Genomic DNA, 57671 nt, shown 5'->3' with positions numbered 1-57671 from the left:
TGCCAGCCGAAGCCCGGCGGTTATTTGATCGGTTTGTTCATTCAGGCGGCTCCTTGCAGGTTCGCCACTTCAATACCGATCGGTATATAACCCTATGCTGCGTCGCGTCAACGGCTTTTTATACCGCTTAGTATTTTTCTGAGTCAACGGCCCGGCCACGTGCGCATCGCCATATCTACCAAGCTCTTAAGCTCCTGAGGAGATGCACCTGCTCCGGACTGGACCGAAAGCCCCTGCATGACCGCGGTCATATATCGAGCCAGCGCTTCCGCATCGATGTCCGCAGGCAAATCGCCATTCTGCTTATGCTCTTCGAGCCGCGCGATAAGCGCGTTGCGCGAGGACTTCTGGCGCTCGATCACGCTGTCGCGGATCGGCGATGGCTCCTGGCCACAGGAGACGGTGGTGATCACGCCCAGGCAGCCTCTGGGGTTGGCGGAACTGGTCTGAAGCTCAAGCGCGCCCAGCAAGAGCCGTTCGGCCATCTTGCGTGACGTCGGCTCCTTCACGGCTTCCGTCATGTAGGCCAATTTCTCTCGCTCATAGAGGTCGAGCGCCTTCTTGAAGAGCTCTTCCTTATTGCCGAATGCTGCGTAGAGGCTCGGCTTCGCGATGCCCATCTCCGCCGTCAGTTCCGACATCGACGCACCTTCGTAGCCACGCTGCCAGAACACGCGCAAAGCTGCGGTCAGTGCCTCTTCGACATCGAATTCGCGGGGGCGCCCCTTGGGGGCCGCACAAGATACAACGCTTTCCATACCGAGCGGTATATAGTGGAGTTCGGACCGATCGTCCACCCGACCCAGGCATATTGGTTGGGCGGAGGGACCAACTGGCCGCCAAGCCTGTGCGAAGATAGAGATATGCGATGCATGTCGCGAACCACGAATTGATCGGCCAGGCCCGCCAAGCCGTACGCTCCGGCGATTATATGCGGGCTGAGTCGCTGGCGGGAAAAGTGCTGCGGGCAGCGCCGGACATGGCCGAGGCGTTGGAAATCCTGTTTCTCTGCCAACAGGCACGGCAGGATCATGCCGGCGCCGAGGGGACGTTGCGCAGGATCGTCCGGCTGATGCCGACCAAGCAGTGGCCAAGAGGTGACTTGGCGCGACTGCTGCTGGCGGCCGGACGCGAAAGCGAGGCTGAAGCGGTGTTGCGCGAGGCGATTGCCATCGACGACCGCCATGGCGAAGCCCATGCGATGCTCGGCGGACTGCTGTCCGAACGCGAGACCTTGATCCCGGGCGCGCATCATCTGCGCCGTGCAATCGATCTGTCAGGGAAGCATCCGCAGCTCCTCGCCAATTTGGGCCGCAATCTCATGCGCCAAGGCCGGCTCGAGGAGGCAGAGCCGCTGTTACGCGACGCCTGCGCTGCGGCACCCGACCTGCTCCTTCCAGCCGTTCACCTTGCCGAACTGGCCGAACAGCAGGATCGTTTCGACGATGCCATTGCGCTGCTGGATCGGGCCGAGAGAATTGCTCGCCGACAAGGCCGGGACGTCATTGCACAAAGAGCGCAGTTGCTCAGCCGTACACCGCGTTGGCAAGACGCGCTGGATTTGTTGGACGGCCTGCCCGACCTTGCCGGCACCGCGTTGCTGCTTCGCGCGAGGCTACGCGACCGAGCACGTCGGTTCGAAGCGGCCTGGACCGATGCAGTAGCCGCAAAAGCGCAGCTGGCGCGGATGCGTGGCCACGCATATGCCCGCCAAACGGCAGAGGCGCTCTTCGCAGCGATGGCGAACCTTGCACAACAACCTCTTGTGGATGTTCATCTATCGCGATCATCCGGTGTTCCGCAGCCTATCTTCATCCTGGGATTTCCGCGATCGGGAACCACGATGGTGGAACAGGTGCTGGCGAGCCACTCTCGCGTCCGTGCGGGTGGCGAGCTCCCTTTCCTGAACGCCCTGCCCGTCCTGATTGAGCGTGCGTGCGGAAGGCCGCTGGGCCTCGCGGTAAAGCAGCTACAAGACGAGAAGATCGTCGGCCAAATCCATGATTTCTATATGCGACAGGCTGCTGATCATGGCCTGCTCGCGCCGGGCGCCGATTTCTTCACAGACAAAATGCCGCTCAACGAAGTTTACCTGCCCATCCTGCGGCTGGCCTTTCCCGACGCCCCGGTCGTGGCCGTGCAGCGCGATCCACGGGATGTCATCGTTTCCGCCATGCAGCACGACATGACCCACGGCTTCCATTGCGCGTATCGGGCAGAAGATGCAGCACGGCACTTTGCAGCGGTTTCGGATTTAACGAGCAATTTCAAAGAAATGGGAATAGATCCTTACGTTTTGCGTTACGAACGCTTCGTGACGGATCAGGCTAACGAAACTGCCCAGCTGATGGCGGTGATCGGGCTCCCCCCGGAACCCGCCCAAGAAGAGTTTCACAAGGTTCGTCGCCACGCGCCGACGCCAAGCTATGCCCAGGTGCGCGAGCCGCTGCACCGCCGCGCAGCCGGGCGCTGGCACAATTATGCCGATCAGTTGGCGGCGATCCAGCCGATACTAGCGAAGGCGGTTGCGCGCGGCGGCTATTGAAGGGCTTTCGCGATGGCGGCGGCGCGTTGGCCGACGATCAGATGGAGCGTCCCCTCGACAGGTGTGGCAACTGCGTGGACACCAAGGTTTGCCAGGGCTTGCCGATCCACCGCTGCCGCATTTCGCACGGCCAACCAAATACGGCTGGACGCTGCCCCTGCTTCGGCAAGATTGTCACGCCCGCCCAGGGCTGCCAGCCAAGGCGTCGCATCGACCGCGAGGACGGGCTCTTCCGCGATGGGCGCCGGGGTCGGGTGCGCTGCCGCCAACGTGCCGGCGGCGGTGCGCATTTCCGTGGCGACCTGATCCGCGATCGGCCCCAGCACGACCTGAAGGCCACGTAGCGACGGACGCAGCAACCCCATCGCGCCAAGCGCCTGCAGCCGCGCTTCGTCGACCTTAGCCTGATCTTCGACGACCAGGCGCAGGCGGGTGGTGCAGGCATCGATGCTGGCGAGATTATCGGCGCCTCCCAATGCGGCGACGAAGGCGGCGCCGCGACCTTTACCCGCCTCCACTGGTGCCTCGGTTACGGAAGCATCACGCCCCGGAGTCTTGAGATTGAGGCGGCGGATCGCGAAGCTGAACATGCCATAATAGATGGCGAAATAGGCGATGCCCACCGGTAGCAAAAGCCATGGTCGCGTCGCCTTGGAGTAATTCAGTACATAATCCAGGGCGCCGGCAGAGAAGGTGAAGCCCAGCTTCACACCCAGCAAATCCATGATGACGAACGCCGCGCCTGTCAGCAGCATGTGGAGGGCGTAGAGTATGGGCGCCAGGAAGATGAACGTGAACTCGATCGGCTCCGTCACGCCCGTGAGGAACGCCGTCGCCGCCATGGAGAAAAGCAGCCCGCCTACCGCCTTGCGCCGCTCTGGCAACGCCGCCCGGTACATTGCCAGGCAGGCCGCGGGCAGGCCAAACATCATCACGGGGAAAAAGCCGGCCATGAAGCTGCCGGCCGTCGGATCCCCGGCGAAGAAGCGCTTCAGATCCCCGGTCGAACCGTGGAAATCCCCGACGATGAACCACACCACGTTGTTGAGGATATGGTGCAGCCCGGTGATGATGAGCAGCCGGTTGAGCACGCCGTAGAGGAACAGGCCAACCATGCCGGAATGAATGACCAGACGGCTCAGCCCATCGATGACCGCCGCGATTGGAGCATAGCCAAAACCGACCATCGCCGCGAGGATCAGGCCGCCACAGCCGGAGACGATGGGAACGAAGCGCCGCCCCCCGAAGAAGGACAGATAATCGGGCAGGCGAATGTCGGAGTAACGGTTATAGGCGCCCCCCGCGATCAGCCCTGAAAGGATGCCGACCGGCACCGACAATTTGTCGATCGCCTTGGTGCGATATGCGTCGCCAGCGAGTTTAGCCGTATCCGCGGCAAGGCCTGCAATCACGTCGGCCGGGACCGGCAGCAACGTCGCCGCGCCGCGGGTCGCAATCAGGAAGCACACGAGCCCGGCCAGTGCTGCAGCGCCATTGCCATCCTTGGCCAACCCGGCGCCGATGCCAGCCGCGAACAGCAGGCCGAGATTGTCGAACACTGCACTGCCGGCCGCCGCGACGAACGGCAGGTTAAGCAGATCGGGCTGGCCAAGGCGCAGCAGCAAGCCTGCGATCGGTAATACAGCAATGGGCAACATCAGCGCCCGACCGAGCGGCTGCAGGGCCTCGAGCGACAGCTTCATGCCAGGCCTCCCATAAAGGTGCGCGCCATGTCACGCACGGTCGCTGCGTCCCGAGCGTCGCATGCTTGCGTCGCCAGGCGCATCGCGGCCTGCATGTCGATCTGGCGCACGATCTGCTTCGTTTCCGCGACGGCGGCGGTTGGAACGGACAATTCGGTCACACCCAATCCCACCAGGATGGGGATGGCCTGCGGATCCGCTGCCACGCCCCCACATACGCCGGTCCAGCGGGCATGGCGGTTGGCGCCATCTACCGTCGCACGGATCAGGCGCAGGACGGCGGGATGTAAGGCGTCGAGGCCGGCCGCCGTTCCGGAATTCCCCCGATCCATCGCGAGCGTATATTGGCTGAGATCGTTGCTGCCGATCGAGAGGAATGCGACCTCTTCCGCAAACCGGTCGGCGATCAACGCCGCTGCCGGCGTTTCCACCATGATCCCCAGCGTGGGCATGGGCCGCCCCAACTTCTCAGCTTCCCGCTTCAACAGGGCGTGCGTATCCCGTACTTCATAGAGCGAGGACACCATCGGCAGCATGATCTTGAGATCATGGGCATTAACGCGGATCAACGCGCGCAGCTGCGTTGCCAACAGGTCCGGCCGTGCCAGGCCCAAGCGGAGGCCACGTACGCCCAATGCGGGGTTTTCCTCTGGCGGCAGCGGCAGATAAGGCGCGGGCTTATCGGCACCGATGTCGAGCGTACGAACGATGAGAGGACGGCCTTCGAGCGCGTCTGCGATCGCCTGATAGGCCGCACATTGTTCGTCCTCATCAGGAGCCGATGCACGGTCCAGGAACAGAAACTCGGTCCGTAACAGGCCGCAGCCTTCCGCGCCGACGCGGACCGCAGCCTGCGCGTCGGCAAGTGAGCCAAGATTAGCAAATACTTCTATAGGCTTCCCGTCGATCGTTACGGCCGGTTCGAACTGATGGCCAGCGGCGATCCGACGTCGCTCCTCACGCTCGGCCTCGCTCTTTGCTGCTGCCTCCTGTGCGGCGGCCGATGGATCGACCGTGACCGTCCCACTCCCGGCGTCCAGGATCAGGATCGTGCCATCGTCGATTGCCTCGATCGAGCGTCCCAAGGCGGTCAGCATCGGAATCCCCATCGAGGCCGCAATAATCGCAGCGTGTGAGGTCGGCCCGCCCTCGGCGGTGCAAATGCCGGCCACGCCGGCGTCGCCGAGGGCCATCAGCTGGGACGGCAATATTTCGCGGGCAACCAGGATCGCACCCCGCGGAACTTCCTGATCCAGACGATCGCCGCGCAGTGCCGCCAGGATCTGGCGCTCCAGATCGCGCAGATCGTCGATGCGTTCGGCAAACCTGTCGCCCCCCGCTTGAAGCGCGGCCATGAAACCCTGGCTGGCAGAGATCCAGCCCTGCCCGGCCGACCCGCCTTGGTCGATCGATCGGTGCGCGTCCAGCAGCAGCGCCGGATCGTCGAGGAACGCGAGGTGCGCCTTGGCGATTTCTGCGCCGGCGCCACCTGCCCCAGCGCGCGACGTCAGATGTTCGCGTACCAGCGCGCGGGCCGCATCGAGCGCCTGCCTCTCAGCCTCGGCACCAAGGCTGGAGGTGGTTTCGACTGCCACGGGCGCAATATCGAGCCGGTGGCTTGATGCCATCGCAAATCCGGGTGCCGCCATAACGCCGTGCAGCACGCCGACCGGTGCCGCAGGCCGTTCCACCACGACCTCCGTCGCAGGCCACGGCTCAGGCGCTGCGAGCGGGAGAGGTGAGCCCTCCCCCATTCCGCTCTCGATCAGGGCGGCCACGGCGTCGGCCGCTGCTTCCCCCTGAGGGCCTCGTCCCTCGATCGTCAATTCGGCGCCGTGCGGCAAGGTAAGGGCGAGCATGGCGACGGGGCTTAACGCCGAGGCGCGTTTGCCACCCTGCGCGTGCACCTCGACATCCGCATCAAAGCCACGCGCAAGCTCCGCGATACGGGCGGCAGGACGCGCATGGAGACCGTGCTTCAGCGGCAGGCGCAAACGGCGCACCGCGGCGACGTCTGTCGATTGCCTAGGCGCGCTGGACGACGCCCCGACGACGTCGAACAGCGTCTCGCTACACGCCGTCAGCCGATCCGTACGCGCGGTAACTTGGCCGCCCCGCGTGATCAGGATCGGCGTGATCAGGCTTTTGGCATTGCGGGCGAGATAATCCATGTCGAAGCTGATCAGCGTATCTCCAGCGCTGACGCGCGCGCCTTGCGCGACATGGGCGGTGAAGCCTGTTCCGCCGAGCGCGACCGTATCGATGCCGACGTGGATCAATATCTGCACGCCGCAATCGAGATCGATCGTGACTGCATGCCCTGAAGGATTGAGCGTCGCGATGACGCCCGCACCGGGAGAGACCACCCTGCCTTCCGTCGGATCGATCGCGACGCCATCTCCCAGCATTTTCTGCGCGAAGACGGGGTCGGGAACATCCTCGAGAGCCGTGATCCAGCCCGCGATCGGACTGGCAATTGCGATCGTCATCCCGCCGGCGCCAACGTCAGTTTATCAATGACCCAAAGCGGCTGAAGCTTCGGCTGGGCGAAGGTGATGCACAAGTCATGCGTCCCACCTCCCCCGTTTATACTGCCCTGCAAAGTAGTCGTGCCGCTATGGGCCGCCGCCGGGGCAAGCGGCAGTTTGCCGATGACACGGCCGTTACAATCGTCCTGCCGAATTTCCAGTTCACCCTCCGCCGTTTCCGGTTTGCGAAACGTAATGTGATTGATCGCATCGCCGATCGCGAAATTGAACGGTACGCTCCCGACGACCGCACGGACCTGCCGCACGCCGTCGAGCGGTGCAGCACGCCAGATCCAACAGGGCTGCATCACATCGACCCAGTAGATTGCGCGTGGGCCGTTGGAGGGGCCATCATCCTCCAGCCGCAAGGGCAGCTTGTTGGCGCAGAGCTCCAGCTGTGACGCGGCGCGACTGAACAGGTCCGCCGGATCGACCGTGAAGCGCTTTGGCGTGCCCATTGGCTGCGTACCGAGAAAGGCCTGAGCGGTAAGGACGCCACGCATAGCGAGCGGCGCCTGATAAGCCGGTGATGTCGCTGCAGGCGCGCTTCCGTCCAGCGTGTATCGGATCGTTCCTATGCCGGCCTGCTGACGCAGGGCCGCGCTCAGCGCGCCTGGCTTCCCGGAAATGTCGGCTTCGGGGATGAGCGGCGTGACGTCGTAGCCGAGATTCAGAGCCTGGTAGCGATCGAGCTCGGCCGCGAGCCGCGGCGCGAAGCTGTCCCAATCGCGGCTCGTCGCCCTGGACCATCCAAGCTCCGCCAGGATTGCGGCGCGCGGCCAGATCATCCGCTCGGCATAATCGGTTGTGCGTGCATGTTCGGTGAACTCGTTCACCTGCAACCCGAGCAGATGTTTGTGCTGGTCCTCGGTCAGAGCAGGCGGCGCGACATCGAAGGCATATAATTTCTTCCAGTCGACAATGGCGCCGCGGCCCGGCGGCTCGTCGCCGGAGTCGCTCTGCCTGTTGTCGAGATAGAGGTCGGGCGCCGGAGAAAGTACGGCATCATGCCCCGCCTTGGCCGCGGTAATCGCGCCATCCATACCGCGCCACGACATGATCGTTGCGGATTGCGGCACATCGCCGAGGAGGATCTCGTCCCATCCGATGAGACGCCGACCGTGCTTTTGCAGATAATCGCCAATCCTGGCGGTGAACCAGCCTTGGAGCTTGTCATCACTCGCCAGCCCCAGTTCCGTGCGCCTTGCCTGAATGCGAGGGTTGGCAGCCCATTGTTCCTTCGTCGCCTCATCCCCTCCCACATGAATGTAGCGGGACGGAAAGAGCGCCATCACTTCATCCAGCACATTTTCCAGAAAGGTGAAGGTGCTGTCGTCCGTGTTGAACAAATTGGGGAGAATGCCCCAATCATTGCTCGGCTGCGTTGGGGGCTGCGCCGTCGATGCCAGTTCGGGATATGCTGCGATCGCAGCGGTGGCGTGGCCAGGCATCTCAATCTCGGGCACGATCGTGATGTGGCGCGCCGCGGCATAGGCCACGACTTCACGGACTTCCGCCTTGGTGTAGAAGCCGCCATACCGAACCGGCCGTCCCGCCGCATCGAACCCCGCCGCGCCCGCATTCTGACGCCATGCGCCCACCTCGGTCAGTCGCGGATAACGATCGATCTGCAGCCGCCAGCCCTGATCGTCCGTCAGATGCCATTGCAGGACGTTGAGCTTATCCATCGCCATGCGATCGATCAGCGCTTTGACGAATGCGACCGGCTGGAAATGACGAGCCGAATCCAGCATCACGCCCCGCCAGGCGAAGGCGGGCGCATCGTCGATCGTCATGGCCGGGAGCGCACCCTGTGGCCCCGCCCGCTGGATCAGCTGCCATAGCGTGGTCGCACCGTAATAGAGGCCGGCATCGGTTGACGCGCGAAGCGTCACGGCACCAGGCTTGATTTCCAGTTGATAGGCCTCCGGGCCAGCCACTTGGCTGTCGCGGCGGATGCGGATCGGCCGTCCTTTACCAGCAGCAATCGCCGCACCACCCGATCGCGTCAGCAAATCGGTCAAGCGCTCGCCCGCGGCCCGCACGCCGGCGTCCCCGCTGTCGTAGGAAAGAGCACTCCCCGCCAGGGCAAATGATCCCGTTGTCCGAACGATCGATGCCGGCAGAGGCAATAAGGGCAAGGAACTTACCGAAGGGGCAGCGGCATTCGCAGCCGCTGCCCCATAAAGGAAAGCGAACGTGGCACTCACGATCAGACGCATCGACATCTCACCTCAGCCGGCACGTCCGCCATAGTTCAGAATGTGACCTTGGCGCCAACCCAGAAGGTTCGGCCGTTATTATAGTAAGCCCGCGGGATCGTGGGATTGCCGACGAAGTAGAAAAGTTTGCGGTTGAGCAGGTTCTGCGCATCCACCGTCAGGGCGACCTCCTTCGTTACGTGCAGCAGGATCGAGCCGTCGAGTTGACCGAAATCGTCCTGCCACATTGGCAAGGCGCGATCGACACCAGAGCGGAACTTCGACCGGAAGGTGTAAGCCAGCCGCGCGCTCAGCAGGTCATTTTCGAAATAGCCGGTCAAATTGTAGGTGTGTTTGCTATTGCCGTCGATCGTGCCGCCGCCCTTGGCCTTGGCGTCGGCATAGGTGTAATTGGCGATCACACCGAAGCCCCACCACAGCGGCTGCTGCCAGTTGACTTCAAACCCCTGGTTACGACCACCCGCACCGTTGATCGGCCCGCTCAACAGGAAGTCTGCCCCCTGCGGATGTTGCTGCGTCACATAGAAGCGGGTGAAGCTTGCCGACGTGATGTAAGATTGGATATCCAGGTAGAAGAGGTTGACGGACAGCAACGCCTGCTTCCCATAATACCATTCCACGCCGGCATTATACTGCCATGCGCGTGTCGGCTTGAGCTTGGGATTACCGCCTGCGGTACCGGTCAAGCCAAGGTCGCTGAGCGTCACCGCACCCGCCAACTGGGCGTAACCGGGCCGGCTCATAACCTTGGCGACCGATCCTCGCAGCAGCAGGTCAGGCTGGACATTATAGGTCAGATTGGCGCTGGGCAGGATGTCCCAATAGCTGTTCTTCGTCTCCACCGTGCCGCACGTCGCGCAAAAGGACGTCACCGCATTCTGGTTGGGCGCGGTCGGCGAATATTGTAGCGACGTCTGGCGGGTATGCACGGCGCGCACACCGATATTGCCGCGCCAATCATTGTCGTTGCCCAGGTTGGCCATGGCATACGCTGCCTCCGTATTCTCCTTCACGGAGAAACTTGCCTGAGGATAGAAGTCGAATACCCGGCCGCCATTGGTGGCCAGTTCGGCCAGCGTCTTGTCCTGGTCCGCCAAGGAATAGCGCGGGAAATCATTGATCCCGTGGCTATAGTCGCCGGGGGTTAGCCCGCCGTCGAAGACGGTCCCCAGGCCGACCCCCTTCGTGCCCGAATAGAGGCCGTTGCCCGCCCATGAATAGGCTTCATAGTCCAGCGACCGCTTATGGTGCGTGTAGCGGCCGCCCACGCGGATCGACTTCAGAAAGCCATTATCCGGTGCCTTCCACTCGACATCGGCACGGCCATACAGCTCGCTATCCGGCGACTTGATTTTGCCGCCCCACGACCAGCTGTAATAGTTATTCAGATAGGCCTGCGAGGTGGGATCCGTGGGCAAGCCCGCATAAGCCACGTCCGCCGTCTTCCCGTCAAACGCGTAGGATACACCCGTATCCCAATAGGTTTCCCAGGCAAACGTATCCTTCGTTTCGCCGATACCCTTTGTATAGCCGCCCTCGCCGCTGATCGTCAGACTGTCGGTCGCATGGAAGGTCACATCGGCATTGGCGACCCAGGTCGACGAGAAAGCCTTGCGGAAGATATCATCCTGGACCCGGCCCTGGATCGCCGCGCCACTCGCGGTGGTCGGGTTGAAGGTCGCGGACGTGAGATAGCCGTCCGTGACCTTGTAGCTGGCGAGAGCATTATTCGGTCCGGGCGTCGAGTTGGCGCCGGCTATCCGGCTGATCCAAGCCATCGAATTGACGTTGATATTGTCGGCATCCATCCGCGTGTAGATACCGTTCAGGTTCACCTCGACCTTGTCGCCCTTATACTGCAGCGCGACCAGCCCGCCTTTGCGCACGCGCTGCTGCCGGAAATAGGAAGCGCCGATCAGGTTGGGCGCGGTGACGGTCTGACCGGTGCCGGCAAAATTCGTGTATGGCGCATAGCCTAGGATCTCCTGCCCATCGCGGCGGAAATCGCGCTTTTGATAGAAAGCGGCGCCGAGAACACCGAAAGTCCCTTCCGCGTTCTTCCAGCTCACCAGGCCGGAGACCTGCGGCGTCCATTTTTCGGCAAGGTCGTTATAGGCCGCTTGGCCCGTCAGCGTCACCGTGCCGGACGGCAAGTCGAGCGGCTTGCGGCTGTGCAGATTGACCGTGCCGCCAACGCCACCCTCGGGCAGATCCGCCTGGCTCGATTTATAGAGCTCAAGGCTACCCACTACTTCGGACGGCAACAGGCTGAAATCGAAGCTGCGGCCGCCATTCTGCTGATCGATCACGAACCAGTCGCCGGTCGCCACACTATGACCATCCAGCAAAGTGAGATTAAGGCTCGGGTCGGTACCACGGATCGAGATGGAGGAATTTTCGCCGAAGCCGCCAGCATTCGCCGAGCCTGTGACGACGTTCACTCCGGTCAGGCGGCCGAGCGAGTCAGCAACGTTCTTGTCGGGGAATTTGCCGATGTCCTGGGCCGTGATGACCTCGCTGACCATGTCGGAGCGACGCTTTTGATCGAGCGACGCTTGGATCGATGCGCGCAGGCCCGTGACGACAATCTCTCCACCGTCGCTGTCGCCGCGCTCCTGCGCGGGGCCAACCGTCCCGTTGATATCGCTCCCCGCCGCTTTACCTTCGGTGGTCGGCGTCGAATTGCTGGTTGCTGTGCTTTGCGTCCAGCTGGGCGTCGCGACCGACATCGCGATCAGACTTACCCCCAGCGCCAAAATGCCCTTACGATCCGTCACCATGCTAGAACTCCCCGTTGCCGCACGCCTGCACTAACAAGGCCAATGTATGACCAATACGCAACAAACCTGCGAATGCCGGAGCTCGATACATAGCCGATTCCAGTCATGGCACTCGGATTAGGGCCTAATGGTAACAAGATTGCAATACCAAAAATGCGGTCCGGAAAATTTTGGTATTGTGGTGGTATGTATATTACGGCAAGGAAGGCCATCTATGGGGCAGCAGATGTTCGTTGAGCGGGTCGGCCGCTTGTCCGCAGGTGACAGCGCGCCGCTCTATCTGCAGCTGCAGCGGGTGCTGCGGCAGGCGATCGAGACGCAAATTCTTTCGGCGGACGAGGCACTTCCCGCCGAGCGCGATCTGGCGAACGCTTTCGAGGTGTCACGAGTTACCGTACGCAAGGCGCTGGACGGACTTGTCGATGCTGGCCTGCTGACAAGGCGCCACGGTGCCGGCACGTTCGTCGCCACGCGGGTCGAAAAGAATTTCGCGACGATCACGTCGTTCACGGAAGACATGCAGGCGCGAGGCCGTCATCCCCATAGCGAGTGGCTTGCACGATCGGAGGGCCTAGTCACGCCGGAGGAAGCCATGGCGCTCGGCCTCAGCCCAGGCACACGCGTGTTCCGCTTCACCCGTGCCCGCTATGCCGACGATCAATCGATGGCGTTGGAATTTTCGACAGTGCCTGCCGATTGCCTGGACGCGCTGGATGCCGTCGAAGAGTCACTCTACGCGGCCCTTGGCGACGCCCGACCGGTACGCGTGCTGCAGCGCTTGCGAGCCGTCCTGTTTACGGCGGACCAAGCCGAGATGCTGGAAGTAGAAGCTGGCGCTCCCGCGCTCGAGATCGAGCGGCGTGGCTATGCCCAGGACGGCCGTACCGTGGAATTTACCCGCTCCCTCTATCGCGGCGACAGCTATGACTATGTCGCCGAGTTCGGCACGAGCGCCAGCTGATCCAGATGCTTGACCCTGAAAAAACCTTGATGTTCGCCGAAGCGCGCGAGGCCGCCGCCGTCCTGCGCCGGCAACAGGTACGCAATGCCGGCGCGATCACCGCTCTGGCGGAGCGATTGCGCCGGGAGCCGCCCCGGGCTGTGGTGACGCTCGCACGGGGAAGCTCCGATAATGCGGCAACCTTCGCGCGTTATCTGATCGAGACACGGCTTGGCATTCTTACCAGCTCTGCCTCCCCTTCCATCGCGTCGGTCTACGATGCCGCACCCGATATGACGGGCACGCTGCTACTCGCGCTATCGCAATCGGGGCGCAGCCCGGATCTGGTGGCGGCCGCGACCGCGGCCAAGGAACGCGGCGCCTTTGTCGTCTCGATCGTGAACGACGAACATTCGCCGCTATTCACGCTCGCGGAGGTTTAGATCCCATTGGTTGCCGTTGCCGAGCGAAGCGTCGCCGCCACCAAATCCTTCATCGCCACTTTGGGCGCGATCCTCCAACTTCTCGCGCACTGGAAAGCCAATGCGCCGATGCTGGCGACCGTGCAGGCTCTTCCCGACCTGCTCGATCGGGCCTGGGACGCGGACTGGTCAGCTGCGCTGGCGGTGCTGCAACCGGTCGGCCATCTGTACGTCGCCGGGCGCGGCCACGGCTTCGGTGTCGCCCAGGAAATGGCATTGAAGTTCAAGGAGACGTGTGGAATTCACGCCGAAGCGTTCAGCGCGGCCGAGATAAAGCATGGCCCGATGGCGCTGGTTGGGCCGCAATTTCCCGTTCTGCTGATCGCCCAAAATGACGAGACGGAAGACAGCGTGCGCACGCTGGCCGACGCCTTCACCCAGCGGGATGCACCCGTTCTGGTGGCCGGGATCAGCGGCAGTCCCGGCGTCCTGCTTCCGACGCTGGACGCGGACCCGCTGGTCCAGCCGATCCTGATGACCCAGAGCTTCTACAAGATGGTGAACAGCCTGTCTGTCCAGCGCGGCCATGACCCGGACCGGCCACCGACGCTGGCAAAGGTGACGGAAACCGTCTGATGGCGCTTGCCCTTGTCAATGGGCGGCTGATGCTGCCTGCCGGTGTGCGCGAAGACCTCTGTGTCATTGTGGAAGAGGGTCGGATCAGCGCACTGTCCGACGACGTGCCCGCCGGTGCCGAGCGCATCGATCTGGAGGGCAAACTATTGTTGGCCGGGTTCATCGACACGCAGGTCAATGGCGGCGGCGGTGCCCTGTTCAACGACGATCCCAGCGTGCAAACCATCCGTGTCATCGGCGCGGCCCATCGACGGTTCGGCACGACCGGCTTTCTGCCGACGCTGATCAGCGACGATCTGGCCGTCGTTGCGCGCGCGATTGAGGCTGTCGATCAGGCGATCGAAGACGGCGTGCCTGGTGTGCTTGGCATCCATATCGAGGGACCATTCCTTAGCCTTGCGCGCCATGGGATCCACGATCCCGAAAAGATCCGCAGGTTCGATGCGGAGGCGATCGAGCTGCTGTCTTCGGCCCGACACGGACGCACGCTGGTGACGCTTGCGCCTGAAGAAGTCGACCCGGCCGCCATTCAGGCATTGGTGTCGCGCGGCGTAGTGGTCGCGGCCGGGCACACGAATGCCGACTATGAGACCATCGTTCGTGCTGTAGATCATGGCCTGAGCGGCTTCACCCACATCTTCAACGCCATGTCTCCGCTGATGAACCGCGCGCCGGGTGTTGTCGGCGCCGCCCTCGATGACGACCGCACGATCGCGGGGATCATCGTCGACGGGCATCATCTCCATCCGGCGGCCGTGCGCATCGCGCTTCGCGCCAAAGGTGCGGAGCGGCTGATGCTGGTCACGGATGCCATGCCGAGCGTCGGGACAGATCGAACCGAATTCATCCTGCAGGGGCGTCGCATCCATGAAGAGGACGGGCTGTTGCGTGACGATCAAGGCGTGCTTGCCGGTTCGGCACTCGATATGGCGGGCGCGGTTCGCAACATCATGGCGCAGACAGGCGTGAGCCTGCGGGATGCCACGGCGATGGCATCCGCCGTACCGGCCCGGTTCATCGGCGTTGACGATGCGACGGGAAAGATCGCTATCGGGCTTCGCGCGGATCTGATCCTTGTCGATGGCGACCTGAACGTCGTGCGGAGCTGGATCGGCGGGCGGGAGCTCAGCGCGGCGTAAGCCGCAAGTGGGGAAAGCCCAGCATGGCAAGCCAGGCGAGGCCCATCCCGATCAACGGCAGCATGCCCGTCAGCAATATCAGCTGATCCAGCACACCTTCCGGCTGCACGGTGCGCGCGACATAGCCCGACGCCGACAGCAAGGTTCCAAACAGCGCCACCGCGATGCCTTGCGTTACCTTTTGCAACAGGGCTGCGATGCCGAACAGGAATACATCCATGCGTGGGCTGCCCTCCGGGCCGCCATGTTGCACGACATCGGGCAAGAGCGCCCAGAAACCGAAGAACAGCCCCTGGCCGCCCATGTAGAAAAGCGCGCAAAGCCACTGGGCGCTAGCCGCCTCTGCCGGGCGCGCCACCAGCAAGAGCACCATGGAGACGATGGCGACGAGCGCGCTCGCCTGCCACTGTCGGCGATGTCCGAAACGCGCGGCACAGGCCATCCATAGCGGAACCGCCACCACGCCCGCGATGGCCATGCCGGCCAACGCCGTCGAGCCGGCTGCTACGTCCCCCACCTGATATTTGAAGTAGTAAGGCACGGCGCGGGTGATCACGCCCATCGCCGCCGCTGCCCCGCAAATTCCCAGGTTGATGGCGAGGAAGGCACGATTACCAGCGATGGCAGCCGCAATCCCGCGCAGACGCACTGCCCCTCGCTGGGGAGCAGCGGCCGAAACAGGTGTACGCATTCCGCCGACGGCGAACAGCAAGACGCTCGCAACGATTGCCAGCGCCATCCCCACCACCGCATAGCCCCAGTCGGTGTAGCCCGTCTGCCCAACCCAATCGATGCTGGCCTCCGTGCCCGTTGCTACGACGAGCGCAGCGGCACCGCCGAGGATCATGCGCAGACCGGCGATACGCGAGCGGCTAAGACTGTCGGGCGCGACATCGATCGTAAGTGCGGCGTAGGGCACGTTCACCGCGACATAGAAGGTGCGGAACAGCATGTTGGCCACCAGTGCCAAAGCGATTAGCCAAGCGCCTTGGATCGGCACCGGAAGATAAAGCAGCACGAATGCCAGTGCTAACGGGATCGCGTAGAGGCGCACGAAAGCGCGAGCCCCCCTCCGATCGGCGGCAATGCCGATCAAGAGCCCGACAACGCCATCCCATATGGATGCTGCCATCACGATCAGCCCAGCCGCGGCGGCCGACATGTCGAGCGTATCTGTGTAGAAGAACAGCAGGTAGAAGCTGATGCTCTGCCAATAGAGATTGCAGGCGAAGTCACCGCTCGCGAAAAGCAGGCTCCTTCCCCACCCTAGCGGCGCGACTTCGCCGTCGGCTGCACGGCGGGTGAAAGCTACGCTGCGACTCCTGCAAGGCTGCCGACGCCGCCGGTCGTTCCGCGGACCACCAGTTCCGGCGTATAGGTTTCGATCGCCGCATCCTGGCTGGCGCCGTCGATCCAATCGGTCAGGCGTACAACCGCGCGGGACCCGATGTCAGCAATCCCAATGCGGGCGGTCGTGAGATCGAGATAACGGGCGATCGGCACATCGTCGAAGCCGGCAACCGCCACGTCCTCCGGTACGCGCACGCCCGCCGCCTTAAGAGCTTGCAGGCAGCCGACCGCCATCATGTCATTGGCCGCAAAAACCGCATCCACCTTGATCCCGCGTGCCAAGATTTCTTCGGCTGCCGCGCGACCGCTTTCCTCTTTGAAGTCGCCATAGAGGACGACGATCTGCGCATCGGGCGCATGCTGCGCCATGGCCTCCTCAAAGCCGGCCCGCCGCTCCCGCGCGTCGCCATTCCGTTCCGGCCCGGCGATATGGACGATCGATCGCCGACCGAGCTCCGCAAAATGCCGCGCGATCACAGCGGCGCCCACACGATTGTCGATCTGCACCGAGGGGCGGCCTGGAATCGCCCCGGCGGCGTTGAGGAAGATGGTCGGCAAACCGCGTGGAAGTGACGCGACCCATTCGTCAGACTGCATCTGCGGACACATGATCAGCAGCCCATCCACCCGCCCGTGCATGGCGCGCAGGACCTGCCCGGCCTGAACCGGATCGGGATGCATGTTGGACAGCAACAATTGCAGGCCATTGCGGGTCGCTTCGCGGTCCATGCCACGCACGATCTCAGAGAAAAATTCGCCGTGAAGATCAGGCAGGACCACTCCGATCGCATTCGATCGCGCCATGCTGAGGCTGCGCGCGCCCGCGTGCGGAACATAGCCAAGCTGATTGGCGACTGCGACGATGCGGGCCCGCGTTTCGGGCCGCACGCTCTTATGGCCGTTCAGTGCTCGTGAGACGGAGGCGACGGACAGCTGTGCCTGTCGCGCCACGTCGCGAATTGTTGCCTCCGCCATTATGCCCCATATCCTTACTCGCATGCGACGTCCGACCAGGCCGGGATACTCTCGCTGCGGAGGAAGGATGTAACCCGCCGCCTGATCGGGAACAAGCCGGGACCGTCAGACAGCCCCAGGCCCACGTCATCTGGGCATCTTCGCCGCCGTTACCTCGATCTCGACCAGGAAGTTGGGCCCGGCTAGCGCCGCTACCTGGATGGTGGAGCGGGCGACAGTATTTGGGTTCTCAGCGGTTCCGAAGAACATCTTGAAGCCGTCGTTCATGCCCGCAAAATCCATTTTGCCGCCAAGCGCCGGATCCCCCGCTACGAAAACCGTCATCTTGATGATGTCGGACATGGCATATCCGCGGCTCGCCAGGATCGTCTTGATCTTGGTGAGCGTGCTCACCGTCTGCGTCTTGGTGTCGCCATAGTCCGCCATGGTCAGCGTCGACGCCGGCTTGGCCGGGTCGATCGGGGCGGCCAATTGTCCGGACAGGTAGAGCGTGTCCGCTCCCGCCGGCACCGACACGCCCTGCAGGATCAGCGCAGGAGCGGTGCCCGGCGCCTTGAAGCGCGTAATCTCGGCAGCATGTCCCGTGCCCGTCATCAGCGCAGCTGCAGTCAGCAGGAGTAACCTCTTCATCATCATTCCTTATCCCGAAGAGAGGCGGCGTATCGCCGACACGCCGCCCCAAGATCGTGCCGCAGTTTAGAAGCGGAAGTCGATACGCGCGTAATAATAGCCGCCGTTAATACCGTAAGCAGAGAATGTGCTGGGCGCGTCATAGACGTTCCCGGCAGTAGAAAGCGTCGGCACCGGGCCGCTGTTCGGCACCGCCAACACCTTTGGCGGCTTCTTGTTGAACAGGTTATTCGCGCCGACCGAGAAGGTAAGGGTCTTGGTCAAATCGATGCCGACCTCCAGATCAGTCAGCGCTGCCGTTCCGATCTTGTTGCGATAATATCCCGTCGGCGTGCTCGTTGCGGTGACGGCGCCGCCATTCGGGCTGTAGAGTACGGAATGCTTGCCATAGAGGGTTTCGCGCGCGGTTACGCTGAACCGATCCAGCGACCAGTTGAGACCACCGATCACTTTGAAGCGCGGTGCGGAATGTTCCAGCAACGAAACAGAGGTATAGTCGAACAACCCTTGGGCCAGCGCCGCGTCGCTGATCTTCTTGATCTTGTTCTTGTTGTAATTGCCCGACAGGGTCAGGTTGAAGCTGCCATAATCGGACGGGATCGTATAACTGCCGGTGATATCGACCCCGTCCGTATTCGTATCCACGCCGTTGGTGAAGGCCGCTACGCCGACCTGCGTGACTGTGGGATCCAGCACGTTGCCATGCGCTGCGATCGCCAGCAGCACCGCTGGATTGTTGGTGGCGCCGCCCAACCCATAGATCGTCCCCGATCCGAAAATCCTATCCTTGATACGGATGTGATAATAATCGAGCGTGATCGTTGCGCGGTCCATTGGCCGCAAGACGAAGCCACCACTCAGGTTGAACGACTTCTCCGGTTTCAGATTGTTGAAACCGAGCAGCTTTGCCGCTTCGGAATTAGCCGGCAACTGGACGGTTGCAGAGGTCGGCGATACGTTCGTGGCCGAATAATATTGCTCGGCCTGCGTCGGTGCGCGGAAGCCGTTCGAAACGGTACCACGAATGGCAATCGCTTCTGACAAATCGTATCGAGCGGTCGCCTTGCCGATGACCTTGCTGCCGAAGTCTGAATAATGCTCGTAGCGACCCGCCACATCCAGCTTCAGCCCCTCCATCGGGGTCAAGGCAAGATCGATATAGGCGCTTTCGTTATTGCGGGAATAATGGCCTGCGTCGGTCGGCTGGAAGCCGGGATAGGATTGGCCGCCCTCCTTGTAGATCGCGGCCGGGTCGCCGCTGCCGATCGTATAACCGTTCCTGCGATATTCGCCGCCGAAAGCGATATTGAGCGGGCCGGCCATGCCGATATCGACTTCCTTGCTAAAGTCCGCGTTGAACGTCAGTTCGTCGTTGATGAACTTACCATTATAGAATTTCGTCGGGGTAAAATGTGTATCGACGTAAAGCGAGGCATTGGCTGAATTCTGGGTATAGATCTTGTCCTGGTCGCGCCCATAGGTGACGCTGAGATCCCAGTTAAAGCCGCTGAACTGACCCTTCGCCCCCCCGGTGATGGCCGCATCATCTTCCCGGAAAGCTTCCTGCGGATTGAAGCCCAGCGGGTTGAAGAGCACTTCCCCCGGCGTCGTAAGCGACCCTTGCACGCCCAGTACCGGAGAGCGGCGCACGCGATCTGGAACACGATAATTCTCGTAAGCCGCCGCCGTGCGATGGCTGTACGTACCGAAACTGTAGAGCTGCACCTCGCCGAAATCATAGCCGGCGTTGAAGCCGCCCTGCCCCAGCTTCGATTGCGGATCGCCGAAGATCCGGTTCACGTAGGGTGCGCCGGGCAAATTCTGATAGAGCGCGACTTGTTCGGGCGAAAGGCCGCTGGCCGTCGTGCGCACCGTCCCGTCGGGGAAATAGATACGGCGATCGATACCGCCGACCTGGCTACGTTGATGATAACGATACATCCCGGTCAGGTTGATGAAGCCGCTCTCGCCCAATTTGGTGCCCAGGTTGACGCTGCCCGACACGATCAAGCCGTCGCTTTTATAATATTGGCCGCCGGTTGCGCTGACGGCCCCACCCTCGTCGCTGTCCTTCAGGATGATGTTGATCACGCCCGCGATCGCATCGGAGCCATATTGCGCGGCTGCGCCATCCTCCAGCACCTCGATCCGCTTGATCGACGCCGGCGATATGAAGTCCAAGTCTGGAGCTGCACCGCCTTGTGTGACCCCTGCCAGCACCGCCAGGTTGGCAGTTCCGTGGCGGCGCTTGCCATTGACCAGCACCAATGTGTGATTGGGGCTCAGGCCCCGCAGTCGCGCGGAAAGCGTCAGCTGAGCCGTGTCGCCACCAAAGGCCGCGGCGTTGAATGACGGGACGAGCTGGGTCAGAACCTGATTGAGGTTGGGCTGCCCAACATGTTCGATCGCGTCCGCGCCGAGAAGCTTGATCGGGGTAGCGCTTTCCGCAGCTGTTATCCCGACCGCGCGGGTTCCCGTGACGATCACCTCGTCGTCCGCAGATGCACCGGCCGAATTAGAGGCAGGCGCCGCCGCTGCCGGCGCATCTGCCGCCCAGACCGCCTGTCCTGTTGCGATCGACCCCACAACGATCGCCAAGCGGGAAATCATGCCAATGCTCATCTTCATAATGCCCCCAGAGTAAACCTACGCCTCAGGAGCCTCTCGCTAGACACGATTATGAATATCGCTTTTATATGCTAAGCAAACGCAAAACCTCCTGCCCAAAAGGCATAAAGAAGCAACGACACTGACGCTTTTCAATTCCAACTGCAGCGAACAAAAATGTTCGCCTGTGATTCTGTTCTTATATCAGCAAAGCTATCCCAACTTTTGATTCGGGCAAATACAATATCAACTTTGCATCCAGTCCGGATTATCGCAGTAGTCCTAGTACCATTTCTGCAACATTTGCATCAGGCATGGATCGAGAACATTTCTCGTGACCCAACCATGCATGATTGTTCCGAGTGCTGCCTCCGCGCCTCGCCGCAGGTAAAGCCAGCAACGTTGTGCGCTCAGCTGCGCGCAATCAGCTCTTCGCAGGGCAAATTACGACGCGCGTCCCCGTATACAGACTTCCCGTTCGGGTTCAGGCCGCCCTCCGCTCCCAACTTGGCTCCGCCAGCGCCTCTGCCGTAACCCGCCCGGCCAGCGCCTTCACTTGATAGTGCGCCGACGCGATCCCGCCCTCCTGCCATCCCGGCGTCTGGCTCAGCGCGGCGCTTGCGAAATAGACGCGGCCATCCGGCTTCTGCAGCAAACGGAATGCCGGGGTGTCGATATTCCCTTCCTGCCGTCCCGCTTGGCCGGGATTCCACGCCGGCCACGGGCCGAGGCTATAGGGTATTTTGTGCCAGTTCACGGCGATGCCATTGGAAAGATCTTTGCCGTGGCCTGGGTGAACCTTCTCTACCACAGCGCGGGCATATTCGATCTGCTCGGCGATCGGCCGTTTCTGGAAATCGGCGGCGACCGGCCCTGATGCATAGCAGGCAAGCAGCATGCCCCGTGCGGAATGAATGGCAGCCGACGGGTACCAGATCAGGCTCGTCGGCCCACCGACAAAGGTGATGCCGCCGTAAATCTGATCCTCCGTTTCCCAGAACCGCGGCGCGTCGAACGCGATCTTGTTGGAATGATCGTAGACCACGCCAGCGATCGCCTGCGCCACCGGCTTCGAGAAATTGGTATCGATGGAAGAAAGGACGGGGAACGGTATCGTACAGATCAGATAATCGCCGCTCACCACGTTGGTCGCGTGTGAAGCTTTGTCGCGATAGACTACCTCGACACCCTTGGCGGTGTCGCGAATGCGTGTGACTTCGGCACCGCGGATCGCCGGGCGCCGCAGGTTCCGGTCGAACCCTGCATGGATCCGATCCATGCCGCCGACCGGCTCGACCATTGTCGCCTGCATATAGAAAGCATCGTCGAACAGGGTCATCGGCAATTGCTGATTGGCCAATAGTTCCCCGAGGGGACGTGCAGGATGATGGGTCGCAAATGCGGGGCCAGCCCCCGGCATGGTCTGGAAGCCGGAACGCGCGGTCCCCGTGAAGGCGCCAGTGTCATCCAGATCGCCGTAGAAGCGCAGGAACGGCAGTAGCTTTTCCTTGTCCCCAGGCGTCAGTCTCTGATCCAAGGCACCTTGGCTGACCGCCTTGGAGAGAAGCTCGGCAATGTGGCCGCGCATATCGTTGACGGCGGTGCGCTGGCGCAGCTTGGCGCCATCATCCCCTACGATATAGGCGGATCGGCTGGAGTTCACCTCCACCTCCAGCGGTACCCCGAACTTGTCTGCATAGCCGAGCAGACCGGTATGGAAGCTGGGTATACGGGCGGGACCGGCGTTGAAATAGGCGCCGTCCGTAAAGCGCGCGGTTTGCGTTTCCTCGCCGATCATTTCGATCTTGTCGCCATCGCGCACCGTCCACGCGCGACCGCCCACCCGCTCACGCGCCTCAAGTAACGTCACAAGAAAACCGGCTTGTTCCAGCTCGTAAGCTGCGACCAGCCCGGATATCCCAGCGCCCAGCACGATCACATGCTTACCGTTACCGAGTGTAGGCGGCAGCGCGGGCATCGCCGCCGCGCGCGCTGTACTCATCAATCCCAGCGCCTGCATCGCACTGAAAGTTGCCCCCAGGCCACCAAAATAGCCCAGCCGTTCAAGCAGCCTGCGTCGTGAAATCACTGTTTGACCCCCCAAGTTACGACGGGGGCATTTTACCCTCCGACGCGTCGCCGCTACGTCAGCGGCGCACCCTTCGGAGCATCCTTTCCCAACATGGTCTTCTGGCGGCGGCTGGGTGTCTGGTCCGGCCCCCCGTAACCTCTGGATCCACAGAACATCGCAATAGCAAACCGGGCGCAAATGCAATTATTGCAAGATTATTACTTTTTCGTCTTTGCCGGAATTTTTTTGATGCCCGCCAATGGATGTCGTTCCGCCCAACGATCACGCTTGCCGAAGCTCGTGGCGGGCCGCATGCTGCCGCATGCATCCGGTTTTCCTCTCGTCGCTCAGTCCGTTTCTGGCATGGTTGGATATTGCCGGCGTGGCGGTATTTGCAGCGTCCGGTGCGCTGGCGGCAGCAAGGGCGCAGCGCACGATCGTTACGTTCTGCTTCTTCGCGCTGGTGACGGGAACTGGGGGCGGCACGATACGCGATCTGTTGATCGACGCGCCCGTCTTCTGGATGCATCGCACACTGCCGGTTGCAATCTGCCTGACCGTGGCCGCCCTGGTGTGGATGACCCCTCAGCGCTGGTGGTCCAGCAGGGCGATTGACTGGTTCGACGCCGTGGGCCTCGCGGCCTACGCTGTATATGGCGCCAGCAAGGCAATCAGCGCAGGAGTCCCGCCCCTCCCGGGCGCACTGATGGGCGTCGTAACGGCCTGCTTCGGCGGGATATTACGTGATATCGTGGCGGGTGTGCCCTCCATCATCATGCGCCCAGAAATCTACGTAACGGCCGCCGCTTTGTCGTCCGGCCTGTTCGTGACGCTCAGCATGGCGGGCCTGCCCAGCGTCTGGCCGGCCGCGATTGGCGCTGTCGCAGGCTTTGCGCTGCGTGCGCTGGCCATTTCGCGCGGCCTTGCCCTTCCCGCGTATCGCGGCTGATCGGCATGCTGCACGTCGTCCATCATCCCGATTATGTCTCGCCCGCAGCGCCGGGGAGCAGCTTCCCGCATGATAAATATGGGCTGGTGATGGTGGCGCTGCAGGAGAGCGGGGCGCCCTTCGCCGTCCACACGCCGGAACTGATGCCGCGTAACTGGATCGATGCCGTTCATGACGCTACCTATGTGGACGAAGTGCTGGCCTGCGCGGTCCCGCCTGACAAGACCCGTCGCATCGGCTTCCCCATCACCCCGCGCGTATCGCGCCGATCCCAACTATCCCCTGGCGGCACCTACCTCGCGGCGCGCCTTGCGATGCTGCACGGATATGCCGCGAACAGCGCCGGCGGCAGCCATCATGCGCTGGCTGATACGGGCGCGGGTTATTGCGTTTTCAACGATCTGGTGATCGTGGCCCATCGCCTGATGGCCGAGCGCGCTGTCGAGCGGGTCATGATCCTCGATCTGGACGTGCATCAGGGGGACGGTACCGCCGCGCTTACGGCCGATGATCCGGACATCTTCACCTTGTCCCTGCATGCCGAAAAGAATTTCCCGGTCCGCAAGGCACAGTCGAGCCTGGATATCGGATTGCCTGACGGAACTGGTGATGAGCCCTATCTCACCACGCTTGCCGACGTGCTGCCACGCACGTTGGACGAGTTTCGCCCTTCGATCATCCTCTACCAGGCCGGCGTCGATCCGCATGCCGGCGACAGGCTGGGTCGGCTGGCGCTCAGCGACGCGGGATTGGAAGCGCGCGATCGCTACGTCGCACGCACCGCCAAGCAACGGGCTATTCCGTTAGCCAGCGCGCTGGGCGGCGGCTACGGCGCAGATCGCATGGCCGTCGCAAGACGCCACGCCGATACGATGATTCACCTTGCCGACGAGATGGGACAGCCCTCCCGCTCGACCGCCAGCCGACCCTGACCATCGTCCGGCATGGCGTTGCCGCGACGCCCTGCCGATCACCTTATTGCAACGCCAGCACCGCTACTGACGCCGCCGGCAGCGTAACTACCAGCTTGCCATTCTCACGACGGGCCGCGATCGGCCGCGGCTGTACGGCGTTGGGCGCGGCGAAGCTGTTGACCGCATCGACCTTCGCCGCGCTCAGCACTTGGCCCGAAGCGCCATTCGCCGAGACGCCCGCGACGTCGATAGCAATTTCTGCCGTTCCGTTCGGATCCAGGTTCACGACGGACACCCACGTCCTGCCTGCCTTGTCGCGAGCGGCGACCACGTCGACGCGCGGCATCTCCACCTTGCCATGCCGGTACAGGCCAGCATCGTAGGAGGCCGGCAGCGCCGTCGCATCCTGGAACGGCAAATAGAGCTTATAGACGTGGTAGGTGGGCGTCAGCACCATCTTCGGCCCGTCGGTCAGGATCATCGCCTGCAGCACGTTGATCATCTGCGCGATATTGGCCAGCCGCACCCGATCGGCGTGGCGCATGAAGATGTTCAGGTTGACCGCCGCCAGAAGCGCGTCGCGCTGCGAATTCTGCTGCTGCAGGAAACCGGGGTTGCTGCCCGGGGTCGGGGCCAGCCATGCGCCCCATTCGTCGACGACCAGCTCCAGCTTCTTCTCCGGATCATATTTGTCCATGATCCCGGCCTGCTTGTTGATCATCGTGTCCATCCGGAACGCTTCGGCCAGGGCGATCGCATATTCATCTTCGCCAAAGCCGGTGCTCTTCAAATGCGGCGGCCAGCCGCCGACGACATAATTGTGCAGCGAAACGCCCTCGATGTCCCAGCTCCAGACCTTGTCCTTCCAGGCCTTCATCACGGCCTCGGTATAGTCGCTGTTCAGGCTGTCCCAGCCTACCGCGATCCGCTTCGTTGCCGTCGGGCCCTTCTGTGCCGGATCCAGATTGCGCGTATAATGCGCAAACCGCTTCATCTCTTCGACATAATGATCGGCGGACATGGCCCCGCCACAGCCCCAATTCTCATTGCCGAGACCGACATATTTGATCTTGTACGGCGCCGGGTGCCCGTTGGCGGCACGTTCGTTGGCCAGCGTCGTCGGCTGGTCCGCCGTCATATATTCGAACCAGTCGGCAGCCTCTTCGGCGCTACCAGAACCAATATTGACCGACAGATACGCGTCGGCGCCGATCTGCTGCAGGAAGTCGAAATATTCGTGCGTTCCGAAGCTGTTTGGCTCGATCACATTGCCCCAGCTCGCGTTCAGCGTGTGCCGGCGACTAGCTTGCGGCCCCACCCCCCAACGCCAATGATATTCGTCTGCGAAACACCCGCCCGGCCAGCGTACATTGGGGACACGGATCGCCTTCAGCGCCGCCACCACGTCGGAGCGGATGCCCCGCACGTTCGGTATCTTAGAATCGCGCCCGACCCATACGCCACCGTAAACGCCGGTGCCCAGATGCTCTGCGAACTGACCGAAGATGTCGCGATTGATCGTCGCGCCAGGCTTGGCGGCATCGATCCGCACGTTGACCTGGGCGGCCGCCAGAGCAGCCGTCCCATGTAAAGCTATCGCCACGACGCCCACGCTCAACCGCCACGCCTTCATTTCGCTCTCCCCACCGCGCGCCCGTTGCATGCGCGGCACGGAATTACTCAGACAATTGCCAACGGTCAACGATGGCGTGGCCAGCCAGATAAGATCTTTTTAAACCAGCTGCTTAACATGTGTTTCTGCAGATTTACGCAACTATCCGGCGCTGCTGCCGTTGGCTGGACATCATGATTGGATCACGGCGCCTTGACTCCTGCAACGCCACTCAGCGGAGGTTCGGGCCATGAACCAGCAGATTTCGCATCTCGGCCTGCTGGACGATGAAGCCATCATGCTTGATGCGGCCGCGCTTGAGCTCGCCAGTCTCGATCACCCCGGTCTTGATCTCGAACCCTATCTGGCCTTCCTCAACATGGTTACCAACCGCCTGGCGGTATTGGCTGAACATGCGGATACGGCCGAGAAACAGGCGCTCGTCCTGGCACAAGTCATAGGGGGAGATTTTGGTCTCCACGGTGACAGCGCAAGCTATGACGATCCGGCCAATACCGACATGATCCGCGTCATCGACCGCCGGCGTGGGCTGCCGATCAGCCTGGCGATCCTTTATGTCGCTGCTGCGCGCAGGATGGGGTGGGCGGCTGATCCGTTGAACACGCCGGGGCATGTGCTGGTACGGATCGGTACGGGCACAGCGCCGGTCCTGATCGATCCGTTCGATAATGGCGCGATCCTGGGCGCGGAAGATCTTGCCCGTCTGCTCGCCCGAATTCTTGGGCGGGACGTTCAGCCGCTAGCGGATCACGTGGTACCAATGACCAATCGCGCAGCGCTCGTCCGGTTATTGATGAATCAAGCGAGCCGTGCCGAAAACAGCAGCGATCCCAGCCGCGCGCTTCAGGTGCTGCAACGGATCACCACGATCGATCCGAGCGGGGCGCATGGATGGTGGACACGCGCCCGGCTGGAGCTCGTTGCCGGAGATGTCACCGCGGCGCGAGCCAGCCTGAGCGCGATCCTGGAAGTGACGCGCGATCCTAAGATGCGCGAGCATGTCGCAGCCGCAATGGATGGGTTGACGGGCCACGCGCGCTGAAGAAGATATTGCCCGCCGTTAATCCTCGCCCGTTTCGACGCCCTCCCCCTGCTCCTCGACGCCCGCATCGCTTTCCGAATGCTCCGGCTCACCATGGACGATGTCGAGGTAGAGGCCGGCCAATTCATAATGGGCTTTTACGACACCCGGATGTGTCGCGGACTGCGCTAGCTCCAGTTCTGCCTCAGCCCGCTTTTCGAAATATTCCTGCTCCGGATCCATCTTTTCTTCAGGCTTAGTCATGCCTGATGCGATGCCCGCACAGCCCCGGATGCGCAATGATCTGCATTACAGATTTGGGATTTGGCCCCTGGCCCAGCACGCCTGGACGACGATCTGACTGTCGGGGCTACCTGGGTCGTTGCTTGAAGCGGCATCCAATCCCGCTCAGCACCATAAAACGCTCTTCACCAGATGCGGCTTGGCACAGCCCTTTGCCGGGACCGGCAAAGGCTGGCCGGGTCGCCATAGGCCAAGCCGCTGTTGGATGGCCGGCATTTCAGCGTCGATCACCGCAAGAGGATTGTTATCACCATAGCGTGTGCCGCTCCTATAGCGAACAACCTGCCGATAGGCCGCGCCCGAAAGCCGGCTCACCGTGACCCAATAGCCAAATGGCGCGTCTTGGGTGGGCTCGGCGGAGATGACGGCGCCGCGCAGAGGCCCAGCCGGGACGTAGCGTATTTCCTGATTGTTATTCCGGCCTACGAAATGCCGGTAGACTGGGACGAACCCATCGCGCGCACGATCATAGCTTAGCAGCGCTAGGGCATGAAGATAATCGCCATTGCCGGCGTGCAGACTGCTCACTTCAATCTTGAGGAGCGCGATCTTGTCGGTCGGATGCACGATGGTTGGGGCGGCAAGATAGTGCGGTTGGAAGAAATCATCCTTCACCTTGTCGTCACGCGTAAGCAGGCCCTCCAGCGAGGGCTGACATGTGCGGCCACCATCTTTGCTGATGCACAAGGTGATCGCGCCGTCTTCGGTATCGCCCGAAGGCGTATCGCTCACCGACGGGCCCTGGCGTGCCGTGAAGTGCCACGGCGCGCGCGTTGCGAACGGCTTAGACAGATCCATCGATGCGATCGTCTTCATCGGCGGAGCAGCCATTCCCGCCGCTGCGCACAGCGCCGCCAGGATGGTCGCTCTCAACCCGGTCCGTCTTGTCATCAGATGCTCCTGCCACACGCTATTGTCACCGATGCGCCTGCTTCTTCTGATGCAGCCAGCGGTTTTGCCGGGCGCGTCAGGCGCGCTTAGGAGTAGAAGGGGATGCGGGCCAGTTTCCAGCTATTGCCGACCGGCACGAAGACCCGCTGATCGCCGACATCCTCGGCATCAAGCAGATATTCGCCGGCAACGATGGGGCCTGCCACCTCACCATCGTCCTGACCGCGGCGGAACCCGTGCACGCGTCCGGCGCGGATCGCCGCAATCACCGCGGGCGTAAAGATGCGATCATATTTCTTCAGGAACTCCGCACGATCTCGGCTCGCCGCAGACGTGGGGCTTAGTTTGCACTGCGTGTCGCCTGGTTCGCAATAATTGCCCGAGCGGAAGTCCTTGAAAGGAAAGCTGACCATGTTGGCGACGGCGTTACGATCGCCTTTCAGCACCGCGGCGCGAAAGGTAGTGAAGAAGCTATGAAATCGGGCTGCCTGTGCGTTCTGGGCTGGCGCCGCCGCCTGTGCGGGGAGCGCAATTTGCATCGATGCCGTTGTTAGTACGGCCACTGCCGAAAGCCAGATGAGACGTCGCACGATCCGCAATCCCCAATTGATCCATGTTAGCAGCGGCTGTACTAACCTCGCTCGCAGGGGTACAGACGTTTTTACAGTATTTCGTCGGATCGAAGGTCAAATAGTCATACAACGACGCCCGCGATCTTCCCTCGGCAGAGCCCGCGCGAGCGGCTAATAGACCGCCGCGGCGCTGCCCTTCCTTCACGAGTAAAAGGATCCCTGATGACGCGTTTATCATGGCTCATCGCAACCCTTGCCATGAGCCTGTTCGGATCATCAGCCGCCCACGCCATAACGTGCAGCAAGGCGGCCAACAGCATGGAACGGCTGATTTGTTCGGACAGCCGGTTGCGCCAGGCCGATGCGGCGATGAATGCCTCCTATCTTCGCCTGCTAAAGTCTACCGGCGAGGAGGATATCAAGGCTGCCCTGATCGCCAGCCAAAGGCGCTGGCTGGCAGCGCGGGACAGCCAGTTGGGCCGTCTTGGCCAAGGGCCCGGCTCCCTCAGCGGACCTGCGTGGCGCGCCATCGTGTTCAAGGCAATCCGCGATCGGGGGGCCGACCTTATTCGCATCGACACGGGTGACACCGGCCTGCCGCGGATGATCGCCATGGCCCGGCGGCAGCGGGCATTCGCGGCGCGGTTCACCGGCGGCGCCTATGCCGGTTTCCAGACGTCGTGCAGCTTTGTTCCGAGCGGCGGCGGTTACGTCTACGGCTGCTTCGGCCGCCAGCACTTCCAGAACCGCGATCGCGTCTGCAGCGTCGACCAGGAGTGGGCAAGTGGCTCCGTGAGCGAAACGCGGGTGGTGGAACGCGTCACGAACGGTACACTGACAAAGATTGCGGGATGCTCCATCGGAAATGATGCCTACGGCTCCTGCCCCAATCCCAATGCGTCTGGCGGTCAGCATGCTGTATGGACGGCGGCATCTGGTACCCGGACGCCGCCCTACCCGCCGTTGCAGAAGATCGACGTCGATATCGACGTCGACATGGCATCGGATTGGCTGCCCGCCTGCCTGACCCGACCCGATTACCCGCCGATGCCTGCTGCCAGCAGCCAGGGGAAGAAGGGGCCCAAGAAGCGGCGCCGCTGATCGGCCAAGCAAAGGTCGGCCCTGCTAAGCCGACCGCACATCCGCCAGACGCGCGGCAGCTCAGATATGCGTGAGCTGCCGCTGCGCCTCTTCGGCCACGGCGTGCAACGTTTCCGGCGAACGCGATCCAACGACGCTGTAACCCATGCCGTTCAACGCCCAGCTCACCCGAGCCACATCGTCTTGCCGCGTCGCGGCCATCGGCGCGGTCTTGTCGATCTTCATCGGGCGCGTCATCAGGACGAGACTGGCGCCTTGTTCGTTATTGTAGAGGAACAGCACGGCGGGACCATGTGGTGTCGCTACCAATCGCCCACCCGCATAGCGATATCCCGATCGGCTGAGATCAGGAATAGCCACACGCCGCCCGAGGCGTAGCGAAGCCTGGCGAAGCAGACCTTCCCGTCCATCCGGCGCGACCTCGCCCGCGGCGGGCATATCGACTGAGAAAACGCGGTAATTGTCGGTCGCTTCCTGTGCCAACGCGCCGATACCAGCCGAGGGTGGCATGAAGTGCTGGGCGCTCATCCACCCGCTCCCGAAGCCTGCCCCGAGCAACAGGGAGGCCGCAAGCGCGCCCCACCAGGCCGGCCGGCGCCGCCGTTCCAGGATCGCCCCCACGCGCATGGCGGCCGGAATCGGCTCCTCTGCAGCGGGCGCGAATGTCGCGCACATTTGCCGCGCCTGCGCCATCTGGCAGGTCAGGCGCGTCCGCACCTCCGGATGTTCCGACAGGAAGGCTTCCACGAGGCGGAGTCGCTCCGGCGACAGGCGCCCATCGACCCATGCCATCAGGTCATCATCACCCACCGGGCTGGTCACTTCACGCTCCTCAATCGCGGCCTTTCACCAGCCGCCAACAATGCCGAAAGGCGATCGCGCCCACGCGACACGCGCGACATCACCGTACCGAGCGGCACGCCCAAAATCGCCGCCGCCTCCGCATAAGGAAGATCCTCGACCGACACGAGCAGGAGCACCGCCCGCTGCTCGTCCGGCAATGCATCCAGCGCCCGCAGCAAATCGTCATGATGAAGGCCGGCTTCCTGCTCCGGTCGGACGGCCAGCGCCTCCTCGTCGACCGCATCGATCGCCACCAGCCCGGAGCGCCGCTTCTGCCGCCGTGAATGATCGACCAGCAGATTGTGCAGGATGGCATAGAGCCACGGGCGAACATTGCTGCCGCGCCGGCGCCACCAGCCCGCGACCGCGCGTTCCAGGCAGTCCTGCACCAGATCGTCGGCAAGCGCCGTATCCCGCGTCCAGGCCCGCGCGTAGCGGCGCAGGCCCGGTATCAGCGGCTCGATTGCAGAGGCCAGCGCTTCCATGGTCAGGGCCGCTGCACTTGAACGATCTTGCCCGGATTGCCCTCATCTGCTTCGGCGATGACGAGGAACCGGGGCGGCTGATCGGCCCCACCCTGCACGACCTGCCGGATCGGCCCCGAAGCATTGACGATCGCGGAACCCGCCGGATTTGTCATGAACATGGCCAGCGGCTCCAGCGCTCCGGACCCGTCCGGCTTGGCGGCAAAAGCCAACACATATTGGTGTTTCGGCTGCAATCCTGTTGCAGAGGCTTCCAGGATCTGGATCAAGCCCTGGTCGAACAGGCTGACGCTGGTCGGGGCGCCGTTCGAACCTGGCACTCCCAGCTCTAGATGAATGGCTTTGCCAGCGACGCCCAAGGGCTGCAGATTGGCAGTACCGGCACCTTCGGTAACCGCGTTCGGGACATATGCGATTGCTTGCGGTGCCTGCCCGATCGGCACATTACCGATCACCTTGTTCGAGCCCGTATCGATCGCAGCGAGCTGATCGTCATTCTCCAGTCCGACATAGATGCAGCTGCCATCGCCCGATGGCCATACGCCGTGCGGCAGCTTGCCGACGGGAACATTGGCCACTTGATCGAATGTGTCCGTCCGGAACACCTTTACCTCGTTAAGCCCGCCCACCGATACATAGGCGAAAACGCCCTTCCGTGTCTGCGCGAAATTGACGTGGTTGGTAATTGGTCCGGTATCAATCACCTTCAGCACCGCGAAGGGTGGCCGCGCGTCGAACGCGACGGTCTTGCCCACGTCCTTCAAGGTAAACCAGACCTGCTTGCCATCCGGGCTCGCCGCGATGTTCGGGCAGAACGGGCTTGGTTGCGGAACATGCCCAACGATCTGATGACTCTTGGTGTCGAACACCACCAGCTCGGGATCGAAGGAAGAACAGACATAGCCATAGTGACCATCCGGCGAGAAGATCGTCATGCCGGGTCCGCCCGGCGTCTTCAGCCGCGTCTTTTCCTCATAACTTACTGGATCGAGGACGGAGATATAATCTTCGCCGCGTACGGTGACCCACACTTCGGAACCGTCCGGAGTGAAAAAGGCTTCGTGAGGGCTGCGGCCAATATAGGTCGTATGTTTGACCGCGTTGGTGGCGGTGTCGATCCATGTGACGGAATTGGATCCGATCGAAACCACAGCCAGCGTCTTGCCATCCGGCGAATAGCCCAGACCGTGTACCAGCACCTGCCCCTTGTAGAGCGGAGAGAAGTTGCCGGGCTGCGGCTCGCCTAGCTTGATCACGCCCAGCAAGCGATTGTCCGCCGGATCGGTCACGGACAGGGTGTTGGAAAATTGCTCGGCGGCATAGACGCGGTCGCGGTGGCTTACGGGCGTGTTCTGACGCGCCCAAGGCGCCTGCTGCGCCGCTGCCGGTGCGGCCGCGCAGGCGCAAAGCAGCGCGGTCAAGAGGATCGACTTGTGCTTCATCTCAATGCTCCATGTTCATTGGCGGCATCGCGCCCTGGGTGGGCGCCGGCGCGGACGGCGGCAGCGGCTTGCCGAGCGCCAATTGCATCGCGGCAATTTCCTGCTGCTGGTCGACGATGATCTCTTGCGCGATGCGCTTGAGCTGTTCGTTGCGGCCATATTTCAGCTCGGCGACGGCCATATCAATCGCGCCCTGGTGATGTGGCGTCATCATCGCTTCGAAATCACGATCGACGTCGCCGCTGGGCTTGATCTGCATCGCGGCCATCATGCGGTCCATCGCCGCTGTCGTTGCCACCAGGAAGGGCTGTTCCCCGCCTGCCAAGGCTGCGCCCGCAACCCCGCTTCCAACTGAGAGCGCGATAAGCGCAAGGCCAAGCTTCAATGTCTGCACGCGATGCTCCTATGCGGGGCGTTTGCTAGTGGAGACGTGGCCGGACGCGCGTTATTCCCGCAGCGATGCGTTTTTATTGAAAGTGCAGCGCCCACAGTAGAAAAAGGCTGATCGCCGACAATGCAGCTAAGGATAAGATCGCAGATGCTGTAACACGGCCGCCAACGGCCGTGATCGCACGCAGATCAACTCCTAGCCCCAGCGCAGCCATCGAGATGACGGTCAGGCATGTCGCCAACCTTCCACTTGGAACGACAATCGCCTCGGGCACGAGACCGAGCGAGCGACAGGCCAGCATCAACAGGAAGCCGATGATGAACCAGGGGACGAGATGCGCCAGCGAGATCTTGGGACGAAGCGCATCGCCACCCGCGACGTATTCGTCGGCCGGGATAGCCTCCACCGGCAGTTTGGGCGCAACCATGGACAGCACCAGGCACACCGGACCAAGCATCAGCACGCGGACGAGCTTCACCAATGTACCCATATGCACGGCAGACGGGCCGAACGGCGCTGCGGCCGCCAGCACCTGCGGCACCGCATACACAGTCAGGCCGGCAAAAGCGCCATAGGAGATCGGGTGCAAGTCGATCGCCGAGCCGATGATCGGCATCAGGAGTACGACCGCCACGCCCAGTATCGCCGTGAATGCAATCGACGCCGCGACATCGTCGCTATCCGCGCCGATCACCGGCGCAACCGCTGCGATGGCCGAGTTGCCACAGATCGAATTTCCGCACGCAATCAGCAAGGCCATGCGGACAGGAAGCCGCATGCAGCGGCTGATGCCGAAGCTCAACAGGATTGCCAGGCCGACGACGCCGGCGATGCCCAGCAGCAGTCCTGGGCCCGCGGCGAGGATCGTGCTTGCCTTGACGGACAGGCCAAGCAGCACAACGGCGATTTCCAGAAGATATTTGGCGCTGAAGGCGATTCCCGCGTGATACCGGTTGCCGGGATGCCACAGACTGCGCACGGCGACGCCAAGCAGAACGGCCATGACCAGCGCCTCCAGCCAGGCTCTTCCCAGGAGGATCCTTTCTGCGGCCTCCAGCAGGTAGGCTGCCGCCGCGATCGTGATGCAGAGGCCAGCGCCCGGCAGGACGGACAAGAGGGACGTCTCATTTGGAAGAAGGTGAACATGGCGAGCAGCGGCGGAGGCCATCGGCGTTTCCTTTCGCTGGCAAGCTAAAAGCCGACGATCCATCACTCCAACGCATGTTAGCTTTCATTCCAATCACCTAAGGAGATGGATTAGCTGCGACATCCAACCACGATGTGGGGCGGAGGTCGCGCTCGATGTCAGCCCAGCCGTCGCACATGTGGACTCTTGAAGTGGCTCGCCGCATGGCGACCCTGTTGCTTTTCGACACAAGGGGAAATGAGCAATGATCAAAACGTCCTTCGGTGCGATTTCGCTGCTTACGGCCATGCTGATCCTCGGCGGAAATCCGGCACAAGCCGCGGGGAAGACCTGTCCTGCCACAACGTTTCCGAAGTTCCTCTCCGCCTTCGCCGCGGATCCCGCGCTCCAGCGGGCGCACACCCGCTTCCCTCTCGCGTACGAGACGATCGATGCGAATGCCGAGCCGGAACCGCGGACCGTTCGCAAGATGCTCGGCGCCAAAGCCGTCCGCTTCCCGATCATGCCCTCTCCGGCGGAGCAGAAGAAGAAGCACATGACGGTGCTCAACGAGGCCGTGCCGGGTGGGATGGAAGTCACGGTGCGCACCGGCGAAACCGACGATCAATTTCGCCTTTTCTTCCGTCAGGAGGGGGGATGCTGGACCTTGCTGAGAAAGAGCGACGATTCCCTCTAGAAGGGCGCCCACCGACACTTTCGGCTTAGCTGCGAACCTGCAGACGTCTCTTCACGGCGCGGTTGGCATGCTCTCCCCCCACGGTGTGTAGGCGTGGTCATCGCGCTGTGGGTGGGGGTAAGAAGGCCAGTACGTCGCCTGTATAGCGCTCGATCACCGCGCTGATGGGGTTGCCGTTGGGAAGCAGCAGGACTGCCCGGTTCTCCAGCACCGTCTCGGGCACGTCCAAATTGGGCATTATGGGCCATTGCTGGCGCGGCAAAGTCATCCAATTGGCCGGTAAAGGCGACCAGACATGCTTGCTGGAGAGGGTGAACCGGCGAAATTGAAGCGGCTTGGCGGCGCGTCCAAAGGGGATGTCCGTGGTGTCGAGCTGGCGGTTTATGTCGGCAGTCAGCCGTGCAGGCACATACCAATTGTCGGCATCTGATAGCACGTGCGTGCCACATCGCAACCGCACGTGACGGTAGCCGACCACCTCGTTCGGCCCCACTTTGAGCAAAGTCCGGATCGCATCGGGTATGGGATGATCGCCATCGCGCACGCGTTCCGCGACAATCTTGGGAGCTCCTGCGGCCAGATGATGCGCGGCGCACCAATCATCGAGCACGAGCGTGGCGCTGTCATTGGCAAGCAATTGATCGCTCAACGCATGCAGGGCGGCATCGGCAGTGAGGCGCCCTTGGACGGTCGCAGGCCAACCAGGGGGGCCCTTTTGGGCGTGAATCGGGGCCGATATCGCCAGCAGCAAGGCCGATACCACCCCTGATCGAACCGCTTTGTGGGTCAAATGCCGGCGATCACACGTGCTCATATTCATCCTCCCGGGCCCATGACGGGCTTAATGGACGCCACTCAGGGGCGCGAATGGGGGAGGCCATTCATCCTTTACGGGATCCCGCCAACAGGAACTTCGGCGAATTCGGGGCGAAGCGGCGCACTAGCGCGGCCAATTCGGTGTCAAACAACCGCTAATATGCTGTCTGCGGATCGCTCTCCCTCAATCGCTTTGCATCGGACGCACTGTTCCGGCGGGCGTCAGAATTGGACCGTAGTCGCCGCGCCGGAGTAGGTGATAGACTTGCTCGCCGGCAGCCTATCCATGCCCCCCGGCACTCCATCCTTGATGAGGACGAGGTTCAGCTGCCGCGTCCGCACTATCCCCGGGAAAGCGCCGTGGCGCGCGCCGATCGTCAGCCTTTTGGCAGCATCGTTCCAGACGAGCTCATAGGTCGCCCGTGCGCCTTTCTCATAGGCGTAGGTCTCGTTGTCGTCCTCATACAGGGTGAAGCGGGCGTCCGCGCCGGGATAGATACGTACCTCATAGGGCGCAGCGGCATCCTGGGTGGCATATTGAATGTTCGGCCCCATCGGCAGGATGGAGCCGCCCCGAACGTATAGCGGGATCAGATCGAGTGGCGCGGACCGCGTCACCTGCTGGCCGCCATCGAAGCGCTGATTGGTCCAGAAATCATACCAACCGCTGCCGGCCGGCAGATAGGTGGTCATGTTCTCATTCAACGCTCCCTTGGGACCACCCAGAGCCGTACGTTCGCTCGGTAAGCGCCACGCAAGGCGCAGCACACGATTTCCGTCGACCTGATAATAATCAATCCCGACGCGGACCACTTGCCCCTTCCGCAAACGGATGAGGGCGCCCTTGTAGCGCGCCGCGCCGGCGGCCCAGTCCTCGACCACGGTTTTGCCGTCGAGCCTCAGCCGAAAGCCGTCATTGCCTTCCAGTCCGATTTCATATTCTCCATCCTCGGGCGCGGTAATCGTGCCATCCCATTTCGCGGAGAAATGCTGAAGGTTCTTCAGGCCGGCCGGCACCTCCGCCAGCGGAGGGTCTGGCCAAGTATGATCGACCTTCACGTCGACAAAACGGCTCTTCGGCGCGTCGAAATTCTCGCCTTCATAATATTGGCCGGCGAGCCCTGGCTGACCGTCCGGCGTGCGCAGATAGTCGCCGGGGATCGTGGCCGCCGGCGGTGGCAGGATATGGTACATCGCGCGCGTAACCGGGTGGACCAGGATCGAGGGGCCGAACAGGAAGCTGTCGTCGATCTTGTCGGTCGCGCGATCGTCCGGAAAATCCATCATCAGCGGCCGCATCAGCGTATAGCCGTCGGAGGTCACCTTCCAGCTCAGGCTGTAGATGTAGGGCAGCATGCGGTAGCGCAGCCGGGTGCTCCTCAGCAGCGACGCGTAGACCGCCGGATCCATCGTCCGGAACAGATAAGGTTCGCGTTCCACGTTGGTGCCGTGGATGCGCATGATCGGGTTGAACGCGGAGAATTGCAGCCAGCGCGCATAGAGTTCGCGCCAGGCGGGATTCTTCTCGCCGCCGGGAAAATCGGCGACGAAGAAGCCGCCCGTATCCTGCGTCCAATAGGGGTTGCCGGTCACGGTGACGTTGATGCCGTCCGCCACCTGTTGTTGCAGCGTTTTCCAGCTTGCGAAGATGTCGCCGCTCCAGGATGCCGCGGCGGTCCGCTGCGCACCCGCCCAGGCTGAACGGGTCAGCGTGAAGACGCGCTTGTCGCTGGTCGCGCGCTCGCCATCATAGGTCCCCTGGGTCGTCAGCAGAGAATAAGGATTTAGGTAGCGGGTAAAGTCACCCAGCGCGTTGCGGCCCAAGGCCTTGGTATCGCGGATATTGTCCTGCGCGTTCCACATCGCGCTCGACACCTCGATCTCGGTACCGTCCATCCACAGCGCATCGACACCCTGGTCGAGCAAACCGGCCTTGATATGCTTGAAATAGATCTGACGCCCGAGCGGGCTGTAGGCGTCGTAGACGCGCGCATGTTTGGAAATCCAGTGCAGCGGTTCGAAGCGCAGTCCGTGCACGTCGAGTTCATGCGCCAGCGCGGTGTCATTTCCGATCGATGGCCAGATCGAGACCATCAGCTTCATGTGGAGGTCGTGGACCTCGCGCGCCATGCCGGCGGGGTCTGGGTAGCGGGTCTTGTCCCATGCCATCCCGCTCCAGCTGCCGTCCTTGTCCGACCCCCAATATTGCCAATCCTGCACGATGTAATCGAGCGGGAAGCCGTCCTTGCGAAAGTTGCGGGCGACGTCGAGCAATTGCGCCTGCGTCTTGTAGCGCTCCTTGCTCATGAACAGGCCGAACGCCTGCTTGGGATACATCGGCGCCTGCCCGGTCAGCGCACGATAATCGGCAACAACCGCGTCGGGCGTATCGCCCGCCATGAAATAATAATCGACCCCGCCCGGAGCGCTCTCCGCCCACATCGAGGTGCCGCCGGCATCGTCCTTGAAGCGCATCTGCGAGTAGGTGTCCCACATTACGCCGTAGCGGCGCGAGGACATCATGACCGGGATGATGATGCCGACATTGGTCTGGACAAGTAGCAGATCGGTGCCGCGCCGGTTGCTGCGATCGGTGCCGTTGAAGCCGAGGCCGTAGATGGCCTCGTCCGGACGCAGCGTGAAGCTGTTGCGGGCCTCCAGCGTCGGCGCGTCGGAGATGATCCGCTTCGTCAACGTCTGTGGTTCGGACGCCTTTTCCTCGGTGTAGAGCTTGCCCGCCGGATCGAAGAAGCGCAGGGCGCCGTTCGCCTTGCTGACCTCGATCCGCAATCTTGGGCTGGTGATTGTCAGCGTGTCCGCGGTTTCGGACAGGGTGAAGCTGATCGATTGCGGTGGAGCGATCACCGACAGACTAGGCGCGGTCCAATAGTTCTCGCCGAAGTTGGCGTTCACCCGCAGGGTCGCAGGACCGTAGAAGATCAAGTTCTTCACGACCTGCCCGACCCGCACTTGAACACCCTGGCCCAACCGTTTGTAAGCGAAGCCGCTCGGCGAGGGTGCAAGTACGGCCCGCAAATGGCCACGCGCATCAAGGCCCGAGCCTAGTTGCTCCGTAACCGCCTGTGCTGCTGCTGGAGGAGCGGCAGAGGCCGCGCCACCCAGCGCGAACAGCGCGCCCGAAAACAGTGCGAGTCCCCGGATCTTCAATTTGCCCCTCCCACGACGGTAGCCCAGCGATGCGATCGCTGAATACAACCGGTTTCCGTTAGCTATGCTTGCCCGGAAACCTGTGGGGCCGATAGGTCAAAGCTGGGAAAATGCTCCACTTCGAACCGGCAGCACGACCGGGGAGAGCATCTTAGCGTGTGGCGCCCCGCCCGGCTTGGCGCCTCAAGGACTGGCTTAGCGCGATGCGGTGGCACCGCTTTGGAACGGGGCGGTTCCATCCTGATCACCCCAGAGCGGCGCGGTTGCATCCTCGATCGCGAGCTTCCGGCGGAAGCGGAGATGGATCAGGCGATGCTCGAGAATGCGGCCGCCGACCCACAGTGCGAAGAAAACGCCCATAATGACGTAAGCCGTCGTCATCGAAGGTTTGCGATTGCGCTTGCCGATCTGCTCCCCGCCCTTTTTCTTATCCGGCTGCGGCGCACCGAGGAACTTGTCGACCGGGTTCATCGGGACATCCTCGGGTTTAACCCTGGACCGCTTTTTTGCGGCCTCGGCTTTCGCCTTCACCACCTCCGGCGGGTTACGCCATTGATCGACCGCGACGCCGATCCGGCCGAGCGCAAAGAACAAGAGCGGCGCCAGAAAGCATGCAAGCAAAGCGCGGCTCATCATATCGTAACGCAGCACGCCTCCGGTGACCCGCAAAGTGCCGTTGTCGAAGATAGACATCTTGTCTTGGGGAAGCTGGTTCTTCTTGGTGAAGGTCAGCGTATCGCCGTCGATCCGGTAGGTCGTGTTCTTTTCTTCGAACAGGCTTTCGAGCCTGCCAAAAGCTTGTGCAGCGGATTGAGAAGGCTGCAGCGGCAGGCGTCCGCGTACCCGCCAGATCCAGTCGATATAGGGTAGCTTCACAGGAACAATCCTTTGCACGCCGTTGGACCGCCGCATGATCCCAGCCGGCCCTCTGCCAGCCCGCCCGATCGGACGGGTCGATGCGCGTCAATCAAGCTGCGCCAGGTGCACCCACCCGATCACTCCGCAGGCGCCGCGACCATCTGCCCACGGCTCGCCCACTTTTGCTTGAGCACCTTGTAGGGCTCGGTGAAGGTATAGTGCATCGTTTCCCAGATCGTCATGCGACGCCCACCTTCCTGGCCCAGCAATTCCGCCTCGCCATCCTTGCACGTTCCGTGCAGACGATCGATGAAGATCCACGTGCCCGAATAGTTGCTACGGGTGCTGTCATAATCCTGCGCATGATGCAGGCTGTGATGTTCGGTCGTGTTGAAGATCTTGAACCACCAACGCGGCGTATTGAAGCGAATATTGCAGTGCTGATACTGGCTCACCGCGAGACCGAAGGCACCCGCCAGCAAGGCAGCACGCGGCAGGAAATCGAACAGTCCGCCAATGCCCAGACCGATCAGGAAGATTTCGACCGGGTTACCGACGCTTCCCTTTTGCACGTTCAGCTGGGTCAGGAAGTGGTGCGGCGCATGGGTAACCCACAGCGGATACCAATTATGCATCGCGCGATGCACCCAATATTGGAAATAATCGCCGATCAGAGAGATCAGGAACGCCTGGAGGAGCAATGGCATTCCCATGAACCAGGCAAATTTGGCGAGATCGAACGTATCCTGGAACCAGGTAATAATGACCTCGCTATTGATAGGCGCGAAGAAGACCCGGACGAACATCATCCCCATGCAGACGTAGAAGACGTCGCACGCCAGTTCCTTCCATGTATGCTGCCAGCTTTTGTAGCGCGGGCTGACCCACTCCATGCCCAGCATCATGAGCCGCACGCCGTAGCCGATCCACAGCGTCACGGAAGGCTTGATCCACGCCGCGGGGGCGTAATAATAAAAAGCGACAACGGCGAGCAGAAATGCCGGCTGGAAGTGGGTGAAGAACATCTGCTTCAGAGGGCCGCCCTGCACCCTCCCCAAATTGTCGAGCCCCACAGTGATCGGGGCGCTGACCATGTAGGACGGTTTCTCGACTGCGACAGTTCCGCTCATGTCAATCCCTAGATAGATGGCTAAAGGGCGGGAGATCTTGGCGGAGCTTTTAGCGGCTGAGCGCAATCCTGGCCTTAAGTCGTTTAACGTAGAGGGCAATTTGCCGGCTTGGTGGCAGAGTGAGTCTCCTCCAGCGGGTCCGGATTGCAGGCGCCGCGCGATCCGGCACCAGAGCGGGTGCGTGATTGCAGCCGCGAATTACGGCAGCGCGATCTGCTGCCAGCAGCAGCTATGATCATCAAATACAATGGCCACCGCAGCGCCTGCGACAACGATCATCGAAGCTCTTAATCCAACATGATCGCACCCGATCAGTCATTCCCAATATTATCGAGTCATCAACTTCTGCCCTGGTGGCGGATCAAGATTTACCATCTCTTTCAATCCCTCTACGTCAAACCACCCATATTGCAGCACGGCGGTGGTTCATAGCCTGCCTACTTCAACACGACATGACTCAGGAGCCGCAATGGCGGCCAGGCATCGGGAGGGGATGCGCACTGAGGTGCATGGCGTAGTGAAAAAAGGGGGACATGAATGACCAAGCGTACACAGACGCGGCTGCAGCTGCTTTCCGCGACATTTCTAGCAGGCATCATCACCGCACCGGCACAGGCGCAACAGCAGCCCACGCCCGAAGTGGTTGCGGAGGAAGCGCCAGGGTCCAACGAAATCGTCGTCACGGCGACGCGACGCTCGGTGTCGCTGCAGACCGCGCCGATCAACATCTCTGCGATCGGCGAGGCCGCGCTCGAGTCCAAGCGGCTCGATGATATCGGCGATATCGGCCTTTTCACGCCCGGCTTGACGGTACCGGAGACGGGGCCGCGGACCGCAAACAGCATCGTCATGCGCGGCATTACATCGGGCGGCCCGGGGGGCACCAACCGCAGCACGGCGGTGGGCGTCTATCTGGGCGAGATACCGCTGTATGTCGACTTCAAGTTCCTCGACATCAATCGGGTCGAAACCCTGCTCGGGCCGCAGGGAACACTCTATGGCCTCGGTACGCTTGCGGGCGCCATTCGCTACATTCCCAACCGTCCGAACTTCACCAATATCGAAGCCGAAGCGCACAGCCGCGTCTATGACGTGGCGCATAGCAGCGGCATCGGTACGGTGGTGGATGGCACGATCAACCTGCCGATCATCCAGGACAAGGTCGCGCTGCGCGTCACAGGCGGTTATTATTACGATCCGGGCTTTATCGATTCACCGTTTCTGGTGCGACAGCTCGGCGTTTCGCTGCCGCAGCCGAATTTCAACGATCCGGCAGCGGTGGCGGCCAACCTGCGCCGCGGCAAGGATCTGAACGATGAGAAGACCTACTCGGTCCGTGCCCAGTTGGGGTTCGACTTCGGTTGGTTGCGCCCGATCTTCAGCTATATCCGACAGGAAACGAAAACCCGCGGTACCCAGACGAACGGCGGTTACGGCGCGACCTATACGCTGAACCCGAATGGTGTCCCCTTCCCGGACGGCCAGTGCGTCTATGCCAATTGCCGCGGCGTATTGGGTACGGGCAAATATGAAAATGGCGCCCGCGTGGAACAGCCCTCCCGCCGGCAGCTCGATCTGTTCGCGGCAGAGATCACGGCTGATATTTTCGACATCGCACAGTTCGTATCGGCCACCGCCTACTCCAAGCAGAAACTGCACAGCCAGCAGGATATTGCCGACCTGCTGCTCGACCTCGATTATGACTATGAACTGTTCCCGGCCTTTGCCGGCACCACGACTTCGGACAGTGATCCCAAGCAGTTCAACCAGGAAGTTCGACTCGTCTCGACCCATGGCGGGCCGATCAACTGGCTCGTCGGCGGCTTTTACAACCATTATAAGAGCTACACTTTCGGGGCCGAGCGCATTCCCGGATTCCCCGAATTCGCAGCTGCCAACTCGACCGGGCCAGGCAGCCTCTACGGCACGCTCTACCGCGGTCTCGTCCGCCCGGACGGGCTGGAATATATCTCGTTCACCGATACCTACACCAAGGAATATGCAGCCTTCGGCGAAGCGACCTGGCACATCACGTCGAAGTTCCAGCTCACCGGCGGCGTGCGCTATTACAAGTACAAATCCTATATTTCTGGCGCGACCGACACACCGCTCCTGTCCGGGGGACGCCGACGTACACCTTATCCGCTGATCCAGTTCGACCCGTCGCGGATCCGCACCGGCTCCACCAAGGATGACGGCTTCGTCTACAAGGCGAACGCCTCTTATGAATTCAGTCCCGAGCTGTTCGGCTATGCCACCTATTCGACCGGCTACCGGATCGGCGGCGTCAACCGCGTCGCGCCCTGCATCCTTCCGCTGCCCCCGGGGCAGAATGTCTGCGCACTCCCCAACGAGCTGTCCTACGGACCCGACAAGACGAAGAATTACGAAGTCGGCATCCGCTTCAGCCTGTTGGATCGGATGCTGCAGGGCACGATCGATCTGTACAATATCGATTGGACGAACCTGCAGCTTGGCAGTCAGACGACCAATGGCGCAGTAGGCATCACCGCCAACGCCGGTGGCGCGCGCAGCCGCGGCGTCGAAGCGACATTGTCCTTCACCCGCGGCAAGTTCAGCCTATCCGGCAACTACACCTATCTGGACGCCAAGCTGACGAAAGACGCGCCTGGGTTGATCGGGGGCCTCAGCAAGCCCTTCGCCATTGCCGGTGCGGGCGATGCGTTCAAGGGAGATCGCCTGCCCGGCTCGTCCCGGCATGCCGGCTCGATTACCGCGAGCTATTCGGTACCGAGGCCGGATAATGCGGATCTGAACTTCCTGTGGAGCACGGCGGCGCGCAGCAACACCTTCTCAACGACGGGGCTGCGCGGATATGGCGAAGCGATCCCCGGCTACTCCACCAGCCGCGCCTCAATCACTTACAAGAAGGCGCATTGGGAGGCATCGATCTTCTCCAACAACATCTTCAACAAATATGCAGTCTCCACCGTGTCCAATGATTACACGCTGGCACGCGCCAATGACGGTGTCCTGATCCGATCCTACGGCTATGGCGTTATCCAGCCGCGTACCATCGGCGGAGAAGTTCGCGTCCGCTTCTGAGGATATCGCGCTCGACCAGAGCTTTAATCCTGCATCTGCGCCGTCCTGTCACCTCGACAGGACGGCGTCTGTTTCCTACGGACGATCCGCGCCGACCGGTGGGAGCAGGCCGATGAGGCGACACGGCGGTATCCAGCAGAGGCCGGTGACGAAATGTGCTTAACTCCTGTCAGCATATCGTAAGGCGCTGGCTGGTAGCGCCGCACAATGAGCGGTGCGAGTGAAGGGGCCAGACGATGAGCGGGACCGGTAATGGCGATGATCAGGAGATTGATCAGGGACGCCGCCTGCTCCTGGGTGGCTTGGTCGCCGCCGGTGTCGCGGCAGCCAGTTCGTCCGGGTCTGCCGACGCAAAGCCGGCCGTTGCGGCACGGCCGGCGCCCGTAAACGACGCGGCCTTGCGAGCCCATATCGACACGATCGTCGTGATCTACGCGGAAAACCGCAGCTTCAATAACCTCTTTCCCGAATTTCCCGGCTTGCAACAGCCGCTCTCCGGCGTGCCGCGGGCGCGGACCTTACAGCGCGACCGCGACGGTCGCGTGCTCGATCATCTGCCCAAGATCTGGGAGGGACTGGTGCCGACCAAGCAGGTGGTCGAGCATCGCGAATATCAGATCGGGCCAGACGACCTGCCGCCTCTTCCCAACGCCCCCTTCCCGCTCCAGACGCCCGAAGGCGATCCGCTTCCGCATGGCCTGATTACCAGCGATCTGATCCACGCTTTCTATAACAATCAGCTTCAGATCAACGGCGGCAAGAATGACGGCTTCGTCGCATGGGGCGATACCGGCGCCCTTGTGATGGGCCATTATGCGGATGGGGCGGCCAATCTAAGGCTGTGGCAGATCGCGCGCGAATTCACGCTGTGCGACAATTTCTTCATGGGGGCGTTCGGCGGCTCCTACCTCAACCATCAATATCTGATCGCGGCACGCCCCCCTTACTACCCCAACGCTGACACGAGCGCGGCCAAAGGACGCATCACGATATTGGAGGGCAATGATCCGCGCGGCATTCGCCCGAAGCAGACGGACGCGTCTCCGAAGAGCGCGATGGGCGGTCCGGTCCGCTTCGTCCCGAATTCGATCACGCCCGATTTCTGGGCGGTCAATACGATGCTGCCCCCTTACGCGCCGACCTACAATCTCGACCCTGATCGGCCGGCTTATGCGGATGCGTCCAACGCACACACGCTCGTGCCGCAGCAGCATAAGACGATTGGCGATCTGCTGACGGCAAAGGGCGTCGACTGGGCCTGGTATGCGGGCGGCTGGGGTGCGGCCTTGGCGGGCAAGGGCCAGAATGGCGACTTCCCGTCGCGTCCCAATTTCCAGCCGCACCATCAGCCGTTCAACTATTTCACCCAGTTCGGGCCGGGCACGGCCGAGCGGGCCAAACGGCTGCGCGACGGCGGCCTGGGGGAGACGGCGCGCACCAACCTGTTTCTGGCTGACGCCGCGGCAGGCAGGCTACCGCCAGTGACCTTTTACAAGCCGCAAGGCGATCTCAACATGCACGCCGGCTATTCCGATGTGGATGCAGGGGATCGACACATATCCCGCGTGGTCGATGCGCTGCGCCGGAGCCCTCAGTGGGACAAGATGCTGATTGTCATCACGTTCGACGAGAATGGCGGATGGTGGGATCATGTAGCCCCGCCCAAAGGCGACCGCTGGGGCCCTGGCACGCGCATCCCGGCTGTGATCGTTTCCCCTCACGCCCGCCATGGTGAGGTCGATCACACGATCTACGACACCGGCTCCATCGCACGCTTCATCACGCGGCGATGGGGATTGGAAAAGCTGGCGGGGCTTGCTGAACGCGAACGCGCAATGACCGCGGCCGGCGGACCTGCGCCGGGTGACCTTACGGGTGCCCTGCGCTTACCTGCATGACGCCTGTCCTATCCGGCGCCGGCCCTGAATGACGACTTTGCGGTCGTTGCGGTTACCGCCGTAGCGCTTAACATAATTCCTGTAACCTGTTCGTGATCGACCTGCGGAACGGACCGGCGCACCCATCCGCAGGAGACTTCATGAACATCCTCAACGCTTCGCTGCACACGTCCGCACTTGGAATGTGCGCATTCCTGCTGGCGCCCCTGCCTACCCAAGCTGCGGCCGATGTCAGCCACACCAGAAGCATCCGTCAGGAACAGCGTCAGCAGGCGCGCCTGGAATGCCAGGGCCTCAGTAACAAATCGACGATCCTTTCGCTGCCCGGGTGGGGCGCCGGCCGGGTCGCGCCCGGGCCGATCGTGAAGGACAGTCCCCGCGAACAATGCATCCATGCACGACTTGCGCAGTTGCGCACGGGTGCGGCGCGATATTCGACGCTGGACTAGAAGCAGGCGCGATCTTGGGCGGGCATATTGTCCGCCCAAGATTGCGGTTGGCTGGCCTCCCTATCGCCGTGCCTGTCCACGGTGTAGGCAGGCCATCAAACCTCTTCGCCGATACCTGCGCAAAGATGATCGACCAGCGCCCGCAGCCGCCGCAGCCGTCGAAGATCGGCGTGGTACCCCAGGCGGATGTCCCGCCCAGGCGGCGCCTCCCCCAGGTCGACCCTGACCAGACCCAGACTATCTCCCAGGATTTGGGGCAGCACCGCAATGCCTGCGCCTTGCAGGCAGGCGACAGCCTGGACATCACGGCTGTTGCTTCGCACCGAGACGCGCGCTTGCGGCAGCCGGCTGCGCAACCAGGGCACGTCAGGCTGGGATTCAAGCGCGGCGTCCATCATGATCAGATGATGCCCTTCGCCGGCGGACGCCGTCTCCGGCACGCCCCGGCGTTCAAGATAGAAGGACGATGCGAACAGGGCATATCGGATATGCGTATATTTCCGCTGGACGACCTCCGGTTCTTCAAAGCGCGGCAACCGAAAGACCAAGTCTGCTTCGCGGCGATGCAGATCGACGATCCGTGAATCCGCCAACAATTCCACGGTCACCAGCGGGTGATCGAGCGTGAATGCCGCGACACGCGGTGCGAGGATCAGTCGGCAGAACCACTCGGATGCCGACAATCGCAACTGCCCCTGCACCCGATCTTCACTGCCGGCGAACTGACGCGCCAGCGCCAGCGCCTCCTCTTCCATCCGTTCGGCATGGAGAAACATCGTCTCTCCTTCGTCGGTCAGCCTGAAACCGGCTGCGCTACGTTGGAAGAGAGGGTAGCCAGACGCCTCTTCCAGCCTCCGGAGCTTACGGCCAGCCGTCGGCTGACTAAGACCGAGATCGCCCGCTGCAGCCGTTAAGGTGCCGCCCCGCGCCACGGCCAGAAACAGCCGCAGGTCGTCCCAATCCAGCTTCCGCAGGTTCATTCATATGTGAATAGTGTATATTCAGGATTGGATCTACTAACAACATTTTGCATGCCCCAATTGAGACGAACTGAGCGGCATCTTCCACTCGCCGCCCGAAGCGAGGCAGATCATGAGAGCTATTGGATTTTACGCGCCCGGATCAATCGACCGTGAGGATGCGCTGGTCGATATCGCATTGCCCGATCCTTCTCCTGGACCACACGATGTGTTGGTGCGCATCAAGGCCGTCTCGGTCAATCCGGCCGACACCAAAGTCCGCGCCGGCTCCGCCCCGCCAGCGGGCACCGCGCGTATTCTGGGATATGACGCCGCCGGAATCGTCGAAGCAGTCGGTCAGGACGTGTCCCTGTTCCAACCCGGCGACGAGGTTTTCTATGCAGGCGATATTACGCGTCCAGGAACCAATGCGGAGTTGCACCTGGTGGATGAGAGGATCGTCGGGTCCAAGCCGCGATCGCTGGATTGGGGAGCCGCCGCAGCCCTCCCGCTTACGGCTATCACCGCTTGGGAAACCTTGTTCGACAGGCTGGACGTCACCCGCCCAGTTCCAGGTGTGCACGCGCTGCTGATCATCGGCGGTGCCGGCGGCGTTGGCTCCATAGCGATCCAGCTTGCCAAGGCGCTGACCGACCTGCCAGTAATCGCCACCGCCTCGCGACCGGAAACCCGCGATTGGGTGCGCAAGCTAGGCGCCGATCATGTCGTCGATCATCGCCAACCGCTTGCTGGCCAGATCGCCGCCCTCGACCTAGGGGCGCCGGGCTTTGTCTTCTCGACCACTCACACCGTCGATCATCTGCCGGAGATCGCGCAGCTTATCGCGCCCCAAGGCAGGCTCGCGATTATCGACGATCCGAAGACCCTCGACATCGCGCCGTTGAAGTCGAAAATGATCTCTACCCATTGGGAGTTCATGTTCGGCCGGCCAATGTATCAAACGTCCGACATGGACGCGCAGCACAAGCTGTTGAATGAAGTATCGCGTCTCGCAGACACGGGCCGGATCGTCAGCACCGTCACCGAACGTCGATCCCCAATCAACGCGGCGACACTGCGTGAGGCGCACGCGCTGGTCGAGAGCGAGACTGTACGTGGCAAGGTCGTTATCGAGGGCTGGGATTGAGGCGCCGACCCGAGGCCGGCCCCTCCGCTGGGGATGCTCGAAGGTCAGCGACGAGCCGATCTCACAAAGATCGGACTCGTCCTGGCTCACCAATGCATCCAGTAAAAACCCACTCAAATGATGTGAGCCTACGGAACAAAGTTCTCACTATATCGGAGCCAATTCTACTTGGCTTATCGGATCACCAAGCCCATCGTTGGTCGGAAGATGGCTATCGGTACAATCTGGCCTGCCTTGTAGGCATAGCACGTACGTGGCGTTTCGTTCCGTAACTTCGACACGGAAGCGGCAAGCCTATCTAGGTCATGGATCTTCAGCGGCCCAGCCTCCACGATTTCCTCGAAGATAGGATCCCTCCTTCAAAGGGCAGTCGCCATGCTGCAAATGGATGAGCAATCGTCTCCGAAATTACGCCACATCTGGCTGGAAGTGACAGGGCGCTGCAATCTTCAATGCACGCATTGCTACGCAGATAGCGGGCCCACTTCGGGGCATGGCATCATGTCTCAACAGGACTGGTTGCGCGTGATCGATGAAGCGGACGAACTTGCTGCCAGTTCAATACAATTCATAGGCGGCGAGCCGACACTGCACCCGAACTTTCTCCTGCTGCTCAGGCATGCTGCATCGAAGCGTGGGGCCGTCGAAGTGTATACGAATATGGTTAGCGTCAAAGACGAACATTGGTCTGGGTATCAAGATCTCGGTATTTCGCTGGCGACGAGCTTTTATGGTAGCGAAAGCAGCACGCATGACGCGATGACAAAACGCCGGGGGAGCCAATCCCGAACGCTCAAGAACATCGAAAGCGCAGTCGCCAGGGGTATACCGATCCGGGTAGCGATCATCAGTGAAGACGACGGGGACCAGAGCGAAAGCGCGACCGCAAATCTTCTGGCACAAGTCGGGGTGACGGATATCAGTTGGGATCGTGTTCGCGGCGTCGGACGCGGCTCTGGTATTCAGCCGGAGCCTCAGCTGGACGCACTATGCGGAAATTGTACTGCAGCCAGCGCCGCGGTTGCGCCGTCAGGCGACGTATTTCCGTGCATCTTTGCGCGTACCGCGAGCGTCGGGAATGTTCGCCAGAAGGGGCTCGCTGATGTCCTAGGCGGTTCATCGATGCGAGGCCGCATCGATGCATTACGCGATCACTTTGCCCGAAGGCCGCCGGTAATGCGCGGACAATGCACGCCCTGCGCGCCGGACTCCTGCAATCCCAACACCCCTCCGCCGCCCTGCAGGCCGCTCGAGCTCACCAAACCGTATGATCCTGGCAGGCCCCCGGACAAAATTCCGTTCGAGAAACTTCCTCTCCGCGAGAAAATCCCAACCAAAAGGGTTCCCAAGATAAAGCCGGAACATGATCAGCCCAATTGATCGACCGGCTTACAGACCCGCCTGCTGATCGCTGGCGACGTCAAGGAAATTGAGAGCCTTACCCGACCGTCCGAACGACGGCGCCTTCCGCGTCGCGTATGACGGTCTGTTCGACCTCCCAGACAATGCCGGGAAGGATCGGAACGCGATAGGTGCCGGTCGCGGGCTTTAGCGCTGCACGCAGCTGCTCGAGCGCGGCCGGATCGAGCTTGACACGCAAGCGGCCGTCATCCTCGCTCGCCGCAGCTGCCTCGCCGGGCGTGAACAGGATCGACTGATCGGAACCCACCAGCGAGAGGGGGCGGCCGAACGGCAGGCGCAGGGCGAGCGCCTGGAGCAGTTCCTCGATATGCCCCGCCCCCATGCGAATGATCGTCAGCGGCGACCGCAAGATCCGCTGCTGCCGCGACCAACCCAGCGCCGGCACGAACAACATGCCCATCGAGGATCCGTCCCGAGCCGTGCCAGCGTCCACCGCATCCCGTACGCCGGGCGCATCCAGCAGCGACGTCCGCGCGAGGTCCGTGGTCCAGAGCGGCATGTGCGGGCGTAGCGCATCAAGCAGTCCGCGCGTTTGCCAGTGCTTGCCCGCTTCCATCTCATCAAGGGTCAAGCCGACGATCTGGAGAAACTGCACCTTGCCATGCGGTGTATCGATCGCCGGCAATTCCGGATCGGTTATGAACGCCAAGGCCCGCAACTCGGTGGTTGTCTCGAGCGCGATAGGCCCGTTGATGTCCATCCATTCGCCGTCGCGCAAAACATTGCCTGATTTGAAGACATAGCGCGCCAAATTCTGCATCAGGCTGATCGCCCAGACCGGCGGCTCCTCGTCGGCCACGGCACAAACCAGCCGAAAGGTCAGTTCGAACCCCCAGCCGCTAACCTCGGCATCCTCGCTTTCCTTCGCGTACAGCTCGCTCAGGCCGTAGCTGACATAATGCCAGTGCGGCACAGGCTCGGTGCGCTTCCATACACTGATCCCATCGAGCGGATCGGGACCGCCGAGCATCCACTTGATCAGGGTGCCATAATGTTTGGGCTCCTGGCCCGGATAAACCCGGCCCAGCGCGGCGTCGATCGCCTCCCACCCCGGTGCCGCATCGTCGTCTGCATCATCTTCCGCCATGACGCGAAGCTATGGATTATGTTCGCGCCTGTCGAGACGTCCCGCTGGATGAAAGTGCCTGGCGACCTTCGTAGGGCGACCTCCGATTATCGCTGACCGCTCCGGCGCATCGGCATGGCGTCAATCGTCTCTTCGAGTAGCTTTGCCGAAAACGGCCGTTTGCCGCGCAGTTTCTCTCCTCCGTCCTTGCCGATCAGAATGGCGGAAAAGCTCTTCGCGGGAAGCCGATATTGTTGCCGAAGGGTCGCGGCCGCGTCGCGCGCGCCCGCAACTCGATCGCCGACCACCTCCACCAGGCTCAGGTCGCGCGCCTCTGCTCCGGCCTTCCAGCCATCAATGATATGGTGCTGTTCGATCAAGGCCGCATCCGTGTCGGACGGCGCGGTGATCAGAAGAACGCGCCGTTCCCATCGCATGTCGGCAATGGTGCTGGAGGTCGTCAGCATCATCGGCAACACCGCCATCAGGAGCCATGAGGTCATCGGCAGAAAACGTGTCGCGCAGGCCGCCGTTCCGGCTGCCTGAACGACCAGCTTCAAGGCAGCTGAGCGCTCGTTAAAGCCCCGGTTGATCGAAACATTCGATCAATGCCTCGGTCAATATCCTGACCTTGCGCGAGGGATGCTGACCGGGCGGCCGCACCACAAAAATCCCGGCGGGCGGAACCGGGTGGCGCGTCATGATCTCGACCAAGGCCCCGCTAGCGATATGGTCCGCCACCAGAGCATCGGGCAAATAAGCAATGCCGACACCATCCAAGGCGGGCGCGACGAGTGATACGCCATTATCCGCTTTGAACCGCCCAGTCGGGCGAACCGTGATAACCTTGTCGCCATCGACGAATTGCCAAGCCTCGGTGCCCTGCATGACGGCTTCGTGGTTGAGCAGTTCGTCCGGTGTTTCGGGCGCACCATGCGCGTCGATATAGGCGGGACTTGCAACCAGCTTGCCGAATATCGGGCCAACGCGCCGCGCGATCAGCGTGGAATCCTGAAGATGCCCCACCCGAATTGCGCAGTCATAACCTTCCGCGACAATATCCACGAACCGATCGGTATAGCTGGTGTGGATGTGCAGCTCCGGATGGTCTGCCGCCAGCTGGGATAATACCTTGGCGAAGTGCGTCGGCCCGAAGGACAGCGGCGCCGCGATCCGCAGGCGGCCGCGAAGCTCGCCCAGGGGAAGGATGGTCTCCTTCGCAAGATCGATCTCGCTGCAAACCCGGGCAGCGTGATCGCGAAACGTAGCGCCCGCCTCGGTCAAGGCCGCCCCGCGGGTCGTCCGCGCGAGCAACTGGACGCCCAGATCCTGTTCGAGCCGGGCAAGTCGCCGGCTGACAATCGATTTAGAAACACCAAGACGACGTGCCGCCGGTGTCACGCCGCCCGCATCAGCCACTTCCACAAAGGTGCGCAGTTCTTCGATATCCATTCCGCGTTCCCATTGCTGCGACACCGTGTGTCAGGGCGAAGGCCTACCGCATCACGAACCGCAATGGCACTGCCCAGCCCGACATCGTCGCGAGGGCGCATGTCTTTCAGCACGTTGACCTTCCATTATCGACAAGAGGGAAAGTTATGACCTTTCGCAACGGCCTAGCTTCGCTGCTCCGCCCCGAAGATTCCGTTCTCGTCCTGATCGATCATCAGGCTTTCCAGCTTGCGGGCCTTGGCAGCCATGAGCCCCAAGCGGTCGTCAACAACACGACGGCGTTGGCGAAGCTCGCTAAGGCTTTCAATGTGCCCACCATTCTCACGAGTGTGCTCGCTGAGCGTGGCGGCCTGCTCTTTAAGCAGATCACCGACATCTTCCCCGACAATGAAGTGATCGATCGCACCTGGGTAAATACCTGGGAGGACGAGAAGGTAGTGAATCTGGTGAAGGCTACCGGCCGCAAACAACTGATCATCGCGGGCCTGTGGACCGAAGTCTGCGTTGCCATGCCCGTTATCCAGGCGCTTGGTGAAGGCTGGGATGTCACCGTCATCACCGATGCTTCGGGCGGAGTCACAGTGGAGTCGCACGAAGTCGCCATTCAGCGGATGATCGCGGCGGGCGCGAACGTGATGACCTGGATGGCATTGGCGGGCGAATGGCAGCGCGATTGGGCGCGGACCGAGCATGTCGAAGCCTTGACCGAGATCTTCTATTCGCATCTCGGTGGTACCGGCATCGCCTATCTGTGGGAGCAACAGCTGCTCAACACGCCCGTCGAGAACAACGCGGCGTGAGCAGGGTAGTGGCACGTATCGGTGGCCCGCAGTAGCGAACATGCGCAACGCCGATACCTGTCACCCTCCTCTTTCTCTCAAGCTCACGCCGACCGCGCGGCGTCAGCCTTCTATCGATCGCAGCCTAAGCGATTATTTCGCCATCGACGACGGTGGCCCATGATCGCGCTGGACATCCCGTGGGCGCCAGAAATCGATCGGGCGTTGAACATGACCTGAAACGGAGACCGTACGTGGAAATCGGTGTTGATAGCTTCGTTGCCATTCTGCCAGATCCGGCAACAGGCAAGCCCCCCTCCCCGACCGACCGGATGGTGGATCTTCTTCGGGAAGTGCAGGTCGCCGATCAGGTTGGTCTCGATATATTCGGTATAGGCGAACATCATCGCGCCGAGTTTCTCGACTCCGCCCCTGCCGTCATTCTGGCAGCGGCTGCAGCCCGCACCAGCCGCATCCGGCTGACGAGCGCGGTCACGGTCCTGAGTGCCGTAGATCCCGTACGGACGTTCCAGGAGTTTGCTACCCTGGACCTCATTTCCGGCGGGCGGGCCGAGCTCGTCGTCGGCCGCGGATCGTTCGGCGAGGCCTTTCCCTTGTTTGGGTTTGACCCCCGCAACTATGATGCGTTGTTCGCCGAAAAGCTCGATCTGCTCCTGAAGCTACGCGACGGAACCCGCATCGAATGGTCCGGGCAGTTCCGCCCCCCGTTGCGCGGGGAAGGCGTTTATCCACGGCCTCAACAGGCCCGTCTTCCCATATGGACCGGCGTTGGCGGAACTCCACAATCCTTCGTGCGCGCGGGCACCCTCGGCCTGCCGCTCATGATCGCCATTATCGGTGGCACCTTCGAACGGTTCCGGCCGCTCGTCGATCTTTACCGCGAAGCCGGCGCGCATGCCGGACATGATCCCGCCAGTCTGAAAGTCGGCGTCCATGCCATGGGCTTCGTTGGCGACACTGATGAAGCGGCACGCAACGCATTTTTCCCCGGTTGGGCGCATCTGACTGGAACGGTGGGGCGTGAACGTGGCTGGTCGCCGCCGTCCCGCGCGCAGTTCGATCACATGGCGGGTCCGGAAGGCGCCTTTCTGATTGGAGAGCCAGTGACTGTCGCCAGGAAAATCCTGTCTGCCAGCGCCGCGCTCGGCGGCCTATCGCGCATCACCTTCCAGATGAGCACCGCATCGCTGGAGACCGTCGCCATGCAACGGTCGATCGAATTGCTGGGTAACGAAGTGGCTCCGATCGTGCGCTATGCAGCGGGCTGAGCCGGGGATCATGAACGACAAAAAGGCCGGCGAATTACTTCGCCGGCCAGTATGTTCGCAGGAGGAACATCGTGTCAGCGGCATGAAGCCGCCAAATTCCGTGCTCCTGATGCACCGGCGGGGCGCGATGGCGCCTCAGCATCAGCGATCTGAGCTGGCCGCCTGTTAGTTGGGTTGAACGTTGGATTGCGAGATTGGCGAACCGGGCGCCGTATATGGATCCCATAGGTTTGCGCGATTATCGACCGGCAGCTTCCGAGATCCGCCGGTTCACGCTCAGGCAGGCTATGGCTGTGGCGGCACAGCCGATCGGAACGATCAGCAGTGCAACCGAAAGACCATTGGCCACGCCTATCTCAGTCATGCGATCGCTGATCGCACCGACGAGCAACGGCCCGAGCGCGGGGCCCAGCAAGCCCGACGCGATCAGGGACAGGCTCGATGCGATGGCTTCATGTCCCGCGCCCGCGACCTTGTGAGCAGCGCCGAACGCGTAGGGCAGCGTGAACGCAAAGGCGAACATCGCCGGAGTCAGCAAGGCGATCGACACCACGTGGTGTGGTGCGAACAGCGCCGCTATCGTTGTGATTGTTGCGACCATGAAGGCCAGTGCCGGCGCACGCAGCAGCGAGGATCCGCCCGCACGAACCGCTGCGTCAAAGCCGCGCCCGCCCAGCAACGTGCCGACGATCCCCAGCCCGCCCTGGAGCAGGCCGAAAGCCAAGCCGGCTTGGGTTGCGGTGAGTGCGTGGGTGCGGATCAGGAAGGTTGCAGCGAAGGCATAGAAAGGCGCGGAGGCAAAACCGATGCTGACTGCGGCGATGAGGATCGCACGGAAGGCAGGCAAGGCGAGTAACGCGCGGCTGGACATGCCAAAAGCGGAAGTGTCCTTCGCGCGGACTGGGCGCCGCTCGGAGCCGGCTGCCACGAAGGCGATGATGCCTATGATCGCTCCTATCGCACCCGCGCCGAGCAATACGAAGCGCCACCCATAGGCTTCGCCCAGCGCTCCGCCCGCGCCAAAGCCGATCATCGTGCCCAGCGGAATGCCCATCGAAAAGATACCAAGCGCTAGCCCGCGTCGCTCCGGCCGGATACGGCGCGCTATAATCGCGTGGCTGGACGGTATCGCTCCTGCCTCGCCCAGCGCGACGCCGAAGCGGCTGGCGGCAAGCGTTGCAAAGCCCGTCGCCATACCGCCTAACGCGGTCATGGCACTCCAGATCATGGTGCAACCCAACAGCACGGCGCGTGGAGATCCCTGATCGGCGAGCCGCGCCATCGGCAAGGAAAGCAAGGCGTAGCAGACGGCGAAGGCGATGCCCGTTATCAACCCGATCTGGGTATCGCTGAGCAACAGTTCCGCCTTGATCGCTTCAGCCAGAATGAACGGCAGCATGCGATCGACCTGGGCGATCAAGCTGACCAGGAAGAGTGCACCCAGCAGGAAGACAGCCCTGCGCGCACCAAAGAAGCCTCCACGCTTCTGATCGCTACCATCGTCCAGTTGCGGGCCAGCGATCACGCTGGTCGTTGCCGTCTGAGTCATAAGGTTCGCTCCGGTTGGTGCAAAGGCTGCTGCGCGCCCGGGCGCTTCACTGGACATGCGTGACATTGCCCGGCGCCTCCGCTGCCGCGAACCACACCCCGGTGAGCATCTGCGACACCTCCCACAGCCGTGCCGCCACACCCTCATCGAGCGCTGCGGAGGGGATTTTCGATGCAGCGGGATAACCGCGCAGCTCCGCGAACCCATCAGGTCCATAATAGCCGCCCGGCTTCGCCTCCGGCGCAGTCGCCGCGAACAGCGTTGGCAACGCCCCTTGCGCCACCGGCTGGAAAAGAAAGGGGAAATAGGACCGGATGCGTCCCTGCAAACTTCGCGGCCCCGCGCCGTTATGAATGAGGTCGGTGCGTGAGATCCCTGGATGGGCGGCAATGCTTGTCACGCCCCATCCCTCTGCCACGCTGCGCCGCTGGAACTCGAAGGCGAACATCAGACACGCCAGTTTCGACTGGGCGTAACTTGCCATGGGATTATAGGTCCGCTCGGCCTGAAGATCATCGAAATCGATCTTCCCGCGCAGTGCGGCAATGCTGGATACCGACACCACCCGCGGGGCGGGGGCCTGGCGCAGGAGTGGCAGGAGCTGTGCGGTCAACGCCACATGGCCGAGGAAGTTGGTCCCCAGTTGCAGCTCGAACCCATCAGCCGTGACTTGCCGCTGCGGCGGCACCATCACCGCGGCGTTGTTGATCAGGATATCCAGTCGCTCGATCTGAACGGCCAAGCGGGCGGCACACTCCGCCACAGACGTCAGGCTCGCGAGGTCGCACCGCTCGAAGCGGACCTTCGCCCCCGGTACGTCACGCCGAATCTGCTCGACCGCCAGCACACCCTTGCGCAGATCCCGTCCCGCGATGATCGTTTCACAGCCTGCACGGGCCAGCGAAAGGGCATCCTCAAAGCCGAGACCGCCCGTGCCAGTGACAAGCGCAACGCGCCGATGTTGCGGGGGAATGTCGGACATTGTCCAACGTGTCATGGCGTTCATCTCCGTCGAAGTAAGTGAATGGCTTCGACGGCTAACCTATGGCCGGGCCGGGCAAGCTCCATGCCCGAACCCGGCGTTTTCGTGCCTGATCCTCTTAGTGGTCGCGATAATGCCCGATCATCGCGCTGTTGCTTGCGCCAATACTTCCTTGAACATCATGACATCGCGCTTTGGCGCTATCCCGAACGAGCGAGTATATTCGCGACTGAACTGTGAGACGCTTTCATAGCCGACATGATACGCCGCCTCGGACACGTTGGCCGTATCCGATAACATCAAGCGCCGCGCCTCCACCAAACGAAGCTGCTTTTGATACTGGACCGGCGTCATCGACGTCATCGTCTTGAAGTGATGGTGAAACGAAGACGGGCTCATCCGGGCAACCTCGGCCAGCTGCTCGACACGCAACGGCTTGTTGAAATTATCACGCACGAAGTGGATCGCCCTGGCCACCCGTTCGGCATGAGTTTCCGGAAGCGCGAGCTTGGCGATCTCGCCACCATGAGGTCCAGTCAGCAGCCAATAATGGATCTCCCGCATCATCGCCGGGAACAGCACGGGGATCGCATCGGGATTTCCCATCAGCCGCACCAGCCGGGTCAGACATTCGGCCAGTTGCTCGTCGACCTGCCCGACGAAAATGGAGGCGGTGGCGGCGGCGCTCGGCTTCGGCGACGTGGGAAGCTGCTGTATCAGCTCGC

At 62.1% G+C, this 57671-nt stretch carries 47 protein-coding genes; 17 read left to right on the top strand and 30 right to left on the bottom strand.

The features are described from left to right. Positions 1-143: 143 nt before the first annotated feature. On the bottom strand, positions 144-758 hold the full coding sequence (locus tag ACOJSI_RS15200; protein ID WP_420139289.1) for a TetR/AcrR family transcriptional regulator: 615 nt from the start codon (positions 756-758) through the stop codon (positions 144-146). Positions 759-868: 110 nt separating this feature from the next. Between ACOJSI_RS15200 and ACOJSI_RS15195 the strand changes: the two genes are divergently transcribed. Further along, entirely contained in the window at positions 869-2545 is a 1677-nt protein-coding gene (locus ACOJSI_RS15195) for a sulfotransferase (RefSeq protein ID WP_420139142.1), read from the top strand. On the opposite strand, the gene nagE is transcribed toward ACOJSI_RS15195, so the two are convergent. Genes nagE through ACOJSI_RS15175 form a run of 4 tightly spaced genes read right to left on the bottom strand, consistent with a single transcriptional unit; the run spans position 2539 to position 11778 of the window. After that, entirely contained in the window at positions 2539-4248 is a 1710-nt protein-coding gene (gene nagE / locus ACOJSI_RS15190; protein ID WP_420139141.1) for an N-acetylglucosamine-specific PTS transporter subunit IIBC, read from the bottom strand. The two genes, ACOJSI_RS15195 and nagE, sit on opposite strands and share 7 nt — an antisense overlap. Continuing rightward, positions 4245-6737 (bottom strand): phosphoenolpyruvate--protein phosphotransferase, encoded by a 2493-nt coding sequence (ptsP, locus tag ACOJSI_RS15185; RefSeq protein WP_420139140.1) that lies wholly within the window; start codon positions 6735-6737, stop codon positions 4245-4247. Before ptsP ends, nagE begins: the two co-directional genes overlap by 4 nt. Then, positions 6734-8998 carry a family 20 glycosylhydrolase gene (locus tag ACOJSI_RS15180; protein ID WP_420139139.1) on the bottom strand — a complete coding sequence of 755 codons (2265 nt, stop codon included), beginning with the start codon at positions 8996-8998 and terminating at the stop codon, positions 6734-6736. The genes ptsP and ACOJSI_RS15180 overlap by 4 nt, the downstream gene beginning before the upstream one ends. 35 nt (positions 8999-9033) lie before the next feature. Further along, positions 9034-11778, bottom strand: a complete 2745-nt coding sequence (locus ACOJSI_RS15175; protein WP_420139138.1) for a TonB-dependent receptor — start codon at positions 11776-11778, stop codon at positions 9034-9036. 214 nt (positions 11779-11992) lie between these two features. Between ACOJSI_RS15175 and ACOJSI_RS15170 the strand changes: the two genes are divergently transcribed. From ACOJSI_RS15170 to nagA, 4 genes are read left to right on the top strand one after another with little or no spacing between them, the layout of a single operon-like run. Next, positions 11993-12739, top strand: a complete 747-nt coding sequence (locus ACOJSI_RS15170) for a GntR family transcriptional regulator (RefSeq protein ID WP_420139137.1) — start codon at positions 11993-11995, stop codon at positions 12737-12739. A gap of 5 nt (positions 12740-12744) precedes the next feature. Next, a complete protein-coding gene (locus ACOJSI_RS15165; RefSeq protein ID WP_420139136.1) occupies positions 12745-13161 on the top strand; it encodes an SIS domain-containing protein in 417 nt (138 codons plus the stop codon). A 6-nt stretch (positions 13162-13167) separates the two neighbouring features. Beyond that, positions 13168-13776 carry an SIS domain-containing protein gene (locus ACOJSI_RS15160; protein ID WP_420139135.1) on the top strand — a complete coding sequence of 203 codons (609 nt, stop codon included), beginning with the start codon at positions 13168-13170 and terminating at the stop codon, positions 13774-13776. Continuing rightward, positions 13776-14915, top strand: coding sequence for an N-acetylglucosamine-6-phosphate deacetylase (gene nagA, locus ACOJSI_RS15155; protein WP_420139134.1), 1140 nt, complete (start codon positions 13776-13778; stop codon positions 14913-14915). The genes ACOJSI_RS15160 and nagA overlap by 1 nt, the downstream gene beginning before the upstream one ends. Here nagA and ACOJSI_RS15150 read toward each other — a convergent pair. From ACOJSI_RS15150 to ACOJSI_RS15130, 5 genes are all read right to left on the bottom strand, one after another. Then, positions 14902-16332, bottom strand: coding sequence for an MFS transporter (locus ACOJSI_RS15150; protein ID WP_420139133.1), 1431 nt, complete (start codon positions 16330-16332; stop codon positions 14902-14904). The two genes, nagA and ACOJSI_RS15150, sit on opposite strands and share 14 nt — an antisense overlap. After that, a complete protein-coding gene (locus ACOJSI_RS15145; protein WP_420139132.1) occupies positions 16224-17240 on the bottom strand; it encodes a LacI family DNA-binding transcriptional regulator in 1017 nt (338 codons plus the stop codon). The genes ACOJSI_RS15150 and ACOJSI_RS15145 overlap by 109 nt, the downstream gene beginning before the upstream one ends. 126 nt (positions 17241-17366) lie before the next feature. Further along, positions 17367-17870: a RidA family protein gene (locus tag ACOJSI_RS15140; RefSeq protein WP_420139131.1), complete on the bottom strand. Its 504-nt coding sequence runs from the start codon at positions 17868-17870 to the stop codon at positions 17367-17369. A gap of 66 nt (positions 17871-17936) precedes the next feature. Next, on the bottom strand, positions 17937-20498 hold the full coding sequence (locus tag ACOJSI_RS15135) for a TonB-dependent receptor plug domain-containing protein (RefSeq protein ID WP_420139130.1): 2562 nt from the start codon (positions 20496-20498) through the stop codon (positions 17937-17939). 463 nt (positions 20499-20961) lie between these two features. Next, positions 20962-22479, bottom strand: a complete 1518-nt coding sequence (locus ACOJSI_RS15130) for a flavin monoamine oxidase family protein (protein ID WP_420139129.1) — start codon at positions 22477-22479, stop codon at positions 20962-20964. 391 nt (positions 22480-22870) lie between these two features. Here ACOJSI_RS15130 and ACOJSI_RS15125 point away from each other — a divergent pair, with 391 nt between their 5' ends. Beyond that, a complete protein-coding gene (locus ACOJSI_RS15125) occupies positions 22871-23497 on the top strand; it encodes a trimeric intracellular cation channel family protein (RefSeq protein WP_420139128.1) in 627 nt (208 codons plus the stop codon). Positions 23498-23502: 5 nt separating this feature from the next. Continuing rightward, positions 23503-24429: a histone deacetylase gene (locus ACOJSI_RS15120; RefSeq protein WP_420139127.1), complete on the top strand. Its 927-nt coding sequence runs from the start codon at positions 23503-23505 to the stop codon at positions 24427-24429. A gap of 43 nt (positions 24430-24472) precedes the next feature. Here the strand turns inward: ACOJSI_RS15120 and ACOJSI_RS15115 are convergent, their stop codons facing one another. Beyond that, positions 24473-26044: an alpha-N-arabinofuranosidase gene (locus ACOJSI_RS15115; RefSeq protein ID WP_420139126.1), complete on the bottom strand. Its 1572-nt coding sequence runs from the start codon at positions 26042-26044 to the stop codon at positions 24473-24475. A gap of 229 nt (positions 26045-26273) precedes the next feature. On the opposite strand from ACOJSI_RS15115, the gene ACOJSI_RS15110 reads away from it, so the two are divergent. Further along, entirely contained in the window at positions 26274-27086 is an 813-nt protein-coding gene (locus tag ACOJSI_RS15110; RefSeq protein ID WP_420139125.1) for a SirB1 family protein, read from the top strand. Between the two features lie 18 nt (positions 27087-27104). Here ACOJSI_RS15110 and ACOJSI_RS15105 read toward each other — a convergent pair whose 3' ends face one another. From ACOJSI_RS15105 to ACOJSI_RS15095, 3 genes are all read right to left on the bottom strand, one after another. Next, positions 27105-27329, bottom strand: a complete 225-nt coding sequence (locus tag ACOJSI_RS15105) for a hypothetical protein (protein WP_420139124.1) — start codon at positions 27327-27329, stop codon at positions 27105-27107. A 144-nt stretch (positions 27330-27473) separates the two neighbouring features. Beyond that, on the bottom strand, positions 27474-28259 hold the full coding sequence (locus ACOJSI_RS15100; protein ID WP_420139123.1) for a hypothetical protein: 786 nt from the start codon (positions 28257-28259) through the stop codon (positions 27474-27476). Between the two features lie 86 nt (positions 28260-28345). Then, the gene (locus ACOJSI_RS15095; protein WP_420139122.1) at positions 28346-28798 is read right to left on the bottom strand and encodes a hypothetical protein; all 453 of its coding nucleotides are present in this window, start codon (positions 28796-28798) and stop codon (positions 28346-28348) included. A 255-nt stretch (positions 28799-29053) separates the two neighbouring features. Here ACOJSI_RS15095 and ACOJSI_RS15090 point away from each other — a divergent pair, with 255 nt between their 5' ends. Beyond that, positions 29054-29932 (top strand): lysozyme inhibitor LprI family protein, encoded by an 879-nt coding sequence (locus tag ACOJSI_RS15090; protein WP_420139121.1) that lies wholly within the window; start codon positions 29054-29056, stop codon positions 29930-29932. A 60-nt stretch (positions 29933-29992) separates the two neighbouring features. On the opposite strand, the gene ACOJSI_RS15085 is transcribed toward ACOJSI_RS15090, so the two are convergent. The 5 genes from ACOJSI_RS15085 to ACOJSI_RS15065 form a co-directional block, all read right to left on the bottom strand. Next, positions 29993-30754 (bottom strand): anti-sigma factor family protein, encoded by a 762-nt coding sequence (locus ACOJSI_RS15085; RefSeq protein WP_420139120.1) that lies wholly within the window; start codon positions 30752-30754, stop codon positions 29993-29995. Then, positions 30751-31260, bottom strand: coding sequence for an RNA polymerase sigma factor (locus ACOJSI_RS15080; protein WP_420139119.1), 510 nt, complete (start codon positions 31258-31260; stop codon positions 30751-30753). The genes ACOJSI_RS15085 and ACOJSI_RS15080 overlap by 4 nt, the downstream gene beginning before the upstream one ends. Positions 31261-31262: 2 nt before the next feature. Next, positions 31263-32702: a YncE family protein gene (locus tag ACOJSI_RS15075; protein ID WP_420139118.1), complete on the bottom strand. Its 1440-nt coding sequence runs from the start codon at positions 32700-32702 to the stop codon at positions 31263-31265. A gap of 1 nt (position 32703) precedes the next feature. Further along, positions 32704-33096 carry a DUF305 domain-containing protein gene (locus ACOJSI_RS15070; RefSeq protein WP_420139117.1) on the bottom strand — a complete coding sequence of 131 codons (393 nt, stop codon included), beginning with the start codon at positions 33094-33096 and terminating at the stop codon, positions 32704-32706. Between the two features lie 73 nt (positions 33097-33169). Beyond that, the gene (locus ACOJSI_RS15065; RefSeq protein ID WP_420139116.1) at positions 33170-34261 is read right to left on the bottom strand and encodes a YeiH family protein; all 1092 of its coding nucleotides are present in this window, start codon (positions 34259-34261) and stop codon (positions 33170-33172) included. A 265-nt stretch (positions 34262-34526) separates the two neighbouring features. Between ACOJSI_RS15065 and ACOJSI_RS15060 the strand changes: the two genes are divergently transcribed. Continuing rightward, positions 34527-34916, top strand: coding sequence for a hypothetical protein (locus ACOJSI_RS15060; RefSeq protein WP_420139115.1), 390 nt, complete (start codon positions 34527-34529; stop codon positions 34914-34916). A gap of 97 nt (positions 34917-35013) precedes the next feature. On the opposite strand, the gene ACOJSI_RS15055 is transcribed toward ACOJSI_RS15060, so the two are convergent. The 4 genes from ACOJSI_RS15055 to ACOJSI_RS15040 form a co-directional block, all read right to left on the bottom strand. After that, entirely contained in the window at positions 35014-35730 is a 717-nt protein-coding gene (locus ACOJSI_RS15055; protein WP_420139114.1) for a hypothetical protein, read from the bottom strand. A gap of 224 nt (positions 35731-35954) precedes the next feature. Next, positions 35955-38900: a TIM-barrel domain-containing protein gene (locus tag ACOJSI_RS15050; RefSeq protein ID WP_420139113.1), complete on the bottom strand. Its 2946-nt coding sequence runs from the start codon at positions 38898-38900 to the stop codon at positions 35955-35957. Positions 38901-39095: 195 nt separating this feature from the next. After that, the gene (locus ACOJSI_RS15045) at positions 39096-39776 is read right to left on the bottom strand and encodes a hypothetical protein (RefSeq protein ID WP_420139112.1); all 681 of its coding nucleotides are present in this window, start codon (positions 39774-39776) and stop codon (positions 39096-39098) included. Between the two features lie 119 nt (positions 39777-39895). After that, positions 39896-40888, bottom strand: coding sequence for a sterol desaturase family protein (locus ACOJSI_RS15040; RefSeq protein ID WP_420139111.1), 993 nt, complete (start codon positions 40886-40888; stop codon positions 39896-39898). A 537-nt stretch (positions 40889-41425) separates the two neighbouring features. Here ACOJSI_RS15040 and ACOJSI_RS15035 point away from each other — a divergent pair. The 3 genes from ACOJSI_RS15035 to ACOJSI_RS15025 all read left to right on the top strand — a co-directional run bounded on the left by ACOJSI_RS15035 (position 41426) and on the right by ACOJSI_RS15025 (position 46301). Next, positions 41426-43954: a TonB-dependent receptor gene (locus tag ACOJSI_RS15035; RefSeq protein ID WP_420139110.1), complete on the top strand. Its 2529-nt coding sequence runs from the start codon at positions 41426-41428 to the stop codon at positions 43952-43954. 236 nt (positions 43955-44190) lie between these two features. After that, the gene (acpA, locus tag ACOJSI_RS15030; RefSeq protein ID WP_420139109.1) at positions 44191-45852 is read left to right on the top strand and encodes an acid phosphatase; all 1662 of its coding nucleotides are present in this window, start codon (positions 44191-44193) and stop codon (positions 45850-45852) included. Positions 45853-45992: 140 nt separating this feature from the next. After that, a complete protein-coding gene (locus ACOJSI_RS15025) occupies positions 45993-46301 on the top strand; it encodes a hypothetical protein (RefSeq protein WP_420139108.1) in 309 nt (102 codons plus the stop codon). A 95-nt stretch (positions 46302-46396) separates the two neighbouring features. On the opposite strand, the gene ACOJSI_RS15020 is transcribed toward ACOJSI_RS15025, so the two are convergent. Further along, positions 46397-47281 (bottom strand): LysR family transcriptional regulator, encoded by an 885-nt coding sequence (locus tag ACOJSI_RS15020; RefSeq protein WP_420139107.1) that lies wholly within the window; start codon positions 47279-47281, stop codon positions 46397-46399. A 112-nt stretch (positions 47282-47393) separates the two neighbouring features. On the opposite strand from ACOJSI_RS15020, the gene ACOJSI_RS15015 reads away from it, so the two are divergent. Both ACOJSI_RS15015 and ACOJSI_RS15010 read left to right on the top strand, forming a co-directional pair. Next, positions 47394-48407 (top strand): zinc-binding alcohol dehydrogenase family protein, encoded by a 1014-nt coding sequence (locus tag ACOJSI_RS15015; RefSeq protein WP_420139106.1) that lies wholly within the window; start codon positions 47394-47396, stop codon positions 48405-48407. A gap of 375 nt (positions 48408-48782) precedes the next feature. Continuing rightward, positions 48783-49787 carry a radical SAM protein gene (locus ACOJSI_RS15010; protein WP_420139105.1) on the top strand — a complete coding sequence of 335 codons (1005 nt, stop codon included), beginning with the start codon at positions 48783-48785 and terminating at the stop codon, positions 49785-49787. A gap of 58 nt (positions 49788-49845) precedes the next feature. Here the strand turns inward: ACOJSI_RS15010 and ACOJSI_RS15005 are convergent, their stop codons facing one another. The 3 genes from ACOJSI_RS15005 to ACOJSI_RS14995 all read right to left on the bottom strand — a co-directional run bounded on the left by ACOJSI_RS15005 (position 49846) and on the right by ACOJSI_RS14995 (position 52347). Further along, positions 49846-50916, bottom strand: a complete 1071-nt coding sequence (locus ACOJSI_RS15005; protein ID WP_420139104.1) for a suppressor of fused domain protein — start codon at positions 50914-50916, stop codon at positions 49846-49848. An 86-nt stretch (positions 50917-51002) separates the two neighbouring features. Further along, positions 51003-51398: a DUF4174 domain-containing protein gene (locus ACOJSI_RS15000; protein ID WP_420139103.1), complete on the bottom strand. Its 396-nt coding sequence runs from the start codon at positions 51396-51398 to the stop codon at positions 51003-51005. A gap of 73 nt (positions 51399-51471) precedes the next feature. After that, positions 51472-52347, bottom strand: a complete 876-nt coding sequence (locus ACOJSI_RS14995; protein ID WP_420139102.1) for a LysR family transcriptional regulator — start codon at positions 52345-52347, stop codon at positions 51472-51474. Positions 52348-52493: 146 nt separating this feature from the next. Between ACOJSI_RS14995 and ACOJSI_RS14990 the strand changes: the two genes are divergently transcribed. Continuing rightward, a complete protein-coding gene (locus ACOJSI_RS14990; protein WP_420139101.1) occupies positions 52494-53147 on the top strand; it encodes a hydrolase in 654 nt (217 codons plus the stop codon). Between the two features lie 233 nt (positions 53148-53380). Beyond that, complete coding sequence (locus tag ACOJSI_RS14985) at positions 53381-54415, top strand: Atu2307/SP_0267 family LLM class monooxygenase (protein WP_420139100.1); 1035 nt, start codon at positions 53381-53383, stop codon at positions 54413-54415. Positions 54416-54653: 238 nt separating this feature from the next. On the opposite strand, the gene ACOJSI_RS14980 is transcribed toward ACOJSI_RS14985, so the two are convergent. The 3 genes from ACOJSI_RS14980 to ACOJSI_RS14970 form a co-directional block, all read right to left on the bottom strand. Continuing rightward, a complete protein-coding gene (locus ACOJSI_RS14980; protein ID WP_420139099.1) occupies positions 54654-55964 on the bottom strand; it encodes an MFS transporter in 1311 nt (436 codons plus the stop codon). A 46-nt stretch (positions 55965-56010) separates the two neighbouring features. Continuing rightward, positions 56011-56961, bottom strand: a complete 951-nt coding sequence (locus ACOJSI_RS14975) for an SDR family oxidoreductase (RefSeq protein ID WP_420139098.1) — start codon at positions 56959-56961, stop codon at positions 56011-56013. A 126-nt stretch (positions 56962-57087) separates the two neighbouring features. Then, positions 57088-57671, bottom strand: a 584-nt coding sequence (locus ACOJSI_RS14970; protein ID WP_420139097.1) for a helix-turn-helix domain-containing protein, incomplete at its 5' end; no start/stop codon positions are given.

The sequence above is a fragment of the Sphingomonas sp. genome (assembly GCF_048595155.1).
Classification (GTDB): Bacteria; Pseudomonadota; Alphaproteobacteria; order Sphingomonadales; family Sphingomonadaceae; genus Sphingomonas_I.
Note: the sequence above shows the minus strand (reverse complement) of the source record. Positions and strands in the feature narration are given on the sequence as shown.

What these genes read in the sequence shown, in the direction of transcription:
- nagE (WP_420139141.1), bottom strand. Translation starts at nt 4,248, where the DNA reads ATGAAGCTGTCGCTCGAGGCCCTGCAGCCGCTCGGTCGGGCGCTGATG.
- ACOJSI_RS15125 (WP_420139128.1), top strand. Translation starts at nt 22,871, where the DNA reads ATGCATCCGGTTTTCCTCTCGTCGCTCAGTCCGTTTCTGGCATGGTTG.
- ACOJSI_RS15025 (WP_420139108.1), top strand. Translation starts at nt 45,993, where the DNA reads ATGAACATCCTCAACGCTTCGCTGCACACGTCCGCACTTGGAATGTGC.
- ACOJSI_RS15095 (WP_420139122.1), bottom strand. Translation starts at nt 28,798, where the DNA reads ATGCAAATTGCGCTCCCCGCACAGGCGGCGGCGCCAGCCCAGAACGCA.
- ACOJSI_RS15115 (WP_420139126.1), bottom strand. Translation starts at nt 26,044, where the DNA reads ATGAAGGCGTGGCGGTTGAGCGTGGGCGTCGTGGCGATAGCTTTACAT.
- ACOJSI_RS15035 (WP_420139110.1), top strand. Translation starts at nt 41,426, where the DNA reads ATGACCAAGCGTACACAGACGCGGCTGCAGCTGCTTTCCGCGACATTT.
- ACOJSI_RS15075 (WP_420139118.1), bottom strand. Translation starts at nt 32,702, where the DNA reads ATGAAGCACAAGTCGATCCTCTTGACCGCGCTGCTTTGCGCCTGCGCG.
- ACOJSI_RS15145 (WP_420139132.1), bottom strand. Translation starts at nt 17,240, where the DNA reads ATGGCGGAGGCAACAATTCGCGACGTGGCGCGACAGGCACAGCTGTCC.
- ACOJSI_RS15165 (WP_420139136.1), top strand. Translation starts at nt 12,745, where the DNA reads ATGCTTGACCCTGAAAAAACCTTGATGTTCGCCGAAGCGCGCGAGGCC.
- ptsP (WP_420139140.1), bottom strand. Translation starts at nt 6,737, where the DNA reads ATGACGATCGCAATTGCCAGTCCGATCGCGGGCTGGATCACGGCTCTC.
- ACOJSI_RS15180 (WP_420139139.1), bottom strand. Translation starts at nt 8,998, where the DNA reads ATGCGTCTGATCGTGAGTGCCACGTTCGCTTTCCTTTATGGGGCAGCG.
- ACOJSI_RS15175 (WP_420139138.1), bottom strand. Translation starts at nt 11,778, where the DNA reads ATGGTGACGGATCGTAAGGGCATTTTGGCGCTGGGGGTAAGTCTGATC.
- ACOJSI_RS15000 (WP_420139103.1), bottom strand. Translation starts at nt 51,398, where the DNA reads ATGACCTCATGGCTCCTGATGGCGGTGTTGCCGATGATGCTGACGACC.
- ACOJSI_RS15195 (WP_420139142.1), top strand. Translation starts at nt 869, where the DNA reads ATGCATGTCGCGAACCACGAATTGATCGGCCAGGCCCGCCAAGCCGTA.
- ACOJSI_RS15090 (WP_420139121.1), top strand. Translation starts at nt 29,054, where the DNA reads ATGACGCGTTTATCATGGCTCATCGCAACCCTTGCCATGAGCCTGTTC.
- ACOJSI_RS15055 (WP_420139114.1), bottom strand. Translation starts at nt 35,730, where the DNA reads ATGAGCACGTGTGATCGCCGGCATTTGACCCACAAAGCGGTTCGATCA.
- ACOJSI_RS15040 (WP_420139111.1), bottom strand. Translation starts at nt 40,888, where the DNA reads ATGAGCGGAACTGTCGCAGTCGAGAAACCGTCCTACATGGTCAGCGCC.
- ACOJSI_RS14980 (WP_420139099.1), bottom strand. Translation starts at nt 55,964, where the DNA reads ATGACTCAGACGGCAACGACCAGCGTGATCGCTGGCCCGCAACTGGAC.
- ACOJSI_RS15140 (WP_420139131.1), bottom strand. Translation starts at nt 17,870, where the DNA reads ATGAAGAGGTTACTCCTGCTGACTGCAGCTGCGCTGATGACGGGCACG.
- ACOJSI_RS15200 (WP_420139289.1), bottom strand. Translation starts at nt 758, where the DNA reads ATGGAAAGCGTTGTATCTTGTGCGGCCCCCAAGGGGCGCCCCCGCGAA.
- ACOJSI_RS14990 (WP_420139101.1), top strand. Translation starts at nt 52,494, where the DNA reads ATGACCTTTCGCAACGGCCTAGCTTCGCTGCTCCGCCCCGAAGATTCC.
- ACOJSI_RS15170 (WP_420139137.1), top strand. Translation starts at nt 11,993, where the DNA reads ATGGGGCAGCAGATGTTCGTTGAGCGGGTCGGCCGCTTGTCCGCAGGT.
- ACOJSI_RS15005 (WP_420139104.1), bottom strand. Translation starts at nt 50,916, where the DNA reads ATGGCGGAAGATGATGCAGACGACGATGCGGCACCGGGGTGGGAGGCG.
- ACOJSI_RS15130 (WP_420139129.1), bottom strand. Translation starts at nt 22,479, where the DNA reads ATGAGTACAGCGCGCGCGGCGGCGATGCCCGCGCTGCCGCCTACACTC.
- ACOJSI_RS15060 (WP_420139115.1), top strand. Translation starts at nt 34,527, where the DNA reads ATGCTGATCCTCGGCGGAAATCCGGCACAAGCCGCGGGGAAGACCTGT.
- ACOJSI_RS15120 (WP_420139127.1), top strand. Translation starts at nt 23,503, where the DNA reads ATGCTGCACGTCGTCCATCATCCCGATTATGTCTCGCCCGCAGCGCCG.
- ACOJSI_RS14995 (WP_420139102.1), bottom strand. Translation starts at nt 52,347, where the DNA reads ATGGATATCGAAGAACTGCGCACCTTTGTGGAAGTGGCTGATGCGGGC.
- ACOJSI_RS15135 (WP_420139130.1), bottom strand. Translation starts at nt 20,498, where the DNA reads ATGAAGATGAGCATTGGCATGATTTCCCGCTTGGCGATCGTTGTGGGG.
- ACOJSI_RS15020 (WP_420139107.1), bottom strand. Translation starts at nt 47,281, where the DNA reads ATGAACCTGCGGAAGCTGGATTGGGACGACCTGCGGCTGTTTCTGGCC.
- acpA (WP_420139109.1), top strand. Translation starts at nt 44,191, where the DNA reads ATGAGCGGGACCGGTAATGGCGATGATCAGGAGATTGATCAGGGACGC.
- ACOJSI_RS15065 (WP_420139116.1), bottom strand. Translation starts at nt 34,261, where the DNA reads ATGGCCTCCGCCGCTGCTCGCCATGTTCACCTTCTTCCAAATGAGACG.
- ACOJSI_RS15010 (WP_420139105.1), top strand. Translation starts at nt 48,783, where the DNA reads ATGCTGCAAATGGATGAGCAATCGTCTCCGAAATTACGCCACATCTGG.
- nagA (WP_420139134.1), top strand. Translation starts at nt 13,776, where the DNA reads ATGGCGCTTGCCCTTGTCAATGGGCGGCTGATGCTGCCTGCCGGTGTG.
- ACOJSI_RS15080 (WP_420139119.1), bottom strand. Translation starts at nt 31,260, where the DNA reads ATGGAAGCGCTGGCCTCTGCAATCGAGCCGCTGATACCGGGCCTGCGC.
- ACOJSI_RS15015 (WP_420139106.1), top strand. Translation starts at nt 47,394, where the DNA reads ATGAGAGCTATTGGATTTTACGCGCCCGGATCAATCGACCGTGAGGAT.
- ACOJSI_RS15110 (WP_420139125.1), top strand. Translation starts at nt 26,274, where the DNA reads ATGAACCAGCAGATTTCGCATCTCGGCCTGCTGGACGATGAAGCCATC.
- ACOJSI_RS15100 (WP_420139123.1), bottom strand. Translation starts at nt 28,259, where the DNA reads ATGACAAGACGGACCGGGTTGAGAGCGACCATCCTGGCGGCGCTGTGC.
- ACOJSI_RS15105 (WP_420139124.1), bottom strand. Translation starts at nt 27,329, where the DNA reads ATGACTAAGCCTGAAGAAAAGATGGATCCGGAGCAGGAATATTTCGAA.
- ACOJSI_RS14975 (WP_420139098.1), bottom strand. Translation starts at nt 56,961, where the DNA reads ATGACACGTTGGACAATGTCCGACATTCCCCCGCAACATCGGCGCGTT.